This window comes from Candidimonas nitroreducens (assembly GCF_002209565.1).
In the GTDB taxonomy this organism is placed as follows: domain Bacteria; phylum Pseudomonadota; class Gammaproteobacteria; order Burkholderiales; family Burkholderiaceae_B; genus Candidimonas; species Candidimonas nitroreducens.
Window position 1 is genome coordinate 56,121 of the sequence record NZ_NJIH01000016.1, and the last position, 43,254, is coordinate 99,374.

Below are 43,254 nucleotides of genomic sequence, written 5' to 3' on the forward strand. Positions count from 1 at the left end.
CCAGGCAGCTCGAGTTATTGATGCGCGGATTCCCCTACGACCGCAAAGGAGAGGAGTCTCCCGGCGAAGCCCCTGTCACGGAAAGAATTCCGGTTTTTCGCCGGCATGCTTCGCGTGTGAGCTGCCGCTATGCCCGTTCTTACATCATTGGAGCAGCCCTGAAGCTGGGCGTCGACCTGACCAGCCAGGAACAGGAAGCTTTGGACTGCTTTGATGCGCTTGCGCGCCGTGAAGACATGGCTCTCAAGATGTCGTTCGAACCCGGCGACATACAGCTTCTCAATAATTTCACCGTGATCCATGGCCGTACCTCGTACGAAGACCATGCCGAGCCGGAGTTGCGGCGCTTTCTGTACCGATTATGGCTGCATCTGGGGGACGAGGCTCCCTGGAGCGAGGAATGCGAGGCCATGCGTTGGGCGTTTGCCCGCTTCGGCAAACTGGGGCTCAATGTTTCACAGATCGAGGCTGGCCAAATGGCGCGAGTCGCCGCCTCGCCCGACAAACTTGCGGCTGCGGATGCGCCGTCGAATCAATAAGGAGAGATGATGAAAAGATTATTTGCGCTGGTTTTTGCCGGCATGCTCTGTTCGGCGGCAGTGCAGGCGCAGGGCTGGCCGACTAAGACTGTACATGTGATTGTCCCGTACGGCCCCGGTTCTACCCCTGATACGATCGCGCGCCTGATTTTCGACCGGGTACAGAAAAATACCGGCCAATCGATGATCGTGGAAAACAAAAGCGGGGCCGCCGGCATGATAGGGGCGCAGTATGTGGCGAGATCGGCCCCTGACGGTTCGACGCTTATGCTTGCGCCCGCGGGCCCGCTGGAAACCAATGCCTTGCTGTACAAGAAGATGTCTTATGATCCGCTGAAAGACTTGGCCCCTGTGATGCTGGTGGCGCAGACACCCACCGTGCTCGTGGTAAGCAAGGACGTCAAGGCCGGAAACATCAAGCAATTGCTGGGTGAAATGCAGGCTGATCAGGGGCACATGTCCTATGCGTCTCCGGGAGTGGGCACGCTAGGGCATCTCGACATGGCTTATCTGGTTTCCCGGGCGCACGCGCATATTCCCCATATCGCCTATCAGGGCTCGCCGAAAATCATTACCGCATTGATCCGCGGCGACGTGCAGATGGCGGCATTGCCGCCGCTGGCGGTCATGCCGATGATCAAGGCGGGAAGAATCAAGCCAATTGCCGTCATCGGCCCCAAGCGCAGCTTCCTGCTGCCGGACGTCCCGACGCTGAAGGAGCAGGGCATCGATTTCGGCCCCGTGGGCTGGTTCGGGATGGCGACGGCCGCCGGCGTGCCGCAGGCTACGCTGGAGGAAATGCATCGACAGATAGCATTGGCTCTCGAGGATCCCATGGTTGCAAAGAGCTACCGTGCGCAAGGCCTGGAGACCGCCGATTTGGGGCCGCAAGCTTTTTCGGCGTATATCCAAGAAGATATGAAGCTCTGGCGCCCCATCATTGCTCAAAACCACATATCGCTGGATTGATCTGTTTTTCGTGCCGGAGGGCGGCGCATATCTTTATTGTGCCGCCGTCCGGGGCACGGAGGCGCATCCGCCCGCGCCGCGCGCCGCCGGCCCGGAAATTTCTCGGCATCGAACCGCCGGCGCGCCCGGCAAAGCCGTGCTCGCGTCCTGCCGATGAACCGGAATTTGCGATGTGCCGGCGTGGGCTTCCTGCTTTCGGGCATTGACAATGCCTACGAATCATAATATCGTACGATATATCTTTAGATATATTTGAGGCGAAATTATGTATTCGTGGAGCAAATTCTTTTTTGGCCGCTTGCAGCATCACGGCTGCTCGGTCTTTCCCGACGAGACGGGGGGCGGCCATCACGGGCGTCACGGCCATCAAGGGCGGGGCGGTGGCCGCGGCCGGCATGGTGACTGGGACGGCGGCCCGGGCGACGAGGGTGGGCGCTTGACGCGCGGGCGCAAGTTCAGCGCCGACGACCTGCAGCTCATGCTGCTGGCTTTGCTCGAAGAGCGGCCCAGCCATGGCTACGAACTGATCAAAGAGCTGGAGTCGCGATCCAATGGCTCCTACAGCCCCAGCCCCGGCGTGGTCTACCCTGCGCTCGCCTATCTGGCGGATCTGGACTACGCCACTGTTCAGGCCGAAGGCAACCGCAAGCGCTTTCAGGTCGCCCCTGCGGGCCAGGCGCATCTGCTTGCCAATCGCGATCGCGTGCAACTGCTGTTCTCGGTGCTGAGCCATATGGCGCGCAAGATGGCCTGGATGAAGCGCGCCTGGAACGGCGAGGCGGCGGAGGGTGCGGCCGATGCCGAAGAGCAGGACGGCTGGCTGTCTGAATTCGTGGCCGCGCGGCGCGCGCTGAAAATGGCGCTGCTGCGCCGCAGCGACGCGGCGGCCGACGAGCAGCGGCGCATTGCCGCCATACTCCAGCGGGCCACGGCAGAGATTCTCGACGGCGCGGCGCAATGAACCCGCGCGCCGGCGCACGCCCGTTTCTTCCGTTTCTTCTTAGTCTCGCCTGTTCCCATTAGCCCTGGTGCTGCGCGGCACGTGTCGTACGCTGCAGCGGCCCAGGGTGCGCATACCAACACACATCAAGAGGTATTACATGACCACGAGTCAAAATGCAGTCCCGGCCCAAAAGGGCGGGGCTGAGCAAGGTTTTCATGCGGCCGGCGCGGCACAAGCATCGGGAACCGCTACGTCCAGTGCTGCCACTGCTGCTGCCATCGCCGGTGCCGCGGCATCCGCCACGCCCAGCGCCTTGCAGGTGGCGAAGCTACGCCATCCGCTCAAGGCGCGCATGCTGCGGGTGCGCCGAGTCGCCCGCGTCACGCCCCATATGCTGCGGATCACGCTGGGCGGCGATGAACTGGCGGGCTTTGTCTCGGCTTCGTTCGACGATCACGTGAAGCTGTTTTTCCCGCACGAGGCCGGCGCCGTGCCGGTGCTGCCGGTTCTTGGCGAGCGCGGCCCGGAATTTCCCGCCGGCCAGCCCAAGCCGCAGACACGCGACTACACGCCGCGCCGCTACGACGCCGATGCGCGCGAGCTGGACATCGACTTCGTGCTGCACGGCGAGGGCACGGCTGCGTCGTGGGCCGCTCGGGCGCAGGTGGGCGACTATCTGGGGGTGGCGGGGCCGCGCGGCTCTTTCGTCATTCCCCAGGAATTCGACTGGCATCTGCTGATCGGCGACGAAACCGCACTGCCGGCCATCGCGCGCCGCGTCGCGGAGCTGCCCGCCGGCAAGCGGGTGCTGGCCGTAGTCGAGACCGCCAGCCCCAATGCCCGTCTGGCCTTCGACACGCGTGCCGACCTGCACATGCACTGGGTGCACGGCGGCGCGCCGGCGGCCGATGGCATCGGCCCGCTGGAACGCGTGGTGCGGCGCCTGGTGCTGCCGGAAGGCGAAGGCTATGTCTGGGCCGCCGGAGAATCCCTCGCCATCCGCGCCGTGCGCGAGTATCTGGTGCGCGAGCGTGGCCTGCACAAGTCGCGCATCCGCGCCGCCAGCTACTGGCGCCGCGACGGCGGGCCGGGCCACGAAGTGATGGAAGACTGAAACGTCGCGCTGCCTGCGCCAGCGGCGCCCGCCGGGGTTGCCGTCACCGAGTCTCTTGACCGTCGCCGCTGACCAGGGGCTCGAGCGCGCGGCGCAGCGCCGCGGGCAGCGATACCGGGCGGCGCGACTGGCGGTCGACGTAGACGTGCACGAAGTGACCGTGTGCGGCCGTCAACGGCTCGCCTTCGCGGAATATGCCGAGCTCGTAGCGCACGCTGGAATTGCCCAGCCTGGCTACGCATACCGCCGCCTCGATGCGGTCGGGAAAGGCGATCGACGAGAAATACTGGCAGCCGGTCTCGACCACCAGGCCTATCACCTCGCTGTTGGCGATGTCCAGCGCCCCGGCGTCGACCAGGTAGCGGTTGACGGCCGTATCGAAGTACGAGTAGTAGGTGACGTTGTTCACGTGGCCGTATACGTCGTTGTCCATCCAGCGGGTATCGATGGGCAGGAAGTGGCGGAAGTCGGATCGGGGGCGGGGCGTGGGCCGGCTCATGAAGTAAGGTGTAAGCTTGGGTTGAATGGAACGCGGGCGCATGGCCAGGCTATGGGGGGGTGGCCGTGCCTTGCCTTGCCGTCGGGATTCCCTGCCGGTGCGGGCTCGCTGGGTATCTTCAACCATAATAGCCTACGACGCGCCGGGCCGAATGCCAGGCCGCGGCGGTGGAAAGAACGTCTGGAAGTTCGATGAAATTCGAAGCAGTAATTTTTGATTGCGATGGCGTGCTGGTCGACAGCGAGGCCACCACCTCGGGCGTGTTGCGCGACATGCTCGAAGAGCTGGGCTGGCGCATGAGCCACGAGGAATGCCACGAGGCCTTTCTGGGCAAGGCGCTCCAGGACGAGTTGGCCCTGATCCATAGCCGCACCGGCGTCCTGCCGGGCGAAGAATGGATCGAGCAGTTCCGGCTGCGGCGCAATGCGGCGCTGGCGGTCGGCCTGCAGCCCATACCCGGCGTGCACGATGCGCTGGCGCAGATATCCGCTCGCTGGCGCTCGAATATCGCCTGCGCCTCGGGGGCCGACCGGGGCAAGATCCTCATGCAGCTCAAGAAGGTGCGGCTCATAGACTATTTTGCCGATCGCACCTTCAGCGGCCAAGAGATGGCCCGCAACAAGCCGTACCCCGACGTTTACCAGGCCGCCATGGCCGCGCTGGGGGTAGAGGCACGGCGCTGCGCCGTGGTGGAAGACAGCGTTCCGGGCGTCACGGCCGGCGTGGCGGCCGGCGCCACCGTCTATGCCTATGCGCCGCAGGGCAATGCCGATGCGCTGCACCGGGCGGGCGCCAGTCATATCTTCACCGACATGGCCGAGCTGCCGGCCCTGCTGAGCTGAAGCAGCCCGGCGCCCCCCATCGGGACGCCATTGTTTCCGCAGTATTCATGCAGTGTTTGAATCAAGAGGAAAATTATGGATTCGCCCTTATATCCCGCCGCAACGCGCGAGCTTGCCCGCCAGCGTTCCGAAGCGGCTCCCGAAACCATGGCCGCGTTCAAGGCCTTCAGTGCGCAGGTGTTTGCCGACGGGGCCTTGTCGCGCAAGATGAAGCAGATTATTGCCGTTGCCGTCGCGCACGTCACGCAGTGCCCGTACTGTATCCGCGGGCACTCCGAGCTGGCGGTGAAGGAGGGCGCAAGCGACCAGGAACTCATGGAGGCGATCTGGGTGGCCGCCGAGATGCGGGCAGGCGGTGCGTACGCGCATTCCACCTTGGCCCTGGACGCATGCAACCATGCACGTGCTCGCCAGGAGGAGCGCGGCAAGCCGTCTTCCTGAGCCACGGGTGGGCTATACGGCGGACAAGCCTGGCTCATACAAGAGTCCGGCTTGTCCGCCGCCTTGAATCAGGCCGCCGCTGGCTGCGCGCGCAATTGTTCCCGCAGCGCCGACAGCGCGGCGCTGGATTCGCCGCGGCGCCAGATCAGCGGCGTAACGATGCGCGCATGGGCATCGGGCAGGCGGTGCCGGGCAAGGCCCTGGTGCTGCGTGGTGGCCAGCACGGACTCCGGAATCAGCGCCACGCCCGCGCCGGCCGCCACGCAGGCGACGATGGCGTGGTACGAGGCCAGTTCCAGCACCCTTACCACGGGCTGCCTGCCGTGGCCGATCCAGCGTTCCAGGGCGCGGCGATAGGCGCAGCCGTTGGGAAAGGCCACCAGCGAGTCGCCGGCCACGTCTTGCGGGCGCGCGATGCGCGGATGGCCGGCTGCCGAGATGATCACCAGCCTTTCGGCGAACAGCGGCATGGAGCACAAATTGCCGCCCTGCGGGGTTTCAGCGACGAAGGCGGCGTCGAGCTGGCGCTGCGCGACCGCGGCCGTGAGCGAGTCATTGGTGCCCGTGACGAGTTCGACGCGCACTTCGGGATAGGCGTGGTGGTAGCCGGCCAGCACCTGCGGCAGGCGGCTGGCCGCGGTGCTTTCGAGCGCCCCGATCTTCAAAGTGCCGCTGGGCTGCGAGCCCGATACGGCACTGCGCGCTTCTTCGGATAGCTGCAGCAGCTTGTCGGCATAGGCCAGCAGCATCTCGCCGCTGGGCGTGATGAGCAGCCGCTGTTTGTCGCGGTAGAACAATTGCGTGCCGACCGCGGCTTCGAGCTGGCGGACGCGAGCGCTGACGCTGGACTGGACGCGGTGCAGTTTGCGCGCGGCCTTGAGCACCCCGCCTTCGTCCACCACGGCCTTGAAAATACGCAGGTCGGCCAGTTCCAGTTCCATGGTGTTCCTTTACCGGGCAGCGGCGCGGCGGGCGATGCTGCGCTGCCCGCCGCTGTTCTCAACCCTGCATGAGTTTCGCGTGATGCCGTATATGTTCTTCGAATAAGAACAATATGTTCTTTATATTTCATTATACGAGAATAAATAAAAAGACTAGCATGTGCACATGCACGCAGACACCAGCACCAACACGGATACCAGCACGGACACGGCCGGCGCGCGGCCTGCGCCCGCCGGCGCTATCTCGGCCTATGTCGCCACGCTGGTGGCATGCCTGGGCCTCGCCTCGGCCATGGGCATAGGCCGCTTTGCCTTCACACCGCTGCTGCCGCTGATGCAGCACAGTTTCGACCTGTCGCTGCGGCAGGGGGCCTGGCTGGCCAGCGCCAACTACATCGGCTATTTTCTTGGCGCCCTGGGCAGCTATCTGTTCGACCCCGAACCGGGCCGCAGCGCGCGGCTGAGCCTGCTGGCCATTGCCGTGCTTACCATCGCCACCGGCCTGACGCATGCTTTTTCGCTATGGGTGCTGTTGCGCTTGCTGACGGGGGTGGCCAGCGCCTACGCGCTGGTGGGTATTTCGTCATGGGTGCTGGCGGTGCTGGCAAAAAGCGCGTCGCGCGCACTGTACGGCTGGGTCTTTGCCGGCGTCGGCGTGGGCATGCTGCTCGCCGGCCTGGTCGGCCTGGCGGCCGGCGTCTGGCGCCAGTCGCCCGACCGCGCCTGGCTGGCGCTCGGAGCCTGCGCATTGGCGGTTTGCGCCTATGCCTGGCGGCCCCTGGGCGCCTCGCCGCGCACGCGGGCGCCGGCGCGCACGCAGGGCGGCAAGGGCGGACTCGGGCTGCAGGGCTGGCTATTGGCTATTTGCTACGGCGTCTTTGGCTTCGGCTACATCATTCCCGCGACATTCCTGCCGGCCTTTGCCCGGCAGCTCATCGACGACCCGGCCGTGTTCGGCTGGATCTGGCCGCTGTTCGGACTGGTGTCCGCGGTGTTCGCGGTGATTTGCGCTAGGCTGTTCGGCCACTTGCGGCCTCGCCTGGTCTGGGCCTGCGGGCACGTGGTGATTGCCGCCGGCGTGCTGGCGCCGGCGCTGGTGCCGGGGCTGGACGCCGTAGTATTCAGCACAATCTGTGTGGGCGGCACCTTCATGATCGTCGTCATGGTCGGCACTCGCGAGGCGCACCGTGTGGCGGGCGCCCACTCGGCGCGGCTGATCGCGGCCATGACCACGACGTTCGCCATAGGCCAATTGCTCGGGCCGCTGGCCATACCGGCCGGGCCGCTCAGCAGCGCCGTTTTCTATCCCAGCGTAGGCGCGGCCTGCCTGATGCTGCTAACCGCCATCGTGCTATTGCGGCGCGACGGCTCATAGTCCGATAAGGAATCCCATGAATACAGCCTGCGCTCGCGCTGAACAGTTCTGCCGCCGTTTCGGGTTGCGTGCCCCGATATTGCTGGCGCCCATGGCGGGAGCGTGTCCGCCGCAATTGTCGGTTGCGGTGGCCGAGGCGGGCGGCATGGGTGCCTGCGGCGTGTTGTTGATGCAGCCCGACGACATCGCCGCCTGGGTGGCGCAATTCCGCGCACACAGCCAGGGCGCGTTCCAGCTGAACCTGTGGATCCCCGACCCGGCGCCGGCGCGCGATGCCGGGCACGAGGCGGCGCTGCGCGCTTTCCTGGGGCAGTGGGGGCCGCCGGTTCCTGCCGAAGCTGCGGATGGCCGGCCGCCGGATTTCGCCGCGCAGTGTGCGGCGATGCTCGATGCGCGGCCCAATGTGGTCTCTTCCATCATGGGTGTGTATCCGCCGGAATTCGTGCGCGAGCTCAAGGCACGTGGCATTGCCTGGTTCGCGGTGGCGACCACCGTGGCCGAAGCGCGCCAGGCCGAGGCCGCCGGCGCCGACGCCATCGTTGCGCAGGGCGCCGAGGCGGGCGGCCATCGCGGCAGCTTCGACGCCGGCTCGGCCTTGCGCCAGCAGGCGGGCCTGTTCGCGCTGCTGCCGGCCGTCGTGGACGCGGTGCGGGTTCCGGTGGTCGCCGCGGGCGGTATCGCGGATGCGCGCGGCGTGGCGGCGGCCTTGACGCTGGGGGCCAGTGCGGTGCTGGTGGGTACGGGCTTTCTGCGCAGCGACGAATCGAGCATCCATCGCGCCTGGGCCGACGCGCTGGCCCGTACCGCGCCGGAAGACACCGTGGTCAGCCGTGTCTTCAGCGGCCGGGCGGGGCGCTGCATCGTCAATGACTATGTGCGTGCCGCTGCGGCGGACACTGCGCCGGCTCCGGCCCCGTACCCTGTGCAGCGCGGCCTGACCGCCGCGATGCGCAAGGCGGCGGCCCAGCAGGGCAATTTGCAGCACATGCAGGCCTGGGCGGGGCAGTCGGCCGCACTGGCGCAGGCGCGGCCGGCGGGCGAGATCGTGCACACGCTGTGGCAAGGAGCCCGGGCGCTGCTGGACTAGGACTAGGGGCCGCCTGCGCAGAGCTTGCCCGCCGGCCGGCCCGATTGATCTATGATGCAGGCTGCCCATCAACTACGTATCGACGCGCTCCGGATACGAACCGGGGTCGGCCCGCCATGACACAGAAAATCACCCTATTGGCGCTTGTCGCCTTGCGCGCGCAATTCCTTGAGCAGCTGCGCGCCAAATACGATGTGATCTACGCACCCAAAGACGCCGACCGCCAGGCCGCGGTCGCGCAGCACGGTACGCGCGTGCGCGCCGTGATGACCATGGGCACGGTGGGCCTGACGGGGCAAGAAATAGCCGCCATGCCCAATCTGGAGCTGATCTGCACCTTGGGAGTCGGCTATGAGAGGGTCGATCTGGCTGCCGCCGGAGCGCGCGGCATCATGGTCGCCAATGGCGCCGGCACCAATTCGTCCACGGTTGCCGACCATGCCTTCGCCCTGCTGCTGGCCGTCGTGCGCGGCATTGTCAAGCTTGACCGCGCGGTGCGCGAGGGGCTGTTCCGCGACACTCTTCCAAGCTACATGCCGACGGTCTGCGGCAAGCGTCTGGGCATACTCGGCTTCGGCATGATAGGCCGCCAGATCGCCCGCAGGGCGGCCGGCTTCGACATGGAGGTCGGCTACTACAGCCGCAGCCGGCGCGACGATGCCGGTTGCCGCTATTTCGACACGCCGCTCGACCTGGCGACTTGGTGCGACTACCTGATCGCGGCGGTGCCCGGCGGCGTGGACACTCGCCACCTGGTGAATGCACAGGTGCTGCAAGCCCTGGGGCCCAAAGGCGTGGTGGTGAATATTTCGCGCGGCAGCGTGGTGGATACCGATGCCCTGGCCGAGGCCTTGCGCACCGGCGTGATCGCCGCGGCCGGGCTCGATGTCTACGAAAGCGAGCCGCAGCCTCCGCAGCCTCTGATCGGCCTGTCCAACGTCGTGCTTACGCCGCACGTCGCCGGGCGCTCCCCGGAGGCCGCACAGGCGCAGTTCGACCGCTTCCTGGAGAATGCGGAAGGCTATTTCAGCGGACGCGGGGTCGTGTCGCCGGTACCCATGAGCGGGCCGGCCTGAGCATGGCGGTCTAAAAAATCCAGCACGCAGCGGTTGAAGGCCAGCGGGTTGGCCAAGTTCATGCCATGGGCGGCCTGCGGGATGACCGCACGCTCCACATCCCGCAGCACTGCTTGTAGCGTGTCCTGGCGCCGCCCATAGCGGGGCGGGCTGTCGGCGCCGCCCAATAGCAGCACCGGGCATTCCAGCGCTTGCACCCTGGCCATGTCGAAGGGCAGTCCGGCTTCGCGCACCTGCGACAGCAGCGTGCCGGCATTGTCCCGCACCATGGTCTTGAACCAGCCCACCATGCGGCGCCAGGTATCGGGGCCGTTGACTGTGTCGACGAATTCGGCCAGGGCGCCTTCGATGTCGCCCTGCTCGAGCCTGCGCACCGCGTCGTAGTGGAAGGCCGGCGGCGCCGGATCCCCAGCGGCCGGAAAGCCCGGGTCGGCCAGCGTCAGGCTGCGCAGCAGTTCGGGGTTGTTGCATGCCAGTTCCAGCGCCACGCGGGCGCCGCGCGAATGGCCCAGCAGGTGCACGGGGCTGGCGCCCGGCTGCAGGCGTATGAAATCCGCCAGGTCGCGGGCGTGTTGCTCGACGTTGAAACGCGGGTCTGCCCGGGTGTATGCCGCGGGCCAGTAGCCGCGCAGACTGGGCGCCAGCACGCGATAGCGCGCGCCCAGGGCCGGCAGCTGCCAGCGCCAGTAGCGGTAGTCGCACAAAGAGCCATGCACCAGCAGCACGGCGGGGCCGGCCCCGGTTGCGGTGTAGGCCATGGGGTAGTCCAGGCCCTGGACATGATATTGGGGTAGATCGGGAGCGGGCATGAAAAAAGATTTGTCGGGTTCGGGCAGGTGGCCGCGGCGGGCGTCAATATTCGTTCGGACTGTTCGTGGATCCGGCCCGCGCTTCGACCGTATCGATTGAAGCGGCGGGTTCCATTTCCAAATCGACCGTGCTGCGCTGCGCTTTCGCGTTCACGATCGATTTAGGAATGGAATGAGTCGGCCAGGCCCGACACTAACACATGGGGATGGCCCAGGCTGGATGATTCCACGCGGGCCAATATGGAAAAGGCGCGCGCCAGGTGATCGGGCCGAATCACTTCGGCCGGCGTACCGGCCGCCAGCAGGGCGCCGTGCGTCAGCAGCAGGGCCTGGTCGGCATAGCGCAGCGCCATGTCCAGGTCGTGCAGCACCAGCACCACCAGGATGCGGCGCTCGTGCGCCAGGCCGAGCAAGATCTGCATGACATGATGCTGGTGGTTCAAATCCAGCGCGGTCAGGGGTTCGTCCAGCAGCAGTACGGCCGGCTCATGCACCATGGCCTGGGCGAGCCCGGCCAGTTGTCGCTGGCCGTCGGACAGCTCGTCCAGATAGCGATCCGCCAGGGCGGCGATGCCCAGCTCATCGAGCACGGCGGCGACGCGCCGCGCCGCGTTCGTGGCGGGTGCTGCGCCGGGCCGCGCCCGCAAGGCCACCATGACCGCCTCGAAGACGCTCAGGTGCACGTCGGCGGGCAAGCCCGGCGGCAGATAGCGCAGGTAATGGGCGCGGGCAGCCGCGGCCATGGGGCGCAGATCGGTCGCGCCCAACGCCAGCCGTGCGGCGCGCGCGGGCACCAGTCCCGCCAGCGCCTTGAGCAGCGTCGACTTGCCGCTGCCGTTGGGGCCCAGCAGCGCCACCAGCGCGCCGGCGGGCAGCGGGGGGATATCGAGGCCGCTCAGTATCCCGCGCCCGCCCAGGCGCACCGAAATACCGTCGGCGAACAGGGAGTCGGTTTGCGTGGTTGGCGCCATGGAGTGCTATTGCAGTACGCGCCGGCGCAGCAGCGCGGCCAGGAAGAAAGGGATGCCAACCAGCGTGGTGACCAGCCCGACGGGCAGCACGACGCTGGCCGAGATCAGTTCGGAGACGAGGCTGGCCGCGGCCAGCATGACGCCTCCGGCAAGCGCGCTGGCCGGCAAGTACCAGCGATGGTCTTCGCCCCAGAGCCTGCGCGCGATGTGCGGCGCGACCAGACCGACGAAGCCTATGACACCGGTAAGCGCCACGGCCAGTGCCGCCAGCACGCTGATGCGCAGCAGTGCCGCGCGCCGCAGCCTGCGCGGGTCGACGCCGAAGCCGGTGGCGCGATCGTCGCCGAAGCGCAGCGCGGTCAGCGCCCAGGACTGGCGCCAGGCATGCGCCAGCACCAGGGCCAGAACCAGGCTCATGACGGCCAGCCGCGGCCAGTCGCTGCGCGCCAGGCTGCCCATCATCCAGAAGACCAGATCCTGCAGTGCGGCGGCGCTGGCGGCGATCTGTATCAGCGACAGCAGGGCATTGAAGGTGAACACCAGGGCGATGCCGAACAGGATCAGGCCGGGGGCGCCGATGCGCGCCCGGCGCGCCACCAGATCCAGCAGCCAGGCGCACAGCAGCGCGAAGACGAAGGCATTGCCCGTAAGCATGTATTGCTCCGCCACCCCGGGCAGGCTGAAGCCCAGCACCAGGGGCAGCGCCGCACCCAGCGCCGCGGCCGACGAAATGCCCAGCGTGAACGGGCTGGCCAGCGGGTTGTTGAGTACCGTCTGCATTTCGGCCCCCGCAAGCCCGAGTGCGGCTCCGACCACCGCGGCCATAAGAGCCTGGGGCAGGCGGATGTGCCAGACGATGACGCTGAGCGTGGGGTCGGCCTGCGGTGCACGCCATAGCGCCTGCGCCAACGCGCCGACGCTGGCCGGAGCGGGGCCGACCAGCACATCGGCGCACACCAGCAGCAGAAGCAGGGCGGCAAGCGCGCCCAGCCACAGCCTGCGGGTACGCTGCCGGTTTTGCTGGGGGCGATTGCCGTGCCCGTCGATGCCGGGCGTGCTGTGCGCCGACGGCCGGGGCATTACTGCAGCAGTTTGAGGCGGCTCTTGGCGGTTTCAGCCGCGGAGGTTTGCGGGTAGGACTTGACGATGCGCTGCAGGGTGCTCTTGGCGCCCGACAGGCTGTTGAGTTCGATCTGGCTGGCCGCCACCACCAGCAGCGCGTCGGCGGCCCGCGGGTCGTGCGGATCGGCCTGTACCAGCGCCTGCAGTTCCTGGATGGCGCCCTTGAAGTTCTTGCTGGCGTAAAGGCTGCTGCCCTGGTAGAAGCGGGCCTCGGAGGCCAGCTGGCTGCTCGGGTATTTTTGCAGGAAGGCGCCGAACCCGGCCGCGGCTTCCTTGTACTTGGCGCTGCGGAACAGGCCCATGGGCTGGTCGTAGGCCGCCTGTTCTTGCGGATTGCCGACCTGCTTGGGGCTGCCGCCGCTCTGGTCTTGCGTGGAGCGCTTGCTGAGATCCTGTTCCCAGCGCAGTTTTTCCAGCTCGCCGCGCATCGTGGTGACTTCGTGCTGCAGCGTCTGGATCTGGTCGGCCAGCTGCAGCCGCGCCTGCTGGTTCTGCGTGGTCATTTGCTGGATCTGCTGGCGCAGATCCAGAATGGCGCGCCGCGCTTCGTCGTCGGAGAAGGCATGAGCGGGCAGGGCCAAGCCGGTCAGCGACAGGGCGGCGGCGGCGAGGGCTGCGCGCAGGGACGTGGATTGAAGGCTCATATCGGTTTCCGTTCAAATAAAAAACGCCGCGGCGGTCGGCCGCCACGGCGTCGTGCTGCGACGGGCGCGGATATCAGCGCTGGTAGACGATATCGGCGCGGCGGTTTTCAGCATAGTCGGCTTCGGTGTGGCCCAGTGCCTTGGGCTTTTCCTTGCCGAAGCTGATGGCTTCGATCTGGTTGCTGTTCACGCCGAGCAGGGTCATCATCTTGGCGACTGCATCGGAGCGGCGCTGGCCCAGGGCCAGATTGTACTCGGCGCTGCCGCGTTCGTCGGCATTGCCTTCGATGCGAACCTTTTGCTGGTTGTGCGCGGCCAAGTAGTGGGCGTGCATTTCAACCAGGCTGCGGTATTGATCCGGCACCACGTAGCTGTCGAAGTCGAAGTACACCGAACGCTGCTGCGCCAGAGGGCTTTGCGGATTGAACGGATCCATGACCTGGCCGGCACTGGCCGAGCCCGAACCATTGGCGCCGTTGTTGGCGTTTTGATCCAGGGGCACGGAGCTGCAAGCGGCCAGGGCAGCGGCTAATGCAGCGATAGTGAGGCTTTTAGCGATGCGCGAGCTCATTTAAGTTCCTTTGAAAGAAGAGTCACACTGAAAACTAGTTGGTGAATGGGCCCCAAGTCGGTTCGCGCACTTTGCCATTGAGGGCCGACAGCGTTTGACGCACGCGGCCATCGATAGAAACAACGGCCAGAACACTGCGACCGCCTTGAATAGAGCTATATAGGATCTGCATACCGTTCGGCGCGAAACTTGGGGATTGGTCGTCGGGCCCGTTGGTCAGCAATTGTTCGGAGCCGCTGGACATGTTTTGCAGCGCGATACGGAAGGCGCCACCCCTACGGGTGACGTAAACCAGATTACTGGCATCCGGCGACAGGTGCGGTGAGACGTTGTAACTGCCATTGAAGGTAATGCGTTGGGCTTCTCCGCCACTAACCGGCACTTTATAAGTCTGCGGACTGCCGCCGCGGTCGCTGGTGAAAATCAGCGAACCGCCGTCGGGGGTAAACGAAGGCTCTGTGTCGATCAGGGGGGAGCGCATGACGCGACGCAAGCCTGAACCATCCGCATTGATAGTATAGATCTGAGAGATGCTGTCGCGCGAGAGGACGATGGCAAGCTGTTGTCCGTTGGGTGACCAGGCCGGGGCGCTGTTGTTGCCTTTGAAGTTCGCAACCGGGAAACGTTGTCCGGTGGCGAGGGTCTGGAGATACACCACGGGCTTGCCGGATTCGAAGCTGACATAGGCCAGGCGCTTGCCGTCGGGCGACCAGGCGGGCGAAATAATGGACTGGCGCGAGCGCAGCATCACCTGCGGATTCTGGCCGTCGGCGTCTGCAATTTGTAACTCATAAGTGTTGCCGGTTTGCAACACATAAGCGATGCGGGTAGAGAACACGCCACGAACACCGGTGATTTTTTGATAGATGCGGTCGGCGATCTGATGCGAAATGCGGCGCAGTTCTTTTTGGGTGCCGGTGAAGGCGACACCATCGAGCTGGCTCTTGCGCACGGAATCGACCAGACGGTAGCTGACACTGTATTGGTCGCCCGACTGCGTTATCGACCCGTAGGCCAGATAGTCGGCGCCGCGGCTGCGCCATTCGTCATAGGACACCGAGCTTTCGGTGCTGAGATTGGCGCCGGTGGCGTTGATCAGCTGGAACTGCCCCGTGCGGCTGAGGTCGGCGCGTATGACGTCGCCCACTGCCTGGCCTTGCCCGCTGCCGGAGAAATCGGCAATGGCGATCGGGTACTGGGTCGCGCCCACCCCGGAGATATCGACGCGCAACTGCGCCTGTGCCTGCTTGCCCGCCATCAGGCAGGCTGCGGCCATGAATAGTCCGCCGGCCCACAGCCGCCAGGAATGGGGCGAGGCGGGTCGGGCGAGAGTGGCTGCTGTCATGTCTGCAATCTCCTATTCGTACATGCGGTAGTCGCCGTCGACGTACGACGGATATCTGCCGGAGGGTGGTTTCGGGAATGGCGAGCAGTTCTGGATTCCTGTTGCGACCGCGCGATCGAAGCCGGGGATGCCGGAGGAACGCTGCACTTCCACCTTGGTAACTAGGCCGTGGGGGTCGAGGGTTGCTCTATATTGTACTGTCGGGTTCGAGCTGCCGCGGCGCTGCGGCACCGGATAGGCCACGCGCGGGCGTATGCAGGCGCGCACCTTGGCAGCGTAGCCATTGTCGTTGCCGCCGCCGCCCGATTGGTTGTGGTCGGCGGTGCCGTTAGGTATGCCGGCGGCGCCCAAGGCATCGCTGCGCATGGCCTTGCGCAGCGCTTCGCGCTTGGCAGCCGCGGCTTTTTCCGCAGCCGCCTTCTTGGCGGCGGCTTCCTTGGCCTTCTTGTCGGCCGCGGCCTTTTCCGCCGCAGCCTTCTCGGCGGCGGCCTTGTCGGCTGCCGCTTTTTCGGCCGCGGCCTTCTCCGCCGCGGCGGCTTTCTCCGCGGCAGCTTTCTCGGCGGCCGCCTTGGCGGCGGCAGCCTTCTTGGCCGCATCTTCCTTGGCTTTCTTTTCAGCGGCGGCTTTTTCCGCTGCTGCCTTCTTGGCGGCTTCTTCCTTGGCCTTCTTGTCGGCCGCGGCCTTTTCCGCAGCCGCTTTTTCTGCAGCGGCTTTCTCTGCCGCCGCCTTTTGCGCCGCAGCTTTTTCTGCAGCCGCTTTTTCTGCAGCCGCTTTTTCGGCCGCGGCTTTTTCGGCGGCAGCCTTTTCAGCTGCAGCTTTTTCAGCTGCGGCCTTTTCAGCCGCGGCCTTGGCGGCCGCCTTCTTGGCCGCGTCTTCCTTGGCTTTCTTCTCGGCCGCTTTTTGCGCCGCCAATTGGGCCGCTTTTTCCTGTTCCTGCTTTTCGCGTTCCTTGCGCGCCTTGTCCAGCGCAATGTCGGGATCGACCTGCGGCTGCGGGGTAGGAGTCGGCTGCGCCGGCGTTTCGGGGGGCGGCGGCGGAGGCGGTGGGGGCGGCGCCGGCTTGGGCGGGGGCGTCGGGGTGGGCGGCGGCGTCGGCTTGGCCGGCTCGGGGGGTTTGGGCGGGGTAGGCGCCGGCGCCGGCTGATCGGGGGTGTCGGGCTCGGTATCGGGTTCGTCGGCCGTTGGGGTGGTGCCCTGGGCCCACAGCTCGATCTGCACCGGGTTCGGTGTGCGCGGGCTGGACATCAGGAATCCCAGCAGCATGAACACGATCAGCAGGCCGTGTATGGTCAGCGCGTAGACCAGGCCGCGGCGCTCGTCTTTTTGCTCGGGCGTGCTGGGCCGTGAGGGGCTATTGAATGATGTCGGCTTCATGGGTTCGGCGCGCCGCCCTGATTTACCGGGCGGCAGCGCGATCATTTGTTCAGCGGGCCGGCATTGGCCTGCTGGTTCACGAGCAGGCCCAGCCGGGTGACGCCGTTGGAACGCAGTTCATCCATGATCTTCATGACCGATTCGTACGGCACCTTGCCATCGGCGGCGATGACTACCGGGGTGTCGGCCGTGAGCATGGACTGAACCTTGGAGATCAGATCCTGGCTCGCGGTTTTCTCGTATTCGGCCCCGGGTTCGCGGCGTCGCACCGCCAGCGAGCCGTCTTCGGCAATCTGTACTTCGATCGGCGTGGCGGGCACTTCGGCCGCCTGGCCTACCGAGGGCAGATTGATCAGGCCCGGAGTGATCATGGGCGCGGTCACCATGAAGATGACCAGCAGCACCAGCATCACGTCGATATAGGGAACGACGTTGATTTCGTTCTTCAGGCGGCGTCCCGAACGGCCGCCGTAACCGCGGTTCGAGGGCATCAGCGCACCTGACGTTGCAGTATGTTGAGGAATTCGTCGATGAAGCTGTCGAAACGGATCGACAGGCGATCGATTTCATTGGTGTAGCGGTTGTAGGCAATGACCGCGGGAATGGCGGCAAACAGGCCGATGGCGGTGGCGATCAGGGCCTCGGCGATGCCGGGGGCGACCGAAGCCAGAGTGGCCTGCTGCATGGCCGACAGGCCGATGAAGGCGTGCATGATGCCCCAGACCGTGCCGAGCAGGCCCAGATAGGGGCTGACCGAGCCGGCCGAGGCCAGGAAGTTCAGGTGCGATTCGAGGCCGTCCATTTCGCGCTGGTAGGTGGCACGCATGGCGCGGCGCGGGCCGTCCAGCGCCGATTCGCCGCCGCCGTGGCGCCGCGCCTTGATGAATTCGGTCATGCCGGCATCGAAGATGCGCGCCAGCGAGCCGTGCTCGGCGCGGCGGCTGGCCACGGCCTGCTGCAGCACCGAGAGATCGCCGCCCGCCCAGAAGTCGTCCTCGAAGCGCCGCGTCTGTTCATTGGCGCGCCTGAGCGTGGCGCGCTTGCTGAAAATATAAGTCCATGACAAGACCGAGATACCCAGCAGGATCAGCATGACCAACTGCACAGGAATGCTGGCATTGAGCATCAAAGAGATCAACGACAGGTCGTTGGAGGCGTGCATGATTTATTCCTGAACCTTTTCCAGAAGAGTATGAAGTTCAACGGGTAGTGCGACAGGGCGGGATGTATCCAGATCCAGGCAGCAAATCTGGACAGTGCTAACACACAGCAGTTCCCTTTCGCGGTCGATAAATTGCTCGAAGGTGATCGATGCCGGGCCCAGGCGCACGACCCTGCTGCGGATCGTGAGGAGGTCGTCGAGTCGCGCCGGTTTGCGGTATTGTATTTCAAGGCCCTTGACCACGAAGCCGCGGCGCTGGCGCTGTGCCAGTTCGTGCTGGCCTACACCCAGCTCGCGCAGCCATTCGGTGCGAGCCCTTTCCAGGAATTTCAAATAATTCGCATAGAACACCACACCCCCGGCGTCGGTGTCTTCGTAATATACGCGAATCTGGAAAGTGGAAAATTTATCAGGTGTTTCAGTGGGCATGGAAATGGTTAGTCAGTGTGTCCACGCGGCCCCGACCGCGCCGCCCGGCGCAGCATCTTTTGCTGCCCCGGGCGAGCCCTGGGATTCAGAGTGATTTTAACCTTTCGAGCGCGGCGGCCTGCGCCTGTTCCACCGGCACTTTCACGGCCGCGGCATCGCTGCGCGCCTGGATCTCTACCACGCCTTCTTTGAGCCCCCGGTCGCCCACCGTAATGCGCAGCGGCACGCCGATGAGTTCCCATTCGGCGAACATGACGCCGGGCCGTATGTCGCGGTCGTCCAGTATCGCTTCCACCCCTTGCTCTTGCAGGCCCAGGTAGATTTGTTCCGAAATGTTTCCGACCTTTTCGTTCTTGTTTGCACCGACCGGGCAGATCACGACCTCGAAGGGGGCAATCGCCCGCGGCCAGACGATGCCCTTGTCGTCGTGGCATTGCTCGATGGCCGCGGCGGAGATGCGGCTGATGCCTATGCCGTAGCAGCCCATTTGCAGCAGGGCGGGCTTGCCGTCGGTATCCAGGAATGTGGCCTGCAGCGCCTTGGAATATTTGTCGCCCAGGAAGAATACGTGGCCCACTTCGATGCCGCGCTGTATGGCCAGGTGGCCGCCGTTGGGGTCGGGGTCGCCCGCCACCACGTTGCGCAGGTCGGCGCTCTGCGGCTCCGGCAGGTCGCGGCCCCAGTTGGCGCCGGTATAGTGATAGCCCTCGCGGTTGGCGCCGCAGATGAAGTCGCTCATGTGCGCGACGGTCAGGTCGGCGATGATGCTGACAGGCTTGGCGGTGTCGATGGGGCCCAGGTAGCCGGGCACGCAGCCGAAGCTGTCGAGAATTTCCGCCTCGGTGGCGAAACGGAAGCCGCGTTCGAAGCCCGGCAGCTTGCCGGCCTTGATTTCGTTCAGCTCGTGGTCGCCGCGCAGCAGCAGCAGCCAGATGCGCACCTGGCCGTCGGCGTCGTCTTCGGCCGGGTCGGTGGCCAGCACGATGGACTTGACCGTATCGCTCAGGGGCCGGCCGAGCTGTTGGGCGACCAGCTCGCACTTGGGCGCCTGCGGCGTCGCGGTCAGTACCAGCTCTTCTTTCGGTTCGGCGCGGTGTTCGATCAGGCAGGGCGCCGCCGCCAGTTCGATGTTGGCGGCGTACTGCGTGTCGGGGTTGTAGACCAGCAGGTCTTCGCCGGTGTCGGCGATCACCTGGAACTCGTGGCTGCGCGAGCCGCCTATGGATCCGGTGTCGGCCGCCACCGCGCGGAACTTCAGGCCCAGGCGCCCGAAGATGCGCATGTAGGCCTGGAACATAATGTCGTAGCTGGCCTGGGCGCCGGCCTCGTCGCGGTCGAAGGAATAGGCGTCCTTCATGGTGAATTCGCGGCCGCGCATCAGGCCGAAGCGGGGCCGGCGCTCGTCGCGGAACTTGGTCTGTATGTGATAGAAATTCAGCGGCAGCTGGCGCCAGCTGTGGATTTCGTTGCGGGCGATGTCGGTGACCACTTCCTCGGACGTGGGCTGCAGCACGAAGTCGCGCTGGTGGCGGTCTTTGATGCGCAGCAGCTCGTCGCCGTATTTTTCCCAGCGGCCCGATTCCATCCACAGCTCGGCCGGCTGCACCACGGGCATCAGCAGCTCGATGGCGCCGGCCCGGTTCATTTCCTCGCGCACCACGTTTTCGATCTTGCGCAGCACCCGCAGGCCCAGGGGCATGTAGGTATAGATGCCGCCGGCCACCTTGCGTATCATGCCCGCCCGGGTCATGAGGCGGTGGCTGGCGACTTCGGTCTCGGCCGGTGCCTCTTTGAGCGTGTTGATGTGATACTTGGATGCGCGCATGGTGGGGATCTCTGCAGATACGTATAATCAGGCGTAATTGTATTGAATTCGCTTTTGGGGTGGCCTATGTTGGATCGCGAAGGCTACCGTCCTAATGTCGGCATTATCCTCGTAAACCAAAAAAACGAGGTTTTCTGGGGTAAACGTGTTCGTGAGCATGCATGGCAGTTTCCGCAAGGCGGAATCCAGTATGGCGAGAGTCCGGTGCAGGCCATGTACCGGGAACTCCACGAAGAGGTGGGGCTGCAGCCCGAACACGTTCGGATATTAGGGCGTACGCGTGACTGGTTGCGCTACAACGTGCCGAACAATTTTGTTCGGCGCGATTCGCGCGGGCACTATAAAGGACAAAAACAGATCTGGTTCCTGCTGAGGATGGTCGGACGCGATACCGACGTGTGCCTGCGCACCACGCGGCACCCCGAATTCGACGCCTGGCGCTGGAGCCAGTATTGGGTGCCGCTCGAAGCGGTCATCGAGTTCAAGCGCGAGGTCTATACCCTGGCACTGAATGAATTGGCGCAGATCCTGTTCCGCCGTGGGCAGGACACGCGCTTCCTGCGCCAGCGCGCGCAGGGCCAGCGGCGTTCCGGGCGCGACGGGGATCATGCGCATACTGTTGGTTGAAGACGAGCGCGAAATGGCTTCCTGGCTCGAGCGCGCCTTGGCGCAGAGCGGGTTCGTGCCGGATCACGCGCCCGATGCGCACAGCGCCGAGGCCAAGCTGGCCGAGCGAGAATACGATGCGGTGGTCATGGATCTGCGCCTGCCGGACAAGCATGGCCTGGTGCTGCTGCGCGAGATGCGCGCCCGCGGCGACGTCACGCCGGTGCTGATCCTGACGGCCCAAGGGGCTTTGCAGGATCGGGTGCGGGGCCTGAATCTCGGCGCCGACGATTTCATGAGCAAGCCTTTCGCGCTGGAAGAACTCGAGGCGCGGCTGACCGCGCTGGTGCGGCGCAGCCGCGGCCGGCCGGTGCCGCGGCTGCAATGCGGCGCCCTGGAATACGACAGCGAGAGCCGTGCGTTTTCGCTGGACGGCGCGATCGTGCACCTGACTCCGCGCGAGCACGCTGCACTGGTGGCGCTGATGCTGCGCAGCGGCGTGCCGGTCGAGAAAATGCAGCTGTTCGGCAAGGTGTTCGAGCACGACAGCGAGGCCAGCCCTGACGCCATCGAAGTCGTGCTGCATCGCCTGCGCAAGAAGCTGGCCGGCAGCGACGTGCATATCGTCACGGTGCGCGGCCTGGGCTACATGCTCGAAAGCATGCAGGATGGGCCCTGATCCATGGCCTGGACGCACCGCAAGGCGCCCGGAGGCATCCGCTACTGGCTGCTGATGTTGCTGATTCCCGGCGTGGTGGCGCTGCTGCTGGTCGACAGCTGGGGCGACTACCGCTCGCTTACCGAAATCACCGAGCAAGTCTACGACAGCGCCTTGCTGGAGCCGGCCAAGGTATTGGAAACCAGCGTCGAGTTCAATGCCGACGGCTCGCTGCGCATCGATCCGCCTTTCTACGCGCAAGTCATGCTGGAATCGCGGGCGGGCAGCCGCAAGTATTTCCGTGTGGAAGAGGTCGGCCCCGAGCTGCCGACGCTGGCTGCGGCCGATGCCCGGCGTTTCCAGGGACGCGGGCTGCTGGGCATGCAGGGCTTGCCGCGCCCCGAGCGTTTGGCGGAACACGAAGGCGTGCCGGTTTTCTACGACGCCACCTACCGCGGCGATGCCGTGCGCATGGTGGCCCTGTGGCGCGACCTGCATTACCGCGGCATGCACCGCCAGGTGCTGGTGCTGGTCGGCGAGAGCACCGGGGTGCGCCTGCACACCGAACGCGAGGCCGGCCTGGCGGCGCTGTTTCGCGACGGACGCATGCTGCTGCTGGTGCTGCTGCTGGTATGGCTCAGTGTCGAGTGGGCGCTGCGCCCGCTGCGGCGCCTGCGCAGAGAAGTGCGGGCGCGCAAGGTCGACAACCTCATGCCTCTGGACACTGCGCATGTGCCGCGCGAGGTGGTGCCGCTGGTCAATGCGGTGAACCACCATATAGATCTGTACCGCAGCATACTCGACCGGCAGGCGCAGTTCCTGGCCGACGCCTCGCACCAGTTGCGCACACCCCTGGCCATCATGCTCACGCAAGCGCAGTACGCGCAGCGCGAGCAAGACATGAGCAGGCTGCGCGAGTCGCTGTCGGCCATCGTGCTGCAACTGGGGCGCATGACGCGCCTGACCGAGCAGCTGCTTTCCCTGGCCAATGCCAACCAGCAGCACAACGTCGTACGCGAACAGGTCGACCTCAACGCGCTGGCCCGGGATGTGGTGTTGCAGTATTTGCCGCTGGCGCGCGAGCAGAACCAGGATCTGGGCTGGGCCGCGCCTTGCGCCGCCGATGGCGCCGACGGTGCGCAGGACTCGCAGGCCGAGCAGCAGGCCGCGGCAAGTTCGGGCAATGCCCATGCGCTGGCCAGCGAGTCCGGCCTGCACGAGGCCCTGGCCAATCTGGTGCACAACGCCATCAACCATGCGGGACGCGGCGCCACCATCACCGTGGCTGCCGGCATGCAAGGCGAATGGGCGTGGGTATCGGTGTCCGACAATGGCCCGGGCCTGGATCCTTTGTTGCGCCCCAGCGTGTTCGTGCGTTTCGAGCGCGGCGGGGCGCAGCGCCAGCACATGCGCGGTTCCGGTTCGGGGCTGGGGCTGGCGATTGCCCTGGCCTATGCCGAGCGCAACGGCGGCACCATCGTGCTCGAGGACGGCGACCCGAATGATGCGGGCGGCGTGGGCCTGCGCGCCGTGCTCAAGGTGCCGGCGTACTGAAGCATGCCCATCGCTTCATACCACATATATTAAAAGTTATAGCGATCGATAGCGGCTTCGCGGCCCTTCGGAGCCGGCCGGCAAACACCAGCAAGCATGCGCGTTTCGATGGTATTTGCCGCTGAAGTGCAGGCGCTGTTCCGGCGCTTGAAACATGACCAAAAAAGAGTATGAATAGGTCATAGTAATAACCCTAAAATTCAGGTTGGCGTAAAGTGCCGTCCTTCATACTTTTGCGACTACCCTCTGCGCGGCAACTGTGCTCGTGGCCGTAGTGATTCAGGTGTTTTTAAGGAGTTGTATTGGTGTATAAGGGCAAAATAAATAAAGACTATTACGGCGGGGCCCTAATGATTCTGTTTGGCCTGGGAGCCATTCTAGAGGGGGCTAGTTATCAGATCGGCTCGCTGAGCCACATGGGGCCGGGCTTCTTTCCGGCGGCCGTGGGGGCCTTGCTGGCGCTGATGGGAGTCATTATTGCAATTGAAGGTCTGGGCCACAAGAACATGGGCTCGACCGAGGGCAAACCGGAATGGCGCGGCTGGCTGTGCATCATCTTCAGCATCATCGCGTTCATCGTCCTGGGTGAATTCACCGGCCTGCTGCCGGCCACATTCGCCATCGTGTTCATCTCGGCGCTGGGCGACCGCATGAATACGATCAAGGGCGCGCTCATCTTGTCCGTGTCCATGTGTGTCGTGGCAATCATCATCTTCTGGTGGCTGCTGCAATTGCAATTTCCTCTTCTGCACTGGGGTTGATCATGATAGAGAAGTCACTGCTTGACCTCATGTATGGGTTCGGCATCGCATTCGAGCCGCACAATCTGATGTGGTCCATTTTCGGCGTGGTCGCCGGCAACCTGATCGGGGTGCTGCCGGGCCTGGGCGCGCTGGCCGCTATTTCCATTCTGCTGCCCCTGACCTACGTCATGCACCCGGTGGCGGCCATCCTGATGCTTTCGGGTATTTTCTACGGCTCCATGTATGGCGGCGCCATCGGCGCGATTCTGCTGAATCTGCCGGTGCACCCGCCACATGCCGTGGCCTGCCTCGACGGCTATCCGCTTACCAAGAAAGGGCGCGGCGGCGCGGCGCTGGGCGTGGCCATGGCGGCCTCGTTCTTCGCGGCGTCCGTGGGTATCGCCGTGATGGTGTTCTTCTCGCCGCTATTGGTCGAAGTGGCCTTCAAGTTCGGCCCGGCGGAGATCTTCTCCATCATGCTGCTGGGCCTGCTCGCCGGTTCCACCATGTCCAAGGGCTCGGCCATCAAGGGCGTGGCCATGACCTTGTTCGGGCTGCTCACCGGCGTGGTCGGCACCGACGTCAACACGGGTACCATGCGCTTCACCTTCGGCATGCTCAACCTCGAAGACGGCATCGACCTGGTGGCCTTGGCCATGGGCTTGTTCGGCGTGGCCGAGTTCCTGCTCAGCGTCAATCGCATGACGGTCGTCGGCAGCGGCATGAAAATGAGCCTCAAAGACTTGCGGCCCACCAAGGAAGAAATGAAGAAGTCTTTCTTCCCCATGTTGCGCGGCACGATGGTGGGTACCTTGTTCGGCGTGCTGCCGGGCACCGGGCCGACCATTACCACCTTCGTGGCCTACGCGCTCGAGCGCAAGGTGTCCAAGCACCCCGAGCGCTTCGGCTACGGTGAGATCGCAGGCGTGGCGTCCCCGGAGGCGGCATCGCACTCCAAGACTCAGGTCGACTTCATCCCCACCATGAGCCTGGGCATACCCGGCGACGCGGTGATGGCGTTGATTCTCGGCGCGCTGCTGATCCAGGGCATTCAGCCTGGGCCGCAGCTCATCACCTCGCACCCGGACATCTTCTGGGGCCTGATCGCCAGCTTCTGGGTCGGCAACTTGCTGCTGGTGGTGCTGAACGTGCCGCTGATCGGCCTGTGGGTCAAGATGCTGCAAGTGCCGTACCGGTTCCTGTTCCCCTCGGCGCTGTTCTTCATCGCGGTAGGCTGCTTCAGTACCCAGAACAGCCTGTTCGAAGTCGGTGAAGTGCTGGTGTTCGGTGTGGTCGGCGCGCTGCTGGTCTACCTCGATTTCTCGGTGGCGCCGATATTGCTGGGCTACGTGCTGGGCCCCATGGTCGAAGAGAATTTCCGCCGGGCCCTGCTGCTGTCGCGCGGCGACATGATGGTCTTCATCGATCGCCCGATCAGTGCCGGCTTCGTCTACGCTTCGGCGCTGCTGATCCTGGCGCAGATCATTTCTTTCGTCTGGAAGAAATATCGCAAGCCCAAGCCGCAGCCGGCTGCGGTGGTGGCCGAGCAGAAGCTCGAGGAAAAAACCAAGGCTTACGCCGAATAGTAAGCCAGTCCCTGGCAGCGCCGGCTACGCCGGCGCGTGCCGCAAGAAGCTACGGCTCGCCAATACTGCGCGAGCCGTTTTTGTTGTTTTTGCCGCCGGGCCGCCCCAAGGCAAAAGGCGCCCCCTCGGGGGGGCAGCAAGCCGAAGGCGCAGCGTGGGGGCTGCTTTTTGCCGCCGGGCCGCCCCAAGGCAAAAAGCGCCCCGGTTTTTGGCGGCCGATGTCGTCTCAGGAACGCAGGCGTGTGATCAGGCTGGAAGTGTCCCAGCGCTTGCCGCCCATTTGCTGCACGTCGGCATAGAACTGATCCACCAGCGCGGTCACGGGAACGCGCGCGCCGTTGCGCTTGGCCTCGTCGAACACCAGGCCCAGATCCTTGCGCATCCAGTCCACCGCGAAGCCGAAGTCGAACTTGCCTGCGGCCATCGTCGCGCCGCGGTTTTCCATCTGCCAGCTCTGGGCCGCACCCTTGCTGATGACCTTCAAGACCTTGTCCATGTCCAGGTCTGCCGCCTGGCCGAAGGCGATGGCCTCGGAAAGACCCTGCACCAGCCCGGCGATGCATATCTGGTTGACCATCTTGCACAGCTGGCCCGAGCCCGGCGCGCCCAGCAGCGTCACGGCCTGGGCATACGCGTAGGCAAGGGGCTCGATCGCGGCATAGTGCTGCGGCTCGCCGCCGCACATCACGGTGAGCACGCCGTTGACGGCGCCGGCCTGGCCGCCCGAGACCGGAGCGTCGACGAAGCCGGCCCCTTGGGCTGCGGCGAGGCCGTGCAGCTCGCGCGCCACTTCGGCCGAGGCGGTGGTGTGGTCGACGAAGATCGCGCCCTTGCTCATGCCCGCCAGGGCGCCGTCCTCGCCCAGCACCACGCTGCGCAGGTCGTCGTCGTTGCCGACGCAGCAGAATACGATGTCGGCGCCCTGCGCCGCTTCCTTCGGGGTCTTGGCGGCGCGCCCGCCGAATTCCGCGGCCCAGGCTTCGGCCTTGGAATACGTGCGGTTATAGACGGCGACTTGATGGCCGGCGCGGCTCAGGTGGCCGGCCATGGGAAAACCCATCACGCCCAACCCTAGAAAAGCGACTTTCGTCGCGGGCGCGGGGCGATAGGTTTTTTCGCTGACAGAAGGCATTGCGGATTCTCCGGTGATGGGTGTGGTCGGTATCTGGCTATCCGGCATTACGGATATCAAGCCAGTAGATTACCGCAACGTTGCCTGTTCCGTGCTGCCTCCCGCCGCATTGCCGCATCCACGCCGCGTTCACTCCCCCGTGTCCACGCCGCGTTCACTCCCCCGTGTCCACGCCGCATTCACTCCCGTGTCCACGCCCCGCATTCACGCCACGCCCGCGCCGCAGCGGGCGTCTTGCCTCGATGCCCCTTGCCGGCGGCCCGCGTTGTGGCCTCAGCTTGCGGCGCCGTATTGCTTGCGCAGCACGTTCTTCTGCACCTTGCCCATGGTGTTGCGCGGCAGCTCGGGCGCGAAGTGGATCTGCTTGGGCACCTTGAAGTTGGCGATCTTGTCCTTGAGCTGGCGTATCAGCTCCTGCGCCTCGGGCGCTGCGCCCGGCCGCGGCACCACCACCGCCACCACGGCTTCGCCGAAGTCGGGGTGGGGCACGCCGATCACCGCCGATTCGTCCACGCCCGGCATTTCATCGAGAAAGCTTTCGATCTCTTTGGGATAAACGTTGTAGCCGCCGGATATGATCAGGTCTTTCGAGCGGCCGATGATGCTGACATAGCCCTGGCCGTCGATCTTGCCGATGTCCCCGGTGCGGAAATAGCCGTCGTCGGTGAATTCTTCGCGGGTTTTTTCCGGCATTTGCCAGTAGCCGGCGAACACATTGGGCCCCTGCACCTGGATATGGCCGATGCCGTCGGCGCCGCAAGGCTGGCCGGCGTCGTCGACTACGCGCAAGCGCACCCCCGGCAGCGGCAGTCCGACGGTGCCGGCGTGCCGCACTTCGGCGGCCTTGCCGAAGTAGGGGTTGGAGGTAAGCATGACGGTTTCCGACATGCCGTAGCGTTCCAGTATGGTGTGGCCGCTGCGGGCCCGGAAATTCTGGAAGGTTTCCGTCAGCAGCGGCGCCGAGCCCGAGATGAACAGGCGCATGCGGCGGCAGGCGGCGCGGTCGAAGTCGGGGTCGGCCAGAAGGCGTACGTAATAGGTGGGCACACCCATGAAGACCGTGGCCTGCGGCAGGCGGCGTACGACCTCGCCGGCCTCGAACTTGGGCAGCCAGATCATCTTGCTGCCGGACAACAGGGCGCAGTGGCTGGCGACGAACAGCCCATGCACGTGGAATATGGGCAAGGTATGCAGCAGCACGTCGCTGCCGCGCTTCTGGCGCGACCAGCCCCAGTACTTGTGCAGCACCTGCGCATTGGATGCCAGGTTGCCGTGCGTCAGCATGGCGCCCTTGCTGCGTCCGGTGGTGCCGGACGTGTACAGAATCGCGGCCAGGTCGCCGGGCTTGCGCGCCACGGTTCGGTAGCGGCCCGGCAGGGCGGCGGCTTGTTCCAGCAAGGTGCCGGTGCGATCGGTTTCCAACGTATAGACCTTGCGGGTGCCGTGTTGTTCGGCCAGCGGCGCTACCCATGACAGATTGGCCGCGGTGCAGACCACCACGGCCGGCCGGGCATTGTCGATGAAGTAGTCCATTTCGGCGGCGCGGTAAGCGGTGTTCAGCGGCAGATACACCAGGCCGGCGCGCAGCGTGGCCAGGTACAGGAACAGCGCCTCGGGCGATTTCTCGACTTGCACCGCGACCCGCGAGCCCGCCGGCAGCTTCAGCCCGGCCAACAGATTGGCCAGCTTGCCCGTGGCCTGTTCCAGGTCGTCCCAGCTGTAGTACAGCCCGTCGTGGGTTTCGATGCAGCAGCCGCTGCGGTCGGCGGGAAAGCCCGTGGCGAGCAGGGCATAGAGATTGGCGTCTTGGGTGGTCATGTCGGTTTCGGCAAGTGGAAGTATTCGGAGCAAGTGGAAGTATTCGGAGCAAGTGGAAGTATTCGGATTATGCGCCCCGCGGCGGCACCCGGACAGGCTGGCTGCTGGTGGGTCGGCGCGGGAGCCCGTTTGTACGGGAAAGCTTGTACGGGAAAAAGCGTTTCTTTACAGCGTCAACAGGCCCCAAAGCAGCAACAGGCCCTGAAGCATCAGCAGACCCTGAAGCATCAGCAGACCCTAAAGCAGCTTGGCCACGGCGCGGCCCACCGCCGGCTGGCCCTCGGCCAATTTTCGTAAATTGCCGTCCAGTTCGTCGAGGTCGTAGAGGTAGTTGACCATTAGGCCGCTGGACTGCCGCAGGCCTTTCTTCGACATGTCCGCCTGCCAGTTCAGGCGCTCGATGCGCGCGCCGTTGCCCAGGTGGAAGCGGGCGACGGGATCCAGCGGCATGTCTTTATGGGTTTCGCGGGCCAGGTAGTGGGCCGCCAGCCGCATGGCGGCATCGCGGCGCAGCGCCTGTGCGTCTGCGGCCTTGTGGCCGGGGCGGGCCGCCGCGTCCGCGCCGCCGGCGTCCTCGGCCGCCTCGCGTTCCTGCAGCCAGGAGGGCAGCGCCACGCCCGAGGGTAGGCTGAAGTCCGCGTCGAGTTTCCTGAGCTTCTTGGCGATCGAGGCGCCGATGTATTCCTGCGCTTGGGCACCGTCGAGCTTGCGCAGCCAGTCGTTCAGGCCCGGGATGGGGGAAAGGGTGGCGAAGCTGGACAGCTTGGGGAATTCGCGCCGCAGTTCCTCGATCACGCGCTTGAGCAGGAAGTTGCCGAAGCTGACGCCGCGCAGCCCGGGCTGGGTGTTCGAGATGGAATAGAAGATGGCCCAGCGCGCCTTGCTCAGGTCTTCCAGCGGGGCGTTTTCATCGAGCAGCGCCTGGACGTTGCCCGCCATCTCGGGCAGGAACGCCACCTCGACGAAGATCAGCGGCTCGTTGGGCCAGCGCGAATGGAAGAAGGCGTAGCAGCGCCGGTCGGAGTCGACCCGGTTGCGCAGATCGGCCCACGACGATATTTCGTGCACCGCCTCGTAGCGCATCAGTTTCTCGAGCAGCGAGGCCGGCGAGTCCCAGGTGATGGGCCGCAGTTCCAGGAAGCCCACGTCGAACCAGGTCGAGAACAGGCCCCCCAGATCTTCTTCCAGGGGGGCGATCTGCGGGATTTCCTTGCGCTGGCGCAGCATGTCGGCGCGCAGCCCGACCAAGAAGGGCAGGCCGCCTGGCAGCGTGTTGAAGCGCTTGAAGAAGCGCACCCGCGTGCCCGCCAGTGCGCCGGACAGTGTGGCCGCGCCCGCGGCGCCGGCCTGTTCGCCGCATTCCAGCGCCAGCACGCGCAGCAGTTCGGTACGCTGCGCCGCGCCGCTTTCCTGATAGCGCTGCATGAACTGCGCGGTGGCGCCGGCGGCCACGCTATCGGTCTGGCGCGCCTGCAGGCACAGGCGCAGCGAGCCGCGCAATTGTTCTTCTTCGCGCGCCGACAGCGGCGCCGCCGCATCGCCGGCCTCGGGGCCGGGCCGCGGCTTTCTGCCGTGGCCCAGCCAGGAACTCAGCCGGTCGGCCAGCCGGGGCTTCTTGCGTTGCGCCGTGTCGAGCCCTTCGGGCAACGGGACATCCTTCATTTCAACCTCGCTACATATGACTTGCATTGCGGCCGCGCTCAGTTCATCAGCATATTCGGCAGCCACAGGGAAATGGCCGGGAATGCGCAGATCAGCACCACCGCCAGCAGCATCAGCACCACGAAGGGCATGACGCCCCAGACAATATCGCGCAGCGCGATGTCGGGCGCGGTGTTCTTGATGACGAAAATATTCAGCCCCACCGGCGGGTGGATCAGGCCCAGTTCCATGACGATGGTCATGATGACGCCGAACCACACCAGGTCGAAGCCGGCGGCCTTCAGCGGCGGCAGGATGATGGGCGCGGTCATCAGTATGATGCTGACCGGCGGCAGGAAAAAGCCCAGCACGATCACCAGCAGCAGGATGGCGGCAAGCAGCACCCAGCGCGACAGGTGCATGCCGACGATCCACTGCGCCGTCGACTGGCTGATGTGCAGGTAGCTCATCACATAAGAGTACAGCAGCGACATGCCGATGATCAGCATCAGCATGGTCGATTCCTTCAGCGTGGCCGAAAGTATCGGTTCGAGCTGCCTGGGGCGCCATATGCGGTATATGCCGGCGATCAGCCCCAGCGCCAGCAGGGCGCCCAGGCCGGCGGTCTCGGAGGGTGTGGCGTAGCCTCCGTACAGCGCCACCATCACGCCGAGCAGCAGGATGATGAAAGGCAGCACGCGCGGCAGCATGGCCAGCTTGTCGCGGCGCGACATCGGCCCTTCCTTGGGGAAGGGCGAGGCCGTGCCATGGCGCTGCAGCGCCGCCTCGGCGACGCTGTATTCGTGGCGGTAGCGCCATGCGGTATAGCACGAGAACAAGGCGATCAGCAGCAGCGCCGGCACGATGCCGGCCAGGAACAGCCTGCCCAGCGATTGCTCCGCGGCCACGGCGTACAGAATCATGGTGATGGACGGCGGCAGCAATATGCCCAGGGTGCCGCCGGCGGCGATAATGCCCGCCGCGAAGCCCGGCGAGTAGCCGCGCTTGCGCATTTCCGGGATGCCCGCGCTGCCTATGGCCGAACAGGTGGCGGGGCTCGAGCCCGCCATGGCCGCGAACAGGCCGCAAGCCACGACGTTGGCGATGCCCAGGCCGCCCGGAATGCGCCGCATCCAGGCGTGCAGCGCAAGATACAGGTCTTGCCCCGCCGGCGAGCGGCCGATGGCCGCGCCCTTGAGGATGAACAGCGGAATGCTCAGCAGCGTGATGCTGGCCATTTCTTCGTAGACGTTCTGCGTCACCATGTCGAGCGAGGACACGGGCATGAAGGCATACATGAACACCAGGGCCACGGCGCCCAGCGCGAAGGCGATGGGCATGCCCGTGAACATCACCGCCAGGGTGGCGCCGCCATACAGCAAGCCCATGGATAGATCAGTCATGCGGCGTCTCCCGTCCGGAGATGCCGGCCGCCACCTGCACCAGCAGCTGCAGGCACAGCACGGTCATGCCGCCGGCCATGAGGCCATAGGGTATGGACAGCGGCGGCCCCCAGGTGGAATCGCTGATCTGGCCGTCGACCCAGGCTTCGTGGAACAGTGTCCATGACTTCCAGGCGAAGAACGTGCAGAACAACAGGCTGGCGATATCGACCAGGATGCGGCGCACGCGGTTGACCCGGGGCGGCAGCAGCGACGTTACCGCCTCGATGCCGATATGGCCGCGCGCATGCTGCACGTACGCCGAAGAGACGAAGGTGGCTCCGACCAGCAGGAATACCGAGGCTTCGTCCTGCCAGTCGGTGGCCAGCTTCAGGATGTGGCGCGCGAACACGCTGTAGCTGAGTATGCCGGCGGCCACGATCATGGCCAGCATGCATATCACGCGCAGTACGGTGCTGAACCGCTGCAGCCAGCCGTCCAGCACGCGCAGCGGCGGCGGCACGGTCAGTGCCGCGTCCGCCGCCGCATCGGGGGACATGCCCCCGCTCACGCCTGAACCTTTTCCGCCAGAGCCAGGAAGCGGGCGCAGTCCTGCGAGCGGCTGGCGTAGTCCTTCCAGGCGCTGGTGCGGGCAATGTTCTGCCATTTGGCGACCACGGCCTGATCCAGATCCACCACCTTGGCGCCGACCTTGGTGTAAGCGGCGGCCACCGATTGGTCGTCGGCCTTGGCGGCCTGCGTGCCGAAGGCCTCCATTTCCGCGCCGACCTGCATGATGGCGTCCTGCTGCGGCTTGCTGAGCCGGTCGAACACGCTCTTGGACATCAGCAGCGGCTCGAGCATGAACCAGTAGGCCTTGTCGCGGCCCGTGGTCAGGAACTTGGAGACTTCCTCGAGGCGGAACGACATCAGGCTGGTCGACGAGGTCATGGCGGCATCCATGGCGCCGGTCTGCATGGCGGCATACAGCTCGTTGGACGGCACGGAAATTACCGCAGCCCCGGCCTGTTTCAGGATCATGTCCATTTCGCGGCTGCCGCCGCGCACCTTCATGCCCTTGGCGTCTTCGGGGTTGACCAGCGGCCGCACCCGGCTGGCCACGCCGCCGGCCTGCCAGATCCAGCTGACCAGCACCACGTCCTTGGCGGCCAGCAGGTCGGTGAGTGCCTTGCCGATTTCCGCATTCTTCCAGGCCGCACCCTGCGCATACGAGGTGACCAGGCCCGGCATGAGGCCGATGTTCAACTCGCGCACCTGGCCGCCGGCATAGGGCAGCGGATACAGGCTCAGATCCAGCGCGCCGCGCCGCAGGCCGCTGAATTGCGCGGTGGTCTTCATCAGCGACGAGCCCGGGTAGATCTGGAACTTGAGGGTGCCGTTGGTGCGCTTTTCGACTTCCATGGCGAAGCGGCGGCACAGCCGGTCGCGGAAGTCGCCGCTGGTAAGCGTACCGCCCGGGAATTGGTGCGAGATTTTCAGGGTGGTGCTGTCTGCCGCATGTGCCTGGGCCAGCCCGGGCATGCGTCCAGCCACCCACATGGACAGGGTGGCCACCGACCCCAGCAGCACGCGGCGTCTCGTTGTCTCCATTGCAGTCTCTCCTTTTGTTCGTGAGGTTTGTAGCGCTTAAATCGTATATTTTTTTCAAAAAAATGTATACAAAATTATTTTCTATGGACACAATAATTTGTAAACCGGCCCGGGCGACGTACAATGAGGCCAGAATTCACCGGTACCGCCGCATGAAACTCAAACGCTCCGAACAGCTGCGCCAGGCTATCGAAGAAAAGATAGCCATGGGCGAGTACGCCCCGGGCAGGCGTCTGGACGAGGTGGAATTGGCCGCCGCCTTCGGCGTGTCGCGCACACCTTTGCGCGAGGCCTTGATCCAGCTCGGCTCAGCGGGCCTGCTCGATGTGCGGCCGCGGCGCGGCGCAGTGGTGGCCGAGGTCGACCCGCGCCGCCTGTGCGAAATGTTCGAGGTCATGGCCGAGCTGGAGGCGATGTGCGGCAGGCTGGCCGCGCGCCGCATCACCGAGCCGGAATTGGCCGAGCTGCGCGCCGCGCATGCGGAGTGCGGCGCGGCCGTGCAGGCGCACGATCTGGAGGCCTACTACGAGGCCAACGCGCGCTTCCACGCCCAGATCTACCACGCCAGCCATAATCTCTATCTGGCCGAGCAGGCCTTGCGGCTGCACCGCAGGCTGCGGGTCTATCGGCGCCTGCAGCTGCGCGTGCGCGACCGCATCGGCAATTCCTATGCCGAGCACGGCGGCGTGCTGGAGGCGCTGGCAGCGGGCGATTCCAACCTTACCGCCGAGCGCCTGCGCCAGCACGTGGTGGTGCAGGGCGAGCGCTTCGGCGACCTGATCGCCTCGCTCAATTCGCTGCGCACGGCCACCGAGCCCGCGTCGGGCTGAGGCGGACAGCCGCCCGCGACCCGCCGCGCCGTCGGCTTGCAGTCCTCTCGCGGCTTTGCATGCCGCTCGGATTCGCCAGGCGCGGCACAGTCCACAAGGACTGTGCCGTGTCCAGGCTTTCCCACCTCGCGGCTTTGCGCAAAAAAAACCGCCCGGCCTGAGGCCGGGCGGCAGGGTTCCCCGCGAGCCGGAGAACGTTAGCCGGGTTCGACTGTTTGTTGTCAGTCTTCGTCGACGAAGGCTTCTTCGCGCTTTTTCTTCACCGAGGGCAGGGCCACGATGACGATCAGCACTGCCGTGACGGCCAGCAGCGACGCCGACAGCGGCCGGGTGACGAAGGTCGAGAAGTCGCCGCGTGCCAGCAGCAGAGCGCGGCGGAAGTTTTCTTCCATCATGGGGCCCAGCACCAGGCCCAGCAGCAGCGGGGCGCCTTCGCACTTGAGCTTGGCCCAGATGTAGCCGATCAGACCGAAGGCTGCCGTGACGTAGATGTCGAACACGTTGTAGTTCAGCGAATACACGCCGACCGTGCAGAACACCAGAATCGCCGGGAACAGGATGCGGTAGGGCACGTTCAGCAGCTTGACCCACAGGCCGACCAGCGGCAGGTTCAGGATCACCAGCATCAGGTTGCCGATCCACATGGACACGATCAGGCCCCAGAACAGGTCGGGGTGGCTGGTCATGACCTGAGGGCCGGGCTGGATGTTGTGGATCATCATCGCGCCGATCATCAGCGCCGTCACCGCGTTGCCCGGAATGCCCAGGGTCAGCAGCGGGATGAAGGAGGCCTGCGAGCCCGCGTTGTTGGCCGATTCCGGCCCGGCTACGCCGGCCGGGGCGCCGTGACCGAAGCGTTCAGGGGTCTTGGATATCTTCTTTTCCAGCGTGTAGGACGCGAAGGACGACAGCACCGCGCCGCCGCCGGGCAGGATGCCCAGGCAGCAGCCCAGGGCCGTGCCGCGCACCACCGCGGGCCAGGATTCCTTGAATTCCTGCTTGTTCGGATACAGGCTGCCGACCTTGCTGCTGAGCTGCACGCGCTTGTCGCGCAGTTCCAGGTTGGTCATGATTTCGGCGAAGCCGAACACGCCCATGGCCACGACGGCGAAGTCGATGCCGTCCTGCAGTTCAGGGATGCCGAAGTCGTAGCGGGCCACGCCCGAGTTCACGTCGGTACCCACCATGCCCAGCAGCAGGCCGAGCAAGATCATGCAGATGGCCTTGGACAGCGAGCCCGACGCCAGCACCACCGCGCCCACCAGGCCCAGCACCATCAGCGAGAAGTACTCGGCAGGGCCGAACTTGAAGGCCACTTCGGCCAGCGGCGGCGCGAAGCCGGCGATGACGACGGTGGCCACGCAGCCGGCGAAGAACGAGCCCAGGGCCGCGATGGCCAGGGCCGCGCCGGCCCGGCCGTTGCGAGCCATCTGGTGGCCGTCCAGCACCGTGACCACGGCCGAGGTTTCGCCCGGCAGGGCCATCAGGATGGCGGTGGTCGAACCGCCGTAGGCTGCGCCGTAGTAAATACCGGCCAGCATGATGATGCCCGCCACCGGCGGCAGCACGTAGGTAATGGGCAGCAGCATGGCGATGGTGGGCACCGGGCCGATGCCGGGCAGCACGCCGATCGCGGTGCCCAGCAGGCAGCCCAGCAGGCAGTACAGCACGTTATCGAGGGAGAGGGCGACTTCGAAGCCCAGCATCAGATGTTGTAGCAATTCCATGTTCTTGAGCTCCGTTTAGTTGCCGAGGAAGCTGGGCCACAGCGGGAAGATCAGGCCCAGCCCCTTAATGAAGGCTAGCCAGACGAACAGCACCAGGAACACGCCATTGGCCACCGCCACCTTCCAGTTGAAGTCATGGGCGGCAAGGCTGCTGATCACGACGTACAGGAATATCGTGATGTACACGCCCAGGAAGTCGAGAGCCACGCCGGCCAGGGCCGTCGAGCCGACCACGATGGCTGCGATCTTGTAGTCGAATTTTTCGAGCTCGACGTCTTCGGCCTTTTTCCCCAGCGCACTGAGCAGTACGATCGCGCCCAGCACGGCCATGACTATGCCGAGCCAGAAAGGAAAGTAGCCCGGGCCCATGCGGGCTGCCGTGCCCAGTGAATAACTGGTGGCACCCCAAGAGAATCCCAGGCCAATGACTATAAACATCACGCCGGACCAAAAGTCCTGTTTCTGTTTGATGTGCATATTGATCCGACCTCCGTGACGGCATCGTTGCTTAGATTCCCCTTGCAGGGAGTGTTCAGCTCCGTGTTTGGAAAATGAAAGAAAGCTTTAAATAAGTTGAAAGGTGCGAAATGGTAAATGACCCAGCCGCCGATGCAAACCCGGATTTGTGCTTGGTCGTTCAGGGTTTTCCCTAGAATTGAGGGAAATCCCATAGTCCCCAACCCTCGTTCGGGCGTTTCCTGGCCCAAATTGAAAGAAGACTGAAAGGTGAAGGAAAGAGGCGTGAAAGGATTTCGCGGCCTCGCTTGCCGCTATACTTGCGTTTTTCGGATTGCCACGACGCCGTTCCCCACGACCCTGTTCCCTTGGGGCCGGATGGTTTACGATAACGCCCATGCTGCAAGATCTAGATTCCCTCGCCGCCCGTATCGGGCAAGTGGTTCAGGCCATGCGCTTGCTCCAGGCCGAGCGCGACACTTTACGTGCGCGCCTCAAGAGCCTAGAGCAGGAACGCAATGCGCTGCGCGACGATCTGGCGCGGCGCGACGCCGACCAGCAGTCGGTGGCGCAGCACCTCGAACAGCACCAGGCCGAGGTCGATGCCATACGCTCGCAATCCGACGCGGCTCAAGCGGAATTGCGCGTCGCCGCCTCGCGCTATCAGGCCGAGTACGAGTCGGTGCGGCACGAGCTGCAGGCCAGCCGGGCCGATGCCTCGCGGCTGCGGGCTGCGGCCGGCACCGCCAAAGAGCGCATCGATGCCGTACTCATGCGCCTGCCGGGCGCGGCCCAGGAGCCAAACTGATGGAACGTGTCGATGTCTCCATATTGGGCCGCGATTATTCGCTGGCCTGCCTGCCCGAAGAAAAAGAGCCGCTGCTGTCGGCGGTGCGCTACGTCGATCAGCTCATGCTGCGCGTAAAGGGCTCGGGCAAGGTTTCCGGCAACGAACGCATCGCCGTGATGGCCGCCATCCAGATCGCCGGCGAACTTTTATCCACCAAGGCGCCTGGCGGCCCGCTGGGCGATCTTGCGGTGGGCGATTTCAAGCGTAAAATCGAAGACATGAACAACATGCTCGACGAGGTTCTACCCGGGCCGATCGCGAGCAAGTGAAAGTGAAGTACCGCGCAGTTCGTAGAAGTATCAGCGCAGTTTGTAGATTCGGGCCGCCGCGCGCAGCAAGGCGCGGCGCCCAGCAGTTAGTCCCTGCAGTGTTCGAGACCTGGCCATACATTCCTTGAACCAATGCTATAGGCATATAGGTTGTCGGATTGACAGGTGGGTGTGATTTCCTTCACTGGAGAACCCGAAGCCTGACTGATGGCGACCACCCTGAACCCCAGGTTCCGGGATGCCGGCCTAGACGGCACATGCGGGGCATTACAGAAAAGCCCGTCCTTCCGGACGGGCTTTTCCCTTTCTGCGCCCTTGCCACGGCAGGGGCACCGCAAGCAATTTCTGGAGGACGAGTATGTATCGCTACGGATCAAGACGCACTTGGGTGCTGGGTGTATTGCTGGCCGCCGCGCAGGCCTGCGTCGTGCTGCCGGCCGGTGCCGCCGATGCGCAAGGCCAGGCTTCGAGCCGCCACGAGCACTGGCCGCAGGCCAGCCTGCGGGCCGAGGCCTCTGCGCAGGTGGCGCAAGACACCGTCACCATCACGCTGGCCGCCGAGCTGGACGGCGCCTCGCAGTCCAAGGTGGCCGATCAGCTTTCCGCCACGCTGGGGCATGCCATGAAGCAGGTGTCGACGGATCCCAAGGTCAAGGCCAGCACGGGCAACGTCCGCGTATGGCCGGTCAATGACAGCCGTGGGCGCATCTCGGGCTGGCACGGGCGTGCCGAGATCGTTCTGAAGTCCACCGACTTCAAGGCCGCCGCAACCCAGGCCGCCAAGGCCGGCGACGGCATGGTGATCGCCAATCTGAGCTTTTCGGTATCGCGCGCCGCGCGCGCCAAGGCCGAGCAGGCTTTGCTGACCGAGGCTTCGCAGGCCTTCCGCGACCGCGCCCAGGCACTGGCAAGCGCCTTCGGCTTTGCTTCCTACAGCATACGCAATATAGAACTCAGCGGCTCGGGGGCCGTGCCTTACCAGCCCGCGCCGCGCATGATGGCCATGGCCTCGATGGCCAAGGCCGCGCCGGTGCCTTTGGAGGGCAGCACCGAAACCGTTACGGTTTCGGTGCACGGTTCGATCTTTTTGCGCTCCACGCAAAAATAATCGCGCCGGCCACGATCATGGGCAGCGACAGCAGCTGCCCCATCGACAGGCCGTCGATCAGCAGGCCCAGGAAGGCGTCGGGCTGGCGCGTGAATTCCACCAGGAAGCGGAAGGTGCCGTAGCCCATCAGGAATACGGCGCTGATCTGGCCTACGGGGCGCGGCTTGCGCGCGAACCACCACAGCAGCGCGAACAGGGCGAAGCCTTCCAGCCCCATTTCGTAAAGCTGCGATGGGTGGCGCGGTATGCCGTCGTGGGTTTCGGGGAAAACCATGCCCCAGGGCAGGGTGGTCGGGCGGCCCCAGAGTTCGCCGTTGATGAAGTTGCCCAGGCGCCCTGCTGCCAGCCCCAGGGGGATCAGGGGCGCGACGAAGTCGCCGATTTCCAGCAGTGTGCGGCGCTTGTGGCGGGCGAACAAATACATGACCGTGATCACGCCCAGCAGCCCGCCGTGAAAGGACATGCCGCCCTGCCACAGATAGAAGATGCTGAGCGGGTGGGCCAGGTATGCCGACGGTTGGTAGAACAGCACATAGCCCAGGCGCCCGCCTATCACCACGCCCAGCACGCTGTAGAAGATGATGTCTTCCAGGTCTTTGAGGGTCAGGTCAGTCTTGCCGTGGTCGATGCGCCACTTGCCCAGCACCCAGGTCAGTGCGAAGCCCAGCAGGTACATCAAGCCGTACCAGTGCACGGCCAGCGGGCCGATATGGAAGGCGATCGGGTCGAATTGCGGAAAGTGCAGCATGAGAGCGGGTCTCGATGGAAAATTTCGTCGATAATACCCCGATCGGCGCTGCCAGACGGGCCGTGCGGCCGCTCGAGCCACGCCTGGCGCGTCGATCTCGATTACAGTAGTGGAACAGGAAATGCCTTCCAGGAATCTGAATATGCAAGCCGCCGCGGCGTGGGCGGGCACTGTGCTGCGGTTCTTTTTCAGGCGCCGTGCCGGTGCGCCGCGCCTTGCGTGGCGGGCGCCGGCGGCTGCCGCCGCATTGGCTTGGGCCGCCCAGGCGCTGGGTGCGCCGGGCGTCGCCGCGCCGAACGTCGCTACGCCGGATGTTGCTACGCCGAGCGTCGCCACGCCGGATGTCACTACGCCGGATGTCACTACGCCGGGCGCTGCTGCGCCGGGTGCCGCCGCGTCGGCGGCTGCCTCGACGACCGGGCTGGATCTGGCCAAGTCCGTCAACTGCCTGGCCTGTCATCAGGTGCGCGGCAGGCGTGTCGGCCCGCCGTTTGTCGCCGTGGCCCAGCGTTTTGCCGGCCAGCCGGGGGCCGCCGACTATCTTGCGCAGTCCATACGCAATGGCGGCAGGGGCCGCTGGGGCGCGGTGCCCATGCCGGCGCAGCCGCAGGTCAGCGCACAGCAGGCGCACGAGCTGGCCGTATGGATATTGTCCCTGGCCAAGCAGCCCGAGGCCCGCTAGAGCTGAGCTCTGGCCCTGCTGGCTCCGCGGGCCCGGCGGATCGGCGCGCCAAGACTTTTCATATCCTGCAGGCCGCATAGGGGGCCTCGCAAGTGCGTAGAATGGATACGCAGGATTTGATTCAAGGAGTCGAACATGAGCAATGAAGGCACGGCCGAAACCATAGTGTTGGGCGGCGGCTGCTTCTGGTGCACCGAATCGGTGTTTTCCGCGGTGCGCGGCGTAATTTCGGTGACGCCGGGCTATTGCGGCGGCCACGTCGAAAATCCCAGCTATCAGCAGGTATGCGAGCAGAATACCGGGCACATCGAGGTGGTGGAAGTGCGCTTCGATCCCGCCGTGGTCAGTCTCGAGACGCTGCTGCAGATTTTCTTCGCCACCCACGACCCCACCACGCCCGACCGCCAGGGGGCGGACGTCGGGCCGCAGTATGCTTCGGCAATCTTCTGCCAGTCGCCGCAACAGGAAGAGGTGGCGCGCCGCGTCATGGCCCAGGTGCAGGCCGAACTGGGCACGCCGGTGGTAACGCATCTGCTGCCGGCGCAGCGCTTCTGGCCCGCCGAACAATATCACCGTGATTATTACGCCCAGCATCCCGAGCAGGGCTATTGCCGGATGGTGATCTCGCCCAAGATGGCCAAGTTCCGCAAGCACTACGCCGAGCTGCTGGCCTGACCGATAATGCCGCCGCGCGCGCGAAGCGCGACTGTGTGGATGGGCGTTGCCCCGGTTCGCGGCGGCTGTTCGCCGCTGCTCGTCCGGAAAAAAGAGGGGCCGCGCCCAGGTGCGGCCCCTCCTATCGTGCGTGGGCCGTTGCCGAACCCGAGTCACCTGGCGGGTAGGCCGGCCCAGGACAGCCCGCCTTACGCCTTACTTCACCGCCTTGACCACGCCGCGGCGCATCTGATCCAGCTCGATGGATTCGAACAAGGCCTTGAAATTGCCTTCGCCGAAGCCGTCGTTGCCCTTGCGCTGGATGATCTCGAAGAAGATTGGGCCGATCTGGTTCTCGGTGAAGATCTGCAGCAGCAGCCCGCCTTGCGGGGCGCCGTCGAGCAGGATGCGGTTCTTCTTCAGGCGCGTCACGTCTTCGCCGTGTTGCGGCAGACGGGTGTCGAGCAGCTCGTAGTAGGTGTCGGGCGTGTCCAGGAAGCGCAGGCCGGTGGCGCGCAGCTGTTCGATCGTGGCGTAGATGTCGTCGGTGCCCAGGGCGATGTGCTGTATGCCTTCGCCGTGGTACAGATCCAGATATTCCTGGATCTGGCCCTTTTCCTCGGTGCCTTCTTCGTTGATGGGAATGCGGATATTGCCGCAGGGCGAGGTCATGGCCTTGGACTTGACGCCGGTGACCTGGCCTTCGATGTCGAAGTAGCGCACCTCGCGGAAGTTGAAGAAGCGCTCGTAGAACTCGGCCCATTCCTGCATGCGGCCCTTGTGCACATTGTGCGTCAGGTGGTCGATGCCGGTTATGCCCGCGCCGCGGTGCTTGCGGTCGGTGGCGGCCGTGGCGGCGTCTATGGGTTCGAAGTCCACGTCGTAGATGCTGATGTCGCCGATGCCGCCGTGGCCCTGCTTGCCGTGCCAGCGGTCGACCAGGTAGATGAGCGAGTCGCCGATGCCCTTGATGGCCGGAATGTTCAGTTCCATGGGGCCGCTGCGGGAATCGAAGCCCCACGCGCCCAGTTCCAGCGCGCGCTTGTAGGCTTGCGCGGCGTCCTGCACGCGGAAGGCTATGGCGCAGATGGACGGGCCGTGCAGCCGCGCGAAACGCTGCGCGAATGAGTCGGGTTCGGCATTGATCAGGAAATTGGCGTCGCCCTGGCGGTACAGGGTGACGTTCTTGTTGCGGTGCCGGGCGATGGCCTTGAAGCCGAGCGTCTCGAACACTTTGCCCATGGCGACCGGATCGGGGGCCGCGTATTCGATGAATTCGAATCCCGCCGTGCCCATGGGGTTTTCCCAAGGTTGAAAACCGCTGCTCATAAGAATCTCCAGGTGGTGACGGCCGCAAGCCGTGTGGAATGGCGGCGGCCGTGGTGATATGGGGAACCGTGACGCGCCATCCGATTGCCAGGCGCAGTACGTTTCGGTAGCGAAATTTTAAAAAGAAAGGCCGAGCAGGCGATTGCGAATATGGCTAGAATCTGTGTTAATTAAGCAATAAGCTGCCAATATATAAATTTTTAAGGGATGAATATGCCTAGAAATGAGCTGGATAGGACAGACAGGCAAATTCTGACGGAATTGCAGCGTAATGGCAGGCTCAGCAACCAAGAGCTGGCCGACCGGGTTTCCTTGTCTCCCAGCCCCTGTTTGCGCCGGGTGCGGCGCCTGGAAGAAGAAGGCTATATCACCAAGTATGTGGCGCTGGTCGATGCGGAAAAGGTCGGGCAGGGGCTGCTGGCGTATATATCGGTGCGGCTGAACAAGACGGCCCGCGCCAGTCATGCGCCGATGTCGGACTTTGCGCGCGATGTGCAGGCTTGGCCGGAAGTGGTGGAGTGCTATGCCATGACTGGCGATATGGATTACCTGCTGCGGGTGCAGGTGGAAGACCTGACGCGCTTTTCGCGCTTTGCCATGGACAAGCTGATGCAGCATCCGGCGGTGGTGGACATGCGGTCTAGTTTCACGCTGCAGCGCATCAAGGAAACTACGGAACTGACTGTATGACTCGGGTAGAGGGGCAGGGGGTACACTGCCTATCCTTGGCGGCATGTCAGGTTAGGCCCATCGTTGTATGGCATTCCGGGCGACCTCGCCGAGCGTATGTGCGCCGGGGCGGCGACACTGGTGGATCAACTTTAATCTAAGCGGAGGCTTTGCCGAGCAATGAGCATACAACGATTGGGGCAGGGAGAATTTCTGAGTCAACTGGTGAGCTACGGGGGCATCGCCCATCTTTGCGGGCTGACCGCTCAGGACAGGCAGGCGGACGTCCGGGGGCAGACCGAGCAGATTCTGCAGACCATGGAGGCATTGCTGCATCAGGCGGGGAGTGACAAGTCCAGGCTGCTGATGGTGAATGTCTACTTGGCAGATATTCGAACCAAGGATCAGTTGAACGCGATCTGGAAGTCATGGGTGGATCCACAGGCTAAGCCGGCGCGGGCGGTGGTACAGACTCAGCTGGGTGCTCCCGATGTGTTGGTGGAGATTTCGGCGGTGGCGGCTTTGGGGAAGGATTAGGCCTCCACAGGGGTTGGTACGTTGCGGGGCAGTCGGCTTTGGTTCGTCGTGGGGCTTGGTGGGCCGTGATTCATCGGTGGGCGGGGTTCTTTAGACCGCAGCCTAGCACGGGGCACCTCCCTGCGGTTCGATACCCTACTCACCTCCAGGAGGTACCCCATGCTCTCCGCGGGTTTTGTAGACGGTTGGGGGCTGTGGGGTCGTGATTCGTCGCGGGGCCGGATTCTTTAGACGCGGCCTAGCACGGGGTACCTCCTTCCGGTTCGATACCCCACTCACCTCCAGGAGGTACCCCGTGCTCTCCGCGGGTTTTGTAGACGGCTGGGGGCTGTGGGCCGTGGTACGTCGCGGGCCAGGTTCTTTCGGCGCGGCCTAGCATGGGGTACCTCCTTGCGGTTCGATGACCCACTCACCTCCAGGAGGCACCCCATGCTCTCCGCTCGTGTTGTAGACGGTTGAGGGCTGTGGGCCGTGGCTCGCTGCGGGGGATGGGTCTGTGGCGGGACTGGGGTTTTTGGGGGTTTCCCGTTCGATTTGCCCGCGGCTAAAAAAGCGTGCTATAGTTCGGCTCCTTCGCTGCTGGACA

Annotated in this window: 45 protein-coding genes and 1 other RNA gene (1 of these 46 cut by a window edge); 23 read left to right on the plus strand and 23 right to left on the minus strand. The window is 64.9% G+C overall.

Translation table 11 applies throughout. The annotated features are described in order from the left end of the window. The 4 genes from CEY11_RS22965 to CEY11_RS22980 form a co-directional block, all read left to right on the plus strand. A protein-coding gene (locus tag CEY11_RS22965) for a TauD/TfdA family dioxygenase (RefSeq protein ID WP_088605765.1) crosses the window boundary here: on the plus strand, nt 1-539 show its 3' end. It extends 586 nt beyond the left edge of the window; 539 of the gene's 1,125 nt are visible here — the last part of the coding sequence; the start codon falls outside the window, past its left edge; its stop codon occupies nt 537-539. Between the two features lie 9 nt (nt 540-548). After that, complete coding sequence (locus tag CEY11_RS22970; RefSeq protein ID WP_158215424.1) at nt 549-1,508, plus strand: Bug family tripartite tricarboxylate transporter substrate binding protein; 960 nt, start codon at nt 549-551, stop codon at nt 1,506-1,508. A gap of 265 nt (nt 1,509-1,773) precedes the next feature. After that, nucleotides 1,774-2,469 carry a PadR family transcriptional regulator gene (locus CEY11_RS22975; protein ID WP_088605767.1) on the plus strand — a complete coding sequence of 232 codons (696 nt, stop codon included), beginning with the start codon at nt 1,774-1,776 and terminating at the stop codon, nt 2,467-2,469. A gap of 334 nt (nt 2,470-2,803) precedes the next feature. After that, complete coding sequence (locus CEY11_RS22980; protein ID WP_088605807.1) at nt 2,804-3,565, plus strand: siderophore-interacting protein; 762 nt, start codon at nt 2,804-2,806, stop codon at nt 3,563-3,565. Between the two features lie 43 nt (nt 3,566-3,608). On the opposite strand, the gene CEY11_RS22985 is transcribed toward CEY11_RS22980, so the two are convergent. After that, nucleotides 3,609-4,064: an acyl-CoA thioesterase gene (locus tag CEY11_RS22985; protein WP_088605808.1), complete on the minus strand. Its 456-nt coding sequence runs from the start codon at nt 4,062-4,064 to the stop codon at nt 3,609-3,611. 191 nt (nt 4,065-4,255) lie between these two features. On the opposite strand from CEY11_RS22985, the gene CEY11_RS22990 reads away from it, so the two are divergent. Then, nucleotides 4,256-4,906 (plus strand): HAD family hydrolase, encoded by a 651-nt coding sequence (locus tag CEY11_RS22990; RefSeq protein WP_088605768.1) that lies wholly within the window; start codon nt 4,256-4,258, stop codon nt 4,904-4,906. 75 nt (nt 4,907-4,981) lie between these two features. Further along, complete coding sequence (locus tag CEY11_RS22995; RefSeq protein ID WP_088605769.1) at nt 4,982-5,347, plus strand: carboxymuconolactone decarboxylase family protein; 366 nt, start codon at nt 4,982-4,984, stop codon at nt 5,345-5,347. Between the two features lie 68 nt (nt 5,348-5,415). On the opposite strand, the gene CEY11_RS23000 is transcribed toward CEY11_RS22995, so the two are convergent. After that, nucleotides 5,416-6,288, minus strand: a complete 873-nt coding sequence (locus CEY11_RS23000; protein ID WP_233155037.1) for a LysR substrate-binding domain-containing protein — start codon at nt 6,286-6,288, stop codon at nt 5,416-5,418. Nucleotides 6,289-6,454: 166 nt separating this feature from the next. Here CEY11_RS23000 and CEY11_RS23005 point away from each other — a divergent pair, with 166 nt between their 5' ends. The 3 genes from CEY11_RS23005 to CEY11_RS23015 all read left to right on the plus strand — a co-directional run bounded on the left by CEY11_RS23005 (nt 6,455) and on the right by CEY11_RS23015 (nt 9,826). Further along, nucleotides 6,455-7,663: a YbfB/YjiJ family MFS transporter gene (locus CEY11_RS23005; protein WP_088605770.1), complete on the plus strand. Its 1,209-nt coding sequence runs from the start codon at nt 6,455-6,457 to the stop codon at nt 7,661-7,663. 16 nt (nt 7,664-7,679) lie between these two features. Next, nucleotides 7,680-8,750, plus strand: coding sequence for an NAD(P)H-dependent flavin oxidoreductase (locus CEY11_RS23010; RefSeq protein ID WP_088605771.1), 1,071 nt, complete (start codon nt 7,680-7,682; stop codon nt 8,748-8,750). Nucleotides 8,751-8,866: 116 nt separating this feature from the next. Beyond that, the gene (locus tag CEY11_RS23015) at nt 8,867-9,826 is read left to right on the plus strand and encodes a 2-hydroxyacid dehydrogenase (protein WP_088605772.1); all 960 of its coding nucleotides are present in this window, start codon (nt 8,867-8,869) and stop codon (nt 9,824-9,826) included. On the opposite strand, the gene CEY11_RS23020 is transcribed toward CEY11_RS23015, so the two are convergent. From CEY11_RS23020 to CEY11_RS23070, 11 genes are all read right to left on the minus strand, one after another. Then, a complete protein-coding gene (locus tag CEY11_RS23020; RefSeq protein WP_088605773.1) occupies nt 9,772-10,635 on the minus strand; it encodes an alpha/beta fold hydrolase in 864 nt (287 codons plus the stop codon). The two genes, CEY11_RS23015 and CEY11_RS23020, sit on opposite strands and share 55 nt — an antisense overlap. A 161-nt stretch (nt 10,636-10,796) precedes the next feature. Then, nucleotides 10,797-11,606, minus strand: coding sequence for an ABC transporter ATP-binding protein (locus CEY11_RS23025; protein WP_088605774.1), 810 nt, complete (start codon nt 11,604-11,606; stop codon nt 10,797-10,799). Between the two features lie 6 nt (nt 11,607-11,612). Next, on the minus strand, nt 11,613-12,686 hold the full coding sequence (locus CEY11_RS23030) for a FecCD family ABC transporter permease (RefSeq protein ID WP_088605775.1): 1,074 nt from the start codon (nt 12,684-12,686) through the stop codon (nt 11,613-11,615). After that, nucleotides 12,686-13,372: a tol-pal system protein YbgF gene (gene ybgF, locus CEY11_RS23035; protein ID WP_088605776.1), complete on the minus strand. Its 687-nt coding sequence runs from the start codon at nt 13,370-13,372 to the stop codon at nt 12,686-12,688. Before ybgF ends, CEY11_RS23030 begins: the two co-directional genes overlap by 1 nt. Nucleotides 13,373-13,445: 73 nt before the next feature. After that, complete coding sequence (pal, locus tag CEY11_RS23040) at nt 13,446-13,943, minus strand: peptidoglycan-associated lipoprotein Pal (protein WP_088605777.1); 498 nt, start codon at nt 13,941-13,943, stop codon at nt 13,446-13,448. 34 nt (nt 13,944-13,977) lie between these two features. Further along, nucleotides 13,978-15,219 carry a Tol-Pal system beta propeller repeat protein TolB gene (tolB, locus tag CEY11_RS23045; RefSeq protein ID WP_233155039.1) on the minus strand — a complete coding sequence of 414 codons (1,242 nt, stop codon included), beginning with the start codon at nt 15,217-15,219 and terminating at the stop codon, nt 13,978-13,980. Between the two features lie 81 nt (nt 15,220-15,300). Then, nucleotides 15,301-16,662, minus strand: coding sequence for a cell envelope integrity protein TolA (tolA, locus tag CEY11_RS23050; RefSeq protein WP_088605810.1), 1,362 nt, complete (start codon nt 16,660-16,662; stop codon nt 15,301-15,303). A gap of 41 nt (nt 16,663-16,703) precedes the next feature. Beyond that, a complete protein-coding gene (tolR, locus tag CEY11_RS23055) occupies nt 16,704-17,153 on the minus strand; it encodes a protein TolR (RefSeq protein ID WP_088605779.1) in 450 nt (149 codons plus the stop codon). After that, a complete protein-coding gene (gene tolQ / locus CEY11_RS23060; protein WP_088605780.1) occupies nt 17,153-17,824 on the minus strand; it encodes a protein TolQ in 672 nt (223 codons plus the stop codon). Before tolQ ends, tolR begins: the two co-directional genes overlap by 1 nt. 3 nt (nt 17,825-17,827) lie before the next feature. Further along, nucleotides 17,828-18,253 carry a tol-pal system-associated acyl-CoA thioesterase gene (ybgC, locus tag CEY11_RS23065; protein WP_088605781.1) on the minus strand — a complete coding sequence of 142 codons (426 nt, stop codon included), beginning with the start codon at nt 18,251-18,253 and terminating at the stop codon, nt 17,828-17,830. Nucleotides 18,254-18,338: 85 nt separating this feature from the next. Beyond that, nucleotides 18,339-20,078: a proline--tRNA ligase gene (locus CEY11_RS23070; protein ID WP_088605782.1), complete on the minus strand. Its 1,740-nt coding sequence runs from the start codon at nt 20,076-20,078 to the stop codon at nt 18,339-18,341. Between the two features lie 66 nt (nt 20,079-20,144). Between CEY11_RS23070 and CEY11_RS23075 the strand changes: the two genes are divergently transcribed. From CEY11_RS23075 to CEY11_RS23095, 5 genes are all read left to right on the plus strand, one after another. Continuing rightward, nucleotides 20,145-20,705 (plus strand): RNA pyrophosphohydrolase, encoded by a 561-nt coding sequence (locus tag CEY11_RS23075; RefSeq protein ID WP_088605783.1) that lies wholly within the window; start codon nt 20,145-20,147, stop codon nt 20,703-20,705. Then, nucleotides 20,686-21,363, plus strand: coding sequence for a response regulator (locus CEY11_RS23080; protein WP_088605784.1), 678 nt, complete (start codon nt 20,686-20,688; stop codon nt 21,361-21,363). Before CEY11_RS23075 ends, CEY11_RS23080 begins: the two co-directional genes overlap by 20 nt. Before the next feature lie 3 nt (nt 21,364-21,366). Then, nucleotides 21,367-22,896 carry a sensor histidine kinase gene (locus CEY11_RS23085; RefSeq protein ID WP_088605785.1) on the plus strand — a complete coding sequence of 510 codons (1,530 nt, stop codon included), beginning with the start codon at nt 21,367-21,369 and terminating at the stop codon, nt 22,894-22,896. A gap of 350 nt (nt 22,897-23,246) precedes the next feature. Then, complete coding sequence (locus CEY11_RS23090) at nt 23,247-23,657, plus strand: tripartite tricarboxylate transporter TctB family protein (protein ID WP_088605811.1); 411 nt, start codon at nt 23,247-23,249, stop codon at nt 23,655-23,657. A gap of 2 nt (nt 23,658-23,659) precedes the next feature. Next, nucleotides 23,660-25,225, plus strand: coding sequence for a tripartite tricarboxylate transporter permease (locus CEY11_RS23095; RefSeq protein ID WP_088605786.1), 1,566 nt, complete (start codon nt 23,660-23,662; stop codon nt 25,223-25,225). Between the two features lie 226 nt (nt 25,226-25,451). Here the strand turns inward: CEY11_RS23095 and CEY11_RS23100 are convergent, their stop codons facing one another. The 6 genes from CEY11_RS23100 to dctP form a co-directional block, all read right to left on the minus strand. Next, a complete protein-coding gene (locus CEY11_RS23100) occupies nt 25,452-26,357 on the minus strand; it encodes an NAD(P)-dependent oxidoreductase (RefSeq protein WP_088605787.1) in 906 nt (301 codons plus the stop codon). A 273-nt stretch (nt 26,358-26,630) separates the two neighbouring features. After that, nucleotides 26,631-28,175 carry a malonate--CoA ligase gene (locus CEY11_RS23105; protein ID WP_088605788.1) on the minus strand — a complete coding sequence of 515 codons (1,545 nt, stop codon included), beginning with the start codon at nt 28,173-28,175 and terminating at the stop codon, nt 26,631-26,633. Nucleotides 28,176-28,412: 237 nt separating this feature from the next. Then, on the minus strand, nt 28,413-29,837 hold the full coding sequence (locus CEY11_RS23110) for a malonyl-CoA decarboxylase domain-containing protein (RefSeq protein WP_233155038.1): 1,425 nt from the start codon (nt 29,835-29,837) through the stop codon (nt 28,413-28,415). Nucleotides 29,838-29,875: 38 nt separating this feature from the next. Next, a complete protein-coding gene (locus tag CEY11_RS23115; RefSeq protein WP_088605790.1) occupies nt 29,876-31,219 on the minus strand; it encodes a TRAP transporter large permease in 1,344 nt (447 codons plus the stop codon). Beyond that, nucleotides 31,212-31,757, minus strand: a complete 546-nt coding sequence (locus tag CEY11_RS23120; RefSeq protein WP_088605791.1) for a TRAP transporter small permease — start codon at nt 31,755-31,757, stop codon at nt 31,212-31,214. The genes CEY11_RS23115 and CEY11_RS23120 overlap by 8 nt, the downstream gene beginning before the upstream one ends. An 8-nt stretch (nt 31,758-31,765) precedes the next feature. Continuing rightward, nucleotides 31,766-32,809 carry a TRAP transporter substrate-binding protein DctP gene (gene dctP, locus CEY11_RS23125; protein WP_088605792.1) on the minus strand — a complete coding sequence of 348 codons (1,044 nt, stop codon included), beginning with the start codon at nt 32,807-32,809 and terminating at the stop codon, nt 31,766-31,768. 152 nt (nt 32,810-32,961) lie between these two features. Here dctP and CEY11_RS23130 point away from each other — a divergent pair, with 152 nt between their 5' ends. Continuing rightward, complete coding sequence (locus CEY11_RS23130; RefSeq protein ID WP_088605793.1) at nt 32,962-33,639, plus strand: GntR family transcriptional regulator; 678 nt, start codon at nt 32,962-32,964, stop codon at nt 33,637-33,639. A gap of 221 nt (nt 33,640-33,860) precedes the next feature. On the opposite strand, the gene CEY11_RS23135 is transcribed toward CEY11_RS23130, so the two are convergent. Continuing rightward, complete coding sequence (locus CEY11_RS23135) at nt 33,861-35,366, minus strand: tripartite tricarboxylate transporter permease (RefSeq protein WP_088605794.1); 1,506 nt, start codon at nt 35,364-35,366, stop codon at nt 33,861-33,863. Nucleotides 35,367-35,381: 15 nt separating this feature from the next. Beyond that, a complete protein-coding gene (locus CEY11_RS23140; protein WP_088605795.1) occupies nt 35,382-35,843 on the minus strand; it encodes a tripartite tricarboxylate transporter TctB family protein in 462 nt (153 codons plus the stop codon). Nucleotides 35,844-36,219: 376 nt separating this feature from the next. Between CEY11_RS23140 and CEY11_RS23145 the strand changes: the two genes are divergently transcribed. From CEY11_RS23145 to CEY11_RS23160, 4 genes are all read left to right on the plus strand, one after another. Then, a complete protein-coding gene (locus tag CEY11_RS23145; RefSeq protein WP_088605796.1) occupies nt 36,220-36,630 on the plus strand; it encodes a hypothetical protein in 411 nt (136 codons plus the stop codon). Further along, nucleotides 36,630-36,941: a cell division protein ZapA gene (locus CEY11_RS23150; protein WP_088605797.1), complete on the plus strand. Its 312-nt coding sequence runs from the start codon at nt 36,630-36,632 to the stop codon at nt 36,939-36,941. Before CEY11_RS23145 ends, CEY11_RS23150 begins: the two co-directional genes overlap by 1 nt. 87 nt (nt 36,942-37,028) lie before the next feature. Next, nucleotides 37,029-37,211: non-coding RNA, 6S RNA (gene ssrS, locus CEY11_RS23155), on the plus strand. Between the two features lie 88 nt (nt 37,212-37,299). Further along, nucleotides 37,300-38,049, plus strand: coding sequence for an SIMPL domain-containing protein (locus tag CEY11_RS23160; RefSeq protein WP_088605798.1), 750 nt, complete (start codon nt 37,300-37,302; stop codon nt 38,047-38,049). On the opposite strand, the gene lgt is transcribed toward CEY11_RS23160, so the two are convergent. Then, nucleotides 38,000-38,797 carry a prolipoprotein diacylglyceryl transferase gene (gene lgt / locus CEY11_RS23165; protein WP_088605799.1) on the minus strand — a complete coding sequence of 266 codons (798 nt, stop codon included), beginning with the start codon at nt 38,795-38,797 and terminating at the stop codon, nt 38,000-38,002. The genes CEY11_RS23160 and lgt overlap by 50 nt on opposite strands. 421 nt (nt 38,798-39,218) lie before the next feature. On the opposite strand from lgt, the gene CEY11_RS25855 reads away from it, so the two are divergent. Beyond that, complete coding sequence (locus tag CEY11_RS25855) at nt 39,219-39,479, plus strand: c-type cytochrome (protein ID WP_088605812.1); 261 nt, start codon at nt 39,219-39,221, stop codon at nt 39,477-39,479. A gap of 135 nt (nt 39,480-39,614) precedes the next feature. Next, complete coding sequence (msrA, locus tag CEY11_RS23175) at nt 39,615-40,154, plus strand: peptide-methionine (S)-S-oxide reductase MsrA (RefSeq protein WP_088605800.1); 540 nt, start codon at nt 39,615-39,617, stop codon at nt 40,152-40,154. Nucleotides 40,155-40,349: 195 nt separating this feature from the next. On the opposite strand, the gene hppD is transcribed toward msrA, so the two are convergent. After that, on the minus strand, nt 40,350-41,462 hold the full coding sequence (hppD, locus tag CEY11_RS23180; protein ID WP_088605801.1) for a 4-hydroxyphenylpyruvate dioxygenase: 1,113 nt from the start codon (nt 41,460-41,462) through the stop codon (nt 40,350-40,352). A gap of 213 nt (nt 41,463-41,675) precedes the next feature. Between hppD and CEY11_RS23185 the strand changes: the two genes are divergently transcribed. Together CEY11_RS23185 and CEY11_RS23190 are read left to right on the plus strand one after the other, a co-directional pair. Then, entirely contained in the window at nt 41,676-42,152 is a 477-nt protein-coding gene (locus tag CEY11_RS23185; RefSeq protein ID WP_088605813.1) for an Lrp/AsnC family transcriptional regulator, read from the plus strand. Between the two features lie 159 nt (nt 42,153-42,311). Beyond that, entirely contained in the window at nt 42,312-42,668 is a 357-nt protein-coding gene (locus CEY11_RS23190) for a RidA family protein (protein ID WP_088605802.1), read from the plus strand. The last annotated feature ends 586 nt before the right edge of the window (nt 42,669-43,254 follow it).

Coding starts and splice junctions, on each gene's coding strand:
- pal (WP_088605777.1), bottom strand. CDS start 13,943: ATGAGCTCGCGCATCGCTAAAAGCCTCACTATCGCTGCATTAGCCGCT.
- CEY11_RS23115 (WP_088605790.1), bottom strand. CDS start 31,219: ATGACTGATCTATCCATGGGCTTGCTGTATGGCGGCGCCACCCTGGCG.
- CEY11_RS23095 (WP_088605786.1), top strand. CDS start 23,660: ATGATAGAGAAGTCACTGCTTGACCTCATGTATGGGTTCGGCATCGCA.
- hppD (WP_088605801.1), bottom strand. CDS start 41,462: ATGAGCAGCGGTTTTCAACCTTGGGAAAACCCCATGGGCACGGCGGGA.
- CEY11_RS23070 (WP_088605782.1), bottom strand. CDS start 20,078: ATGCGCGCATCCAAGTATCACATCAACACGCTCAAAGAGGCACCGGCC.
- CEY11_RS23000 (WP_233155037.1), bottom strand. CDS start 6,288: ATGGAACTGGAACTGGCCGACCTGCGTATTTTCAAGGCCGTGGTGGAC.
- CEY11_RS23150 (WP_088605797.1), top strand. CDS start 36,630: ATGGAACGTGTCGATGTCTCCATATTGGGCCGCGATTATTCGCTGGCC.
- msrA (WP_088605800.1), top strand. CDS start 39,615: ATGAGCAATGAAGGCACGGCCGAAACCATAGTGTTGGGCGGCGGCTGC.
- CEY11_RS23025 (WP_088605774.1), bottom strand. CDS start 11,606: ATGGCGCCAACCACGCAAACCGACTCCCTGTTCGCCGACGGTATTTCG.
- CEY11_RS22970 (WP_158215424.1), top strand. CDS start 549: ATGAAAAGATTATTTGCGCTGGTTTTTGCCGGCATGCTCTGTTCGGCG.
- CEY11_RS23120 (WP_088605791.1), bottom strand. CDS start 31,757: ATGTCCCCCGATGCGGCGGCGGACGCGGCACTGACCGTGCCGCCGCCG.
- CEY11_RS23105 (WP_088605788.1), bottom strand. CDS start 28,175: ATGACCACCCAAGACGCCAATCTCTATGCCCTGCTCGCCACGGGCTTT.
- CEY11_RS22985 (WP_088605808.1), bottom strand. CDS start 4,064: ATGAGCCGGCCCACGCCCCGCCCCCGATCCGACTTCCGCCACTTCCTG.
- CEY11_RS22990 (WP_088605768.1), top strand. CDS start 4,256: ATGAAATTCGAAGCAGTAATTTTTGATTGCGATGGCGTGCTGGTCGAC.
- CEY11_RS23085 (WP_088605785.1), top strand. CDS start 21,367: ATGGCCTGGACGCACCGCAAGGCGCCCGGAGGCATCCGCTACTGGCTG.
- CEY11_RS23100 (WP_088605787.1), bottom strand. CDS start 26,357: ATGCCTTCTGTCAGCGAAAAAACCTATCGCCCCGCGCCCGCGACGAAA.
- CEY11_RS23130 (WP_088605793.1), top strand. CDS start 32,962: ATGAAACTCAAACGCTCCGAACAGCTGCGCCAGGCTATCGAAGAAAAG.
- tolB (WP_233155039.1), bottom strand. CDS start 15,219: ATGGCCGCAGCCTGCCTGATGGCGGGCAAGCAGGCACAGGCGCAGTTG.
- tolA (WP_088605810.1), bottom strand. CDS start 16,662: ATGAAGCCGACATCATTCAATAGCCCCTCACGGCCCAGCACGCCCGAG.
- CEY11_RS23090 (WP_088605811.1), top strand. CDS start 23,247: ATGATTCTGTTTGGCCTGGGAGCCATTCTAGAGGGGGCTAGTTATCAG.
- ybgC (WP_088605781.1), bottom strand. CDS start 18,253: ATGCCCACTGAAACACCTGATAAATTTTCCACTTTCCAGATTCGCGTA.
- CEY11_RS23080 (WP_088605784.1), top strand. CDS start 20,686: ATGCGCATACTGTTGGTTGAAGACGAGCGCGAAATGGCTTCCTGGCTC.
- CEY11_RS23015 (WP_088605772.1), top strand. CDS start 8,867: ATGACACAGAAAATCACCCTATTGGCGCTTGTCGCCTTGCGCGCGCAA.
- CEY11_RS23160 (WP_088605798.1), top strand. CDS start 37,300: ATGTATCGCTACGGATCAAGACGCACTTGGGTGCTGGGTGTATTGCTG.
- tolR (WP_088605779.1), bottom strand. CDS start 17,153: ATGCCCTCGAACCGCGGTTACGGCGGCCGTTCGGGACGCCGCCTGAAG.
- CEY11_RS23010 (WP_088605771.1), top strand. CDS start 7,680: ATGAATACAGCCTGCGCTCGCGCTGAACAGTTCTGCCGCCGTTTCGGG.
- CEY11_RS23190 (WP_088605802.1), top strand. CDS start 42,312: ATGAGCATACAACGATTGGGGCAGGGAGAATTTCTGAGTCAACTGGTG.
- dctP (WP_088605792.1), bottom strand. CDS start 32,809: ATGGAGACAACGAGACGCCGCGTGCTGCTGGGGTCGGTGGCCACCCTG.
- CEY11_RS23145 (WP_088605796.1), top strand. CDS start 36,220: ATGCTGCAAGATCTAGATTCCCTCGCCGCCCGTATCGGGCAAGTGGTT.
- CEY11_RS23075 (WP_088605783.1), top strand. CDS start 20,145: ATGTTGGATCGCGAAGGCTACCGTCCTAATGTCGGCATTATCCTCGTA.
- CEY11_RS23135 (WP_088605794.1), bottom strand. CDS start 35,366: ATGGAATTGCTACAACATCTGATGCTGGGCTTCGAAGTCGCCCTCTCC.
- CEY11_RS23140 (WP_088605795.1), bottom strand. CDS start 35,843: ATGCACATCAAACAGAAACAGGACTTTTGGTCCGGCGTGATGTTTATA.
- CEY11_RS23110 (WP_233155038.1), bottom strand. CDS start 29,837: ATGAAGGATGTCCCGTTGCCCGAAGGGCTCGACACGGCGCAACGCAAG.
- CEY11_RS22980 (WP_088605807.1), top strand. CDS start 2,804: ATGCTGCGGGTGCGCCGAGTCGCCCGCGTCACGCCCCATATGCTGCGG.
- CEY11_RS23185 (WP_088605813.1), top strand. CDS start 41,676: ATGCCTAGAAATGAGCTGGATAGGACAGACAGGCAAATTCTGACGGAA.
- CEY11_RS23005 (WP_088605770.1), top strand. CDS start 6,455: ATGCACGCAGACACCAGCACCAACACGGATACCAGCACGGACACGGCC.
- tolQ (WP_088605780.1), bottom strand. CDS start 17,824: ATGCACGCCTCCAACGACCTGTCGTTGATCTCTTTGATGCTCAATGCC.
- CEY11_RS23030 (WP_088605775.1), bottom strand. CDS start 12,686: ATGCCCCGGCCGTCGGCGCACAGCACGCCCGGCATCGACGGGCACGGC.
- CEY11_RS22975 (WP_088605767.1), top strand. CDS start 1,774: ATGTATTCGTGGAGCAAATTCTTTTTTGGCCGCTTGCAGCATCACGGC.
- CEY11_RS23020 (WP_088605773.1), bottom strand. CDS start 10,635: ATGCCCGCTCCCGATCTACCCCAATATCATGTCCAGGGCCTGGACTAC.
- lgt (WP_088605799.1), bottom strand. CDS start 38,797: ATGCTGCACTTTCCGCAATTCGACCCGATCGCCTTCCATATCGGCCCG.
- ybgF (WP_088605776.1), bottom strand. CDS start 13,372: ATGAGCCTTCAATCCACGTCCCTGCGCGCAGCCCTCGCCGCCGCCGCC.
- CEY11_RS22995 (WP_088605769.1), top strand. CDS start 4,982: ATGGATTCGCCCTTATATCCCGCCGCAACGCGCGAGCTTGCCCGCCAG.